Below are 57547 nucleotides of genomic sequence, written 5' to 3' on the forward strand. Positions count from 1 at the left end.
TTCAATTTATACAAATTGGATACTTGGTATTTAATGACGTGCGGAATCTTAACTCTGGTCGCTCTTTTTACACTCCCCTTACTTGTGCTACGGTCGCTTGGTAGAATACGGGATTTCGATATTGGCAATAGAAATTATAAGGAAACGCTCATAGAATATATCAAGTTGAAAAAGAAGCTTTTACTACTTCAGCAGTTTATTTCATACACCAGTTTTGTTCTTATGTTTACTTCCTTAGCTGCGATTTCGAAAATTATATCCGGTAAGGATTTTTTTTTAATGGAGAAGGCTGGATGGTTATACGCCTTAATTGTCATAGTACTTGTCTTTCTTTTCTTTTTTGTCCGATGGGGTTACAAAGGTTATCTAAAGATTACTGCTTCTGCAGAAAAAGTACTTTTGGAGTTGGAAGAGGGAGAAGAAACATGAATGTAAGCACAAATATGAAATTGTGGACTAAGCGGCCAATAGGCGCTTCTGAATATAGTTAAGAATCAACATCCAGTTCATCTTAAGTAATAGTGCCGCAGTGGGTACATTGTTCTCTTCAATCGCAGATATAATAGCTTGGTGCTGATTATCGGCTTTCGTGTAATAGGATTCATCCGACATCAATGCTTTTTCATAGAAAAATATCCGGGTTCTTAAATCATGAAGAATATTTCTTGTAAGTACATTTGGATAATTCTTAGTTAATAGGCGATGAAATTCCAAATCTGCATTAATTCTGGATAAAGGGTCGGTCGTGCTTTCAAAAATCTGTTGTTGTCTTTTCAATCCTTGTATGGCATTTTCATCGAAAACGGAATTTTCAAGTGCCATCTCCTCTAAATTGGCTACCAACTCATACAAATCTTTGGCTTCTTCCCGATTCAATTGGGCAATGACAAAACCCTTGTTGGGTACCGCTTTTATAATTTGTGCTTGCTGTAGTTGGGAAAGGGCTTCCCTAATTGGGGTAACGCTTACATGGAGTTCTCGCGCTACGGCCGCTAAATTTATAGTCTTACCTATTTTTAACTTTCCTTCCCGCATTTTTTTAAGCAGGTGTTCCTTAACCAAATCTCTTACAATTTGCTTTTCCATATGGTATCAAATATAATAAATCGTATACGATTTAACGTTCTTTTTCGGACTTTGGTATCAATAGGTATGTTCTAGTGCACAAAAAATAAAAACGACAATCCCCATCGATTTCGATTAAAAATCGTAGATCAGTTAAAGAAAATTAGTGTTAAGATGCTCTAAAAAGGCCTAAGGTAGGTTCTTTCTGAGTGTGCTCCTTTTTTTTTCGCTATATTTAATTTAATGTAAGGGTTGAAAAGACCGGTTGACTGTTAATAGGTAAGTCATTGTAATCGTTTGACTTACATATTTATGTGTATACTGGTTTTTACAATCTCTACGAGAAAGTGCTATGAAAATATCCGGAAACTGTTTTGACCCATTGCTTTGGGCAAGCATTACTTGTCTGTTATTTTGCTGTATGGCGATGGGCCAAGCACCTACCTGTACCCAATTGACATTTCCCGCAGATGGTGATACAGGTGTTGCATTATCTACAGATTTGGAATGGGACGCATCACCTTTGGCCACAGGTTATGTGCTTTTGGTTGGAACGTCTATTGGCGGCCGGGATATTTTGGATAATGTAAACGTTGGCAATGTAACCGAATATAGTTTAAGTAGCGATTTGCCCGCTTCGCAAAATATTCATGTTGCCATAATCCCATATAACGACCAAGGCCTCAATGGGAGTTGTGACGAAGTAATTTTCTCTACGCTATCTCTGGACGGATTACCAGGGTGTGCCACTTTTACTTCACCAGGACATGCAGCCCAAGACGTAGCACTTACCCCTAATTTGAGCTGGGATTCCGCAATCGACGCTACAGGATATTTTTTGACTATTGGGACTACAACCGGCAATAATATAATTTTAAATGGTGAAGATGTAGGTAACATTACCAATTACATATCTCCAAGGCTTTTAGAAAACACTACGTATTACGTTGCTATTATACCATACAATGATATAGGGGTTGCTACAGGTTGCGGTGTACAAAGCAGTTTTACAACTGGAGGGTCTTCTCAGGATATTATTGGATGTACCTCTTTATTGAATCCGACCGATGGGGCAACAAATGTGCCTGTATCTACAGGTATAAGTTGGGCTTCCGAGACAGATGTCTCAGGATATTTTCTTACGGTCGGGACTACTTCCAATGGAAATGATATACTTAGGGATTTGGACGTGGGCAATACTACATCCTACCAATTTTCAAGTGATTTACCTAGGGGTACCACCATTTTCGTAACGATAAATCCCTATACGGACAAGAGAAGGGCCGAAAATTGCATAGAAGAATCCTTTACCATAGAATTCCCACTGCCAACATCTGATGACTTAGGGGTCCCCAGTTTTTTCACCCCTAACAATGACGGGTACAACGACACTTGGACCGTGAGCTCTTCCCCTGATATTTCCATTCAAAACATTTCGGTCTTCAATCGTTTTGGAAAACTAATAAAACAACTCTCCCCAGATCAGGGTTGGGATGGCACCTTTAACGGTAGGAATCTGCCCAGCGATTCCTATTGGTATTCCGTGGAGTTAACCAATGGACCTTCCCTAAAAGGATTTTTTGCCCTAAAAAGGTAATTTTTTTTCCAAGTCATCACAATTCCTTTCACATGCAATGATCAACGGCATATACTAAATAGAGTTCAATTACGTTTTAGGTGGTATAACCCTAAATCTTTTTAAATGAACAAGTTGATGAATTTGAGCAAACGTTACGCCTTGTTTTACGCAGTAGCCCTATTTGCTCTGGGCTGTAGTAATGATTCCGATGATAATAATCAGGACTTCGAATTTACGCAAGCGGAAGTAAAAACAATTTTAGAAACCGATGGCGTGTCAAGTGTGGCCGATAGTGTAATTTCCGAACTATACATGGGCAATAGCGCCAAGTCTGCCAAAAATGAAGAATGCTATTCTGCAACGTATAATGACACGGGATTCAACGTAACCTTCAACAATTGCGTACTTAACGGTACCGAAAATGTAAACGGAACATTGAACATCGTTTATGCAAACGAAAACGAATCGGCTTCATTTACTGCTACCTACACTGACTTTTACGTGGGAGAAATAAAGATAAATGGAACTAGAAGCTTTACCCTGGGAGGAAATTCCGAAGGCAATAGTATTTCTTTTACCGTGACCAGTGATATGACCTTAACTTTGGCAGATGACTCGGTCATCGCTGAAAATGGAACTCAAACATTAGGATTCGTTTTTGGCCAAAGTTTGGCCGAAAGCGTGTTCACAGTTTCAGGGAACTGGACGCTTCTACTGGATGGGAATACCTATAAAGTGGCCGTAGGAACTACTTTGGAAGGTAACCTTGGATGTGGATACCTGAACAAGGGGATTATGACCGTGGATAAAAACGGTTTGGCCGTAGCCATAGATTTTGGTGATGGAAGCTGCGACGACAAAGCTACCGTTACTTATCCTGATGGAACCACTGAAGATATTTCCTTAAAGGATTAAGGAAAGATTTATCAAAATTTTAATGCCCTGGTCAACGTATGGACCGGGGCATTTTATTTTAAGGCAAGAGAGAATACCATTGAAAGGTGAGAACCGTTAGTTTGGAACGATTCGTGTAAATATTGTTGCCATAGACAATTACGTAAGAGTTCAAGAGGACAGTACTCCGGGATTTCTTCCCTACTTTGGGAAAATGCGGTTGGGAGGGGGTTATGGAGAAGTTGGGGCCAATGAATTTGATTCGGAAATTAGGGATTGCAAGGTGAAAACAAAGAGAAATGGTAAAGGTATTACAGTAACCTTTAACACAAAAAACTCCGACGAGCGGTTCGATTTTACGTTGTTTATTACAAAATCAAAATCAGCTACGGTTGTCGTTAAAAGTCTGCATAGAAACAGTATCACCTATTATGGCGTAATACGGGAGTTGGACGATGATTCATTAGAGTAAATCTTTTTTGCCTATCGTTCCAATGCTTAAGCTTCATTTTTTTTTCTCGCTGTTTTGAAATAACTTCAATTGGACAAACAGTATCCCTACGAAAATGTATCAAATGATTTTTGTTTTTGTCTTTTCCTTCTCTATGGGAACCACTTTGGCCCAAATTGATTTTAAGGCCCAAAGAGAGCATATGGTAAAGGTTCAGTTACGAAATAGGGATATTACGGACCCGGCAACATTGGAAGCAATGTTAAAAGTACCAAGGCATCAATTTGTTCCCCAAAATCTGAGGGAAGTAGCCTATACAGATGGTCCATTGCCAATAGGGGAGGGGCAGACCATCTCACAACCTTATATCGTTGCTTATATGACCCAGGTCCTAGAACTACAACCAGATCATAAAGTATTGGAGATAGGTACAGGATCAGGGTATCAAGCCGCAGTACTCGCAGAAATCGTTGATTCCGTGTATACCATGGAAATTGTTCAAAAGCTTGGTCATTACGCCAGGAAAAGATTAAAAAAACAGCGGTATAACAACGTCCAGGTACGAATAGGGGATGGGTATCACGGTTGGCCCGAAAAGGCTCCCTTTGATGGTATTATGGTAACCGCAGGCGCAGAACAGATTCCGCCCAAATTGACGGAACAACTTAAAGAAGGAGGGAAAATGATTATTCCAGTAGGTCCCCACCGGGGGATACGGCATTTGGTTTTGCTTACAAAAAAGAAGGGGAAAATAAAACGCAAAAATTTAATGGCAGTTCGTTTTGTTCCTTTTACTCGAAAAAAAGAGGAATAAAATAAAAAGGCGCAATTAAATTGCGCCTAAGCTATGATCTTAACCTCTTCGATCAGTGGGTATGATGTCGGTACGCTACCCAACGGACACGTTTGCTGTCCCTAAAAGTGGAAAAAAATGAATTTTTTCTGGATTCTGTTGGATTTTTTATGATAAATGAAGCTCTCATGATTTCTCGATTTTTGATGATGAATGAATTGTTTTTAGCGCGTAAAATTTCTGTACTCTGCCCATTTTACTCTTTTGCTGTCCCTAAAGGAAGAAAAGTAATGGAATGTTTTAGATTCTGTTGCTGTTTTGTTGATGGATGCTTTCATAATTTCTAGTTTTTAATGGTTGTTGTTTCCTTTTTATTTTTTTCATGATATAATCGGTCGGTATTCCAACCGAACCCTACTGTGAAATATATTTTGGGTCTGACTAAATGTTGATGTAACCTTTTCATTGGATGATTGTTTTTAGATTGACTTACACCTAATAGACGATTCAAAATATTTTTTGTTACAGTACTATGTTATAAAAGGTACTATTTTATAGAAGTTTTAACATTTAGTAGGAGCAATGGTCACCGCCCCTATTTTTTTAAGAAACTAAATATCAGTCAATTAAAATAACCTTCACCTTCATTTCCAAAAAGAAAAAAAGATACATAGAAAAGAGGGAAAGCACGATAAGATTATAATTTAGCAGCAAATAGGAATGTTATTCCTTTTCCAGCGCCTCGATAAGTTGGTCGTAAGTTTCGATCTTCGTATATAATCTACCCCCTAAATTAACAATGGGGGTTTCCAGGGAATCCAGAACTATACTATTGGCAAGAGATCTGTTCAGCTGTTCTGCAATTTTGGGTTGTTCTCCTAGGTTGTGAAAAGTAAATTTGTAAGGTCCATCGTTCAGCGGATTGATTAGGCTATCACAACTAAGACAGCTTTTGGGAACGTATACGACAATCTGTTTCTTTGGGCTAATCTTAATCTTTTCGGCAGGCTTGCGGAGGGCCCTTTTGGAAAGGCTATCATTTACCTCCAAATCGTATGTATATGAAGGTTTTTTTCCACGCATAAGGATAATGGTCTTCATATGCACTTTGGATATAGCAGGCACCCTAGTAAATCTGGGAGTGGCCCTACTTTGTCTAAAATTGGTTCCTGCAATTGTTAGTTTAACATCAAAAGCCTGATCGTTTTCATTAACAGCGTAAAAAGCAAGGCGGTTCGGTATTTCTTCGATTACAATTTTAATCGGTTTTTCCTGGGCATGAGCCTGAAGAAGAACAAAAAAATAAATCAGTGCGTAAGGTAGTATTTTCATCTTTGCTTTATAATGTTTTTAAATATTCCAAAAGTGCCGCTCTTTCGGAATCCGTGAGTTCATCTCCAAAAGTATGCCCTTCATTGCCATAACCCTTTATTGTAGTATCATAGGTATTCTTGTCTATTTTGGAACTTTCGGTCTCATAGTTCCATCCAACTTTTTGCTCATCGTAATCGGAACTATCGTAGGACCTTCTCCAATATTCTGGCCTACTTTCACTGTTCAGCACATCTGCCAAAGTAGGTACGGAAGCATTGTGAAAATAAGGGGCCGTAGCCCAAATTCCATCCAATGGCGGCGCAACATACCCTCCTTCGGAAAAGATTTCTAAAGGGTTGGGACTTGTCCCGAACCATCCGGTATTAAACCAGTCCATAAAATAATCATTTATGGGGGAAGATTGGTTATAATGATTGGAAAGTTCCGGGTCGGTTCCAACGGAATTGAGGGATACCATATAATTGGGGTAGGTGGGGCTACCCCCATAGTTTCCATGACAACTTGAACATGTATTTTCAAAAATGGTCTTTCCATCTTCGGCTAGGTTAGAGTCTATAGCGAAAGGGTAGGTAGGAGACTCTAAGCTATAAATATAAGCTAGTACATCTGGCATTTTTTCGTCCACTTCTTCAGCTATCTCTTTATCAGCCAAGGTTAGCAGGCTTGATCCAATAAAGGATTTACAAAAATCTCCGCGTCCTATACCGTGATAGAACATGGCATTTTTCTTTTTGAGCAGCCACCAAGCAGGTACATCTGTCGGGATTACTTCGTCCCCTATTTCAACGAAAGGCTCGTCGGACCATTCCAAAGTATTCTTATCCCTATGGGCAATCAATACTTGAGTAATCTTATCGGCCGGATTAACGCCCCGTGTTTCAGTAATAGTTTTTGGGCCTATAGCTGCGATACTTCTTCTAAATTGTTCGTATGCGGCCCATTCATCACTTGTCTGCCCTCCATAAAGAAATGAGATGGCAGAATTCAAAAGGGTAATATTATCACTTCTGTTGACCGTAAAATCGCTATCATGGCTGCCTAGACCTACAATGAATTCTCCATTGATCCTTCCGGCATGGCATTGCATACAATTGGGGCCAACAACACGAACGCCATTTGGAGCTGTTACCGCAGTGTAATCGTATGGTATGATGGTATTGTCTCCAGTTCGGCCCAAAAGGTTTGCATCGTCCTCTCCAAAACCTGTAAGAAAGGCATCATATGGAATTCCAGAGCTCATGTAATCTCCGGATATAAGGTATTCGTACCCCGCATTGACATCCCCATTCCTTTGAATTTGATCAGGAATTGCAGTAACCTCAATTACAGGCTCAGGGCTTGGATCAGGGTTTGGAGCCGGATTGTCAGAATTGTCAGGGTCAGGATTAGGTTCAAAGGGTTCAATATTGTCATTGGAGCATGAAAATGCCATGCACACAAAAAACATGGATAATAAAATATGACTTCTCTTCAAAGCAATTGATTTTTAGACTTGTGGCACTTTGCGAAATAAATAAAACTACGAAAATTACAAACCACCATTAACCCCATACTCCTATATTGCTTATTTAATCGACGAACGGTGTTGAATTAAGAGGATTTTAGACGGATTTTTGCGCTGTATTTGGTATATTAGAGGTATGTCTGGACTACGTTCCTTGTTATGCATCATGCTGTTTACCTTATGTTTAGGACAGACATTTGGGCAATATACCCAAGAAGACTGGGATGAACGCGATAAATGGATGGATGTCCAAACTATTTTTGAATTGGCAGGAATCGAAGGAGGGGACCAAGTTGCGGATGTAGGCTGCCATGAAGGATACCTAACCTTTCATCTTTCAAAGAAGGTGGGTAAAACGGGTAGAATCTATGCAGTAGATATCCTGAGCTATAGATTGGAAAATCTAAGGGAACATCTGAAACAGGAAAAGATCAAAAATGTAACCGTAATCCAAGGAGAAGAGGACGACCCCAAGTTACCTGAAAATAGATTGGATGCCGTCATAATCATGGATACGTATCATGAAATGGAAAACTATACTGAAGTTCTTTTTCATATAAAAAAGGCACTAAAGCCTAGTGGCCGTATCCTCGTTCTTGAGAAATTGAAAACACATAAAAAGGGCAAAAGTCGTGAAGAACAGACCAATGCGCATACATTATCCCCGAAATACGTAAAAAAGGAATTGGAAGAAGCGGGATTTTCAATACGTAAGGAAATCGGCGATTTTGGGGATTGGAAGGAAGATAAGGATAAGCCCATGTGGATATTGGTAGGCGTTTCCGGGGCATTGTAATGAAGTAATTGACCTAAGCCTCGGTTTTTAGTTTAGGGCTTGCCTACATTGAGAAAGCTAACAAAAGTCATGTTTTCCATATCCATACATTTTTAGTTTTATAACATAAACCCATAAACCATCTAAAATGAAGGTATACGACCATAAACACATCAAAAATATTGTACTTGTAGGGGCTCACCAAAGTGGAAAGACCACTTTGGCCGAGACCATGTTATATGAAGCCGGATTAATTAACCGGCGGGGTACCGTTGAAAACAAGAACACGGTATCCGACCATCATCAAATAGAACATGAAAGGGGCGCTTCTGTCTTTGCTACGCCATTGCATACCGAATGGCGTAACTATAAAATAAATATCATAGATACTCCCGGGTTAGACGATTTTATTGGTGAGATCATTTCCTCCATTCGAGTGGCGGATACCATTGTTACCGTGCTAAACGGCCAAAACGGGGTGGAAATAGGCACGGAAATTATCTGGAACTATATTTCGGATTATCACAAGCCTACCGTCTTTGTCATAAACCAAATAGACCATGCGGGTATTGATTTTGAAGATAGCTTTAGGAGTATCACCGAGCTGGTGGGAAAAAATGCCGTAAAGATCCAATACCCAATTCGAATAGACGGTGCACAGTGCATAATCGATGTGCTTAAAATGAAGCTGTACAAGTTTCCAAAAGGAGGTGGTAAACCTGAAAAACATCCTATCCCGGAAAACGAAAAAGCGCTTGCCAACCATTTGCATAATGAATTGGTAGAGAAAGCTGCCGAGAATGACGAAGCGTTGATGGAATTGTTTTTTGATAAGGGTACGCTGAATGAAGATGAAATGCGGCAGGGCATCAAAGCCGGTATGTTGAACCATGATCTGTTTCCCGTATTCTGTGTGTCGGCCCTTGAGGATATGGGAAGTGGACGCCTTATGGGCTTTATAGACAATGTGGCCCCGGCAGCGGCCGACTTAAAACCGGAACAGACCTTAGAGGGACAAGCCATAGAGCGCACCAATGAGGCTCCAACCTCGTTGTTTATCTTTAAGACCATTTATCAACCCAATTTAGGTCAGATTACTTTTTTTAAGGTAAAATCGGGTGATGTAAGGGTCAACGAAAAATTAGTAAATGCCAGAAATGGCGAAACGGAGGTGCTCCATCAACTCTTTATTATGGATGGCAAAAAACGGGAGCCCGTTTCCCGATTGGCCGTTGGGGATATCGGTGCTACATTGCGTTTAAAGTATACTGAGACCAACGACACGTTGCACGAAGTAGGAACCCCCATAACCATTAGGCCAATTGCCTATCCCGAGTCTCGCACACGTAAAGCGGTTTCGGCCGAAAAAAGGAATGAGGAAGAGAAGCTTACGGATGCCTTACGAAAAATCAATAGCCAGGATCCAACTGCCATAATTTCATATTCCCGTGAGTTAAAACAGCAAATTTTGGGTTGCCAAGGGGAGCTACATTTAGCTACCATAGATTGGACCCTAAGAAACATCTATGAAGTGGAGGCCAATTTTGAGAAGCCGAGAATAGCCTATAGGGAAACTATTCAACGGGCGGCCACTGCCAATTATCGCCATAAAAAGCAATCCGGGGGGGCCGGGCAATTTGCCCAGGTACATTTAAAAATAGAACCTTGGGTCGAAGGTATGCCGGAACCCCAAGGCTTCAACATTCGAGGTAAGGAAGAAGAAGAGCTTCCGTGGGGAGGCAAACTAATCTTTTACAATTGTATCGTTGGTGGGGTAATAGACCTAAGATATCTACCTTCCATAAAAAAAGGGATACAGGAAACCATGGAGTCCGGACCTTTAACCGGAAGCTATGTAACGGATATCCGTGTAATGGTGTATGACGGTAAGATGCATTCGGTGGATTCCAACGATATCTCCTTTAAAATTGCAGGTGCCCACGCCTTTAAGGAGGCATTTATGAACGCCAAGCCCAAATTACTGGAGCCTATTCGAGAGTTGACCATCAAGGTTCCTGAGGATATGGTAGGTAATGTCATGACCGACTTACAATCCCGTAGGGCCGTTATTTTGGGTATAGATAGTGAAGATCGTTATCAGATTCTAAAATGTAATGCACCAGAGGCCGAGCTTTATGGATATTCTACGAGTTTGCGTTCCCTGACACAAGGTAAGGCAACGTTTACTTCAGTATTTTCATCGTTTCAATCTGTACCTACCAATGTGCAAAAACAATTGGTGAGTTCATAATACGATGAAAAAAGGTTTCTAGGCCAAGATACTCTCATGCCCGGAGTCTTTTACAAATAGGCAGGAGCTTTCGGTTTTTTGGGTCATTTCCTTTACAAACTCAAAAGGAAGGTCCGCATGCATCCCGAATATATTAAGATCGGCATTGGATGCTTTTCCGACCACGTCTCTAAAATTTCCGATATGGATTTCGGTCAATGTTTCGGGCAATCGGGCCAGGTTGATGAGGGAATTCAAAAATTCCTTGGCATTTTCATATTCCTCTTCATCATTGATAACGGTAATCAAGCGGATTTGGGCTTCCCAATTCCTTTTTAACTTATATGCTATGAGCGTGGAAAGATCCAAATTCCCAATATCCCAGCCCAAGCTCCAATTCCCCTTACGGTCACTAACCCATACATTAATGATATTCCGTTGACCCAGCAGAGCTGTTGGATGGGCCTGATACAGCAGGACACCAACCTCTAGGCGAATACATTCTTTAATTACCGGTCGCAGTTCAGTCTCATAATTATCATGTTGCTGTAAGTTCAAAAAAACAATATTCGGCCTAAAAAAGGCGCCACGCAATGCCTGGTTTCCATAATTTACACCCTGTGCAAAATCCTTGGTATGGATAACGGTCCAAGAAGAAAACACCCCTTTCTTATAAAAAGCTTCGGACAATTGTGATATTTCATCCGTAAAACTATTACTTTCCGTAAAGGGTGCAATACCCAAGAGCTTTATAGATCCCTTAGGCCTGGCAATATTCCGTAAGAACTGAAAATTACCCTTAGCCCCTTTAATATCGCGTATGGGAACCATCAAATTTGGCTTCCAAGCGCGCTGTTGCATACTTTTCATTCCCCAGGTGTGTTTGGCCGCCCATTCTGCAAAGGAAACGAACAATCCCGAACGCATATCCTCAAACGGAGTTTCCAGATTCTGGCGGGACAGAAACCAATAGACGACAAAGACAATACTAATGGATATAAGGCTTATGGTGGGATTAATAATGAACATGGCCAATACTGAGGATAATAATCCTAACCATGGAACCCATTTATGGATTTTAAAAATTGGACGATAACTTATCAGTCCTAGATTCTGTTCTATAATGACCACAATATTGATCATGGCATAGGTAATTAGGAAAAATAGGGTGACAAGAGGGGCTACCGAATTCAAATCTCGCAATAACATTGTAGCAAAAATCATAATACCGGTAACGATCATGGCATTTCTCGGTTGCCCGTTGGCACTTTGGCCCGCTAAAAATTTGGCATACGGTAAAACCCGGTGCTCGCCCATGGCGAACAAAATTCGGGAAGAACCTACCATGGATGCCAAGGCGGAAGAAAAAGTAGCCCCCAATATACCGGCAATAACCAAAGGCCCCACATAGGCCTTTTCAATGATAATATTGTAATTGGAAATGAGCTCTTCCTCCGATGCCGATCTTGCCAACCAATAGGCGAGTCCCATATAGATGACAAAACTGACCCCTATGGCCCATAGAGTACCCAAGGGAATACTTCTTTTTGGGTTTTTAAGTTCGCCGGACATATTGGCCCCGGCCATAATTCCGGTAGATGCCGGAAAGAAAACGGCAAACACGATCCAAAAATCACTACCCGAAAATCCGTTTTCCGGAGAACCTTTGAAAGTCCCCCAGCGGACAGCCTCATCTGTCGGAAGATACATGGACCCATAATAGGCGGCTATGACTATGGATATCAATGACAAGATAATTACCAACATGATAAAAAACTGGGTCTTAATGGCGAGATCCGCACTAATGTATGCTATGGCAAGTAAGACTACGAAAACAATAATATCAACTAAAAACGCGCTATGCCCTGAGAAAATACCCAACCAGCCTTCTCGGAACCCAAAAATATACATGGTTACTGCCAACCCTTGGGAAATATACCTTGGGATACCCAAACTGCCGCCAACTTCCAAACCTAGGGCCTGCGAGATAATGGCATAGGCTCCACCTGCACCTATACGTATATTGGTAGTAATGGCGGACATGGACAAGGCTGTAGTTAATGTAATGGTAAAAGACACCAGGATTATGAGCCATGCCCCTAACAGCCCCGCGTTCCCAACGACCCATCCCATTCTAAGGTACATGATTACCCCTAAAATAGTGAGCAGGGTAGGGGTAAAGACTCCTCCAAAAGTCCCGAATTTTTTAAGCTGTTGGTTTTGGTTTTTCATGCGGCCTATTAAAAATAGTTCTTATTTCGGAGAATGCAAGCTGTTTTTTAAAGGACTTTATCTCTTTAAGTCTACATGGTTTATGAAGAAAACTGTATGCAAATTGAAATAAATTTTCCAGAAAGTAATATCTTCAAAGAGAAATCCTTTTGAATCCGATGAAATGAAAAACTTTCTTATCATTTGCTGGGTCTTGTTAAGCACCCATTACGGCACATCACAAAACTCAATATCCCTTTTTAACGGAAGGGATTTAGAAGGTTGGCATATTGATATTCCGGCCATGGACAGCATTTCGGACGCTAGAAATCCATTTATAGTGCGAAATGGATTATTGGTAAGTCTTGGCACCCCTGGAGGCCATTTAATAACCGATGATGAATATGAAAACTTTTGTTTAGAGGTTGAGTACAGGTTCGCCGGAAAACCTGGAAATTGTGGGGTATTGGTTTTTGCCTCAAAACCTAGGGCTTTGTATAAAATGTTCCCAAAATCAATAGAGGTACAGATGATGCATGAGAACGCCGGAGATTTCTGGTGTATTGTAGAGGATATAAAAGTAGAGAATATGCTGGCTCGTCGTGGACCTAAAAAAGAGTGGGGTATTACAGAAGGGAAAAAACGCCGTATTTTAAACCTTACCGATGGTTCCGAAAACCCGGTTGGGGAGTGGAATTCAATGCGAATTGAATGTTTGGAAAACAAGATAAAGGTTTGGGTAAATGGGGATTTGGTCAACTACGGCTACGATGCCACGGCCAAAAGAGGGCAAATTGCACTTCAGGCCGAAGGTTCCGAAGTAGAATTTAGAAAGGTGGCATTGACTACGATCAACAAATTGAGTGAATAATGGATGAACATAAGATTATGAAGGACACATCAAAAAAAACAGGTTCGGCTTCCGACCGTAGAACTTTTTTGAAAACATCGGGACTGGCAATGGTTGGAAGTTCACTGGCTTATCCCTCAAATGTATTGGGAGCCATGGGGTCATTTCAGGAAAAAACTCTAAAAGTGGGGCTTATCGGTTGTGGCGGTCGCGGTACGGGTGCCGCGGCACAGGCCTTGCAGGCCGATGAAAATGTAATCCTCCATGCTATGGGCGATATTTTTGAAGATCGCTTGGAGACTTCCCATACCGAGCTGCTAAAGGTGGTTGGGGACAAGATGAAAGTGGAAAAAGAGAACAAGTTTATCGGTTTTGATGCCTATCAAAAAGTAATCGATTCCGGTGTGGATGTAGTGCTACTTACAACACCTCCTGCATTTAGGCCCGGGCATTTAACGGCGGCCATTGCCGCAGGCAAGCACGCTTTTTGTGAAAAACCGGTGGCAGTAGACGCCCCGGGCGTACGGGAAGTTATTGCTGCGGCCGAAAAGGCCAAAGCGAAGAACCTATCCGTTGTTTCAGGGTTCACCTATCGATTCGGCTTTGGCAATAGAGCTGCCTTTGATCAAATTCTAAATGGGGCCATAGGTGATATTAGAACCGTTACCACTTTCCGGTTTGGTGGTGAACTTTGGTACAAGGAACGCCAACCGGGTTGGACCGAAATGACCTATAATATGCGGAACTGGTATTATTACAATTGGTTATCAGGTGATTTTATTGTTGAGCAAGCTGTGCACAGCCTGGATTTGATGTCATGGGCCATGGGAGATGTAATGCCGTTAAAGGCCATCGGAACGGGGGGTAGGCAAGTGCGGACGGATAAACGTTATGGTAATATCTACGATCATTTTGCCGTGGAGTTCGAATATACCAATGGTGCCAAGGGATACCACTTTACCAGACAGCAATCGGATACGGCAACAAGGAATACCATAGATATATTTGGTACCAAAGGGACCGCAATGATCCAACCAGGTAGAAAATACCAAATTAACGGGCCAGAGGCTTGGCAGTTTGAAGGTGAGGAGAACAATATGTACCAAACGCAACATAATGAACTTTTCGAGGCCATACGAAAGGATAAACCCATTAATGACGGTAAGCGTATGGCCAACAGTAGCCTTTTGGCCATTTGGGCACGTACGGCAGGGTATACAGGAAAGGAAATCTCTTGGGAACAAGCCTATAACTCCAATGATTCTTTGGGCCCAAAATTGGAACAATACAATTGGGACTTGGTCTGGCCGAGTCCATCCATTGCCGTCCCAGGAAAAACAAAAATCCAATAATATCAATGAAGACGATACCCATGAAACCTTATTTTTTATTGAGTTTATTGGTGACAATAACCGGTATACTTATAGGCCACGCGCAAGAAAATCAGATACGCTTTGGAACAGAAAAAAAATTCGATGACCTAATTACAGGTACTAAATCGGAGGGAAATACTTTGCAGTGGGTCAATGTAAATACAGATGACGATACCTGGAGAACGGAAGATGACCTACTTATTTGTAAGGGTAAGCCTATTGGTGTTATGCGATCTGAAAAGCAGTACGAGAATTTTATCCTACAAGTGGAATGGCGACATATGGAACCGGGCGGGAATTCCGGAGTTTTTGTTTGGAGCGATGCCCTTCCTGATCCAAAATCCCGATTACCTGGCGGGGTAGAGGTACAGATGCTGGAACTGGACTGGGTAAACCTAAATACCCGTGACGGTAAAAAACCACCTATTGCCTATGTCCATGGGGAACTCTTTGGGGTTGGAGGGGTAAAGACCATACCGGACAATCCCAGAGGGGAGCGTAGCAAATCGGTAGAGAATAGGGCCAAAGGTAAAGGAGAATGGAACGCCTATACCGTGGTTTGTGTAGACGGAACCATTAAACTATCGGTCAACGGAAAATTTGTAAATGGCATTAGTAAATCTACTATCAAAAAAGGATATCTATGTTTAGAGTCTGAAGGTGCCGAAATTCATTTTAAAAACTTAAGAATCGTTGAATTGCCAACTGGGGTGACCTCTAAGAACCAGATGGCAAAAATAGTAGAGTAGGCCAACGCCCATATAAGACGTACTTTTTCCCTTAACTTCTTAAAATCCATTTCTATAAAGTATCGGATGGCTCTTAGGTATTTATACTTCATTAATATTCTTTATTTTTTGTGAGTAAAATCTTATAATATTTATTATTTTTATCTTACTTGTACAATATCCCCAATACGTCTCCAAAATTGGACGATTTTATTTGGACATTTTACTGAACACTTAAAAACGGAATATCATGGACAGAACACTTTTTGATGCTTTGGTTTCCTATTTCCAGGCGGAAAAAATAAAGGTTTCACACAGCGAATTGGAACTGCAACTTTTTAGTCACCCTCATACACCTTCATTATATGCAGTGTCCGAAACTTTGAACTTTCTTAAAATAAGCAACGTAGCCGCCCAAATTGATCAAAATCAAATCAATGAACTTCCCGAACACTTCCTAGCTTTCTTGGATGACCCGGAAAAAGGGCCCTATTTCTCCCATGTAAGACAAAACGGTAGTAAGGTCTACCTCAATGGGGATAAGGCAGGCATGACCAAGGAAGAATTTGGGAAGAAATGGAATGGTATCATACTCTTGGCAGAGCAGGAAAAGAACGCTACAATTTCCAAAAGTAAATGGATAACTTGGTCGGCAATCCCATTGGTTTTGTTATTTACCGTTATCCTTTGGCCCAACTTTTATGCACTGGCCTTTTTTTTAATGGGCATGATAGGACTTTACATTTCCAATGAAATCTTTGAAACATCCCATGATAGAAGTACAAATTTTGGAAAGAAAATATGTGGTCAAAAGGAAGAGAGTGGTTGTAACAAAATACTCAAATCCCAGAATTACAATTTAGGCGCATTTTCAATAAACGATTTGTTATTTGCCTTCCTCTTATCCACAATGGGTCTTTTGCTTTTGAATGTTGGCTTTGGCGATGCCCATCTTATCGTTTACCTAGTTGCCTTGATCTTTCTGTTATCAACCATAGTAATTCAAGCTTTTGTCCTAAAGGCATGGTGTAGATTGTGTTTGTTGTCCAGTAGTATTATCATCGTTCAAGCATCACTGATTTTTGGTCGATTGTATCCCTTTAACGTAAATTTGTCCGATGGGACAGCTATCCTTGTAAAGGATGCAACGGTATTGGGGCTTCTTTTCATATTAACACTTTTGGTTACCCATAACTTTAGGAAGCTTAAATCCCAAAATTACGCGTTAGGTCTCAAACATATAGAGTTGCTCCAGTTTAAAAGATCTCCGGAGACCATAAATCGAGCGTTGGTAGATACTAAGGAATTAACCATTTCGACAGGCGCCGGGCAATTGATTTTTGGGAATTCCGAGGTTGCACCGGTAATCGTTTTGGTACTTTCTACCTCATGTGGATATTGTAAGAAGGCATTCGAAAAATTTCTTGATCTCTATCATAGAAATGGACGAGAGAATAGTTTCAAATTAGTCTTGAATCATTATGACGATACAGCATCCAAACGAAATGATGTAGCTGCTACGATGATCAACTGCTACCGAACGCGTGGGGCCGATATATTCCTAAAAATGATGGATGACTGGTTTAAACATAGAAATGCCGACCAATTCTTAATGGAGCATGTCTCCGAATTTACGGGTGAAGATTATCGGATATTGGCGGAGCATAGGGAATGGTGCAAAAAGAACGAATTGTTCCATACGCCAATTTTAATTGTCAGCAACAAAGTTATACCACACTATTACGACGCCACCTTTTTAGATGATATTTTGGAGGCCATTGATTCTGTTCAAGACCAATCATGAAGTTTGTTCAATCATTTTGGTCCAAACCCTTTTTTGATGATACTTTCAAAAACAATTGGAATTTTAGGCATCATGGAGGTTTTCCGAATCCCTTTCTATTTTACTGTGCATGGACTTACAGTTGCCTTTCCATTAAAAAATATTATCCCAACCTTCATTTGGTCACCGATGACAAGGGCTTGGAAATTTTTAAAGACACCCTAAAATTACCGTATACCTCCTTTTCGGATAGCCTAAATGATTTAGAGGATTATCATAAAGGAGCATGGGCATTGGGCAAGTTATATACCTATAGATTGCAAAAGGAACCCTTTTGTCATCTGGACGGGGACGTTTTTCTATTTGAAAAAGTGTTAGATCCGGTTCTAAAGAGTCCACTGTTTTGCCAAAGTTATGATCACGACCAATATCAATATTCGGAAATTCATCCTTATGTACATCAATATTTTGAAAACGTCCCTACTGCATTTGAAGCCGAACTTTCGGATACCATTAAATATGTGAATGTAGGTATCATTGGTGGTAGTGCCATTGATTTTTTTCAGGAGTACACATCAAAGGCATTTGAACTTATTGATGAAAATCAGGATAAATTGGATGATATCAATACGGGATTGTTCAATCTCTATTATGAACAATTTCTTTTGAGTAATATGCTAAGCGTCCAAAAGTTGACTTTCGCATCGCTTTATCCAAAACCGAATGATGGCAATGCTTATAATTTTGCCGCTTTTCATCATATTCCCCATAAATCCCAATACATTCATTTGATTAGTCATCTAAAAAAAACTTCCGAGTACCTGGAACAAATCGTAGCCCGTTTGAGGTTGGAATTCCCTGATTACTATGTGCGATTAAGAGATTACTGTCAAAAAAAGGCATTATGAAAACACGAAAGAATTTTTTGGACTGGGCTTTTGCACAGAATCATATTTTAGAAAATGAGGTAGACCAACCTAGATTTTATTCCATTCATGAGCAAAATTACATGTACGGGATTTTGGCAAGGATTACCAAAGGTAGTTTGGACGCTAAGGCTTTTGTGGAAGATTTCAAGGGTTTGGAAAATCAACGCTATCGTATTATGGACGAACGAACGATTAAAGAAATTGATGCCGTCTCCCAAGTAGGGATAGCAATCGATTTTTGTACCCAATCGGATGCTCAAAAAAGAGAAAGTTCTTTTTTGGTCAATCCAGATCTTACTAATTATTTAGTACAAAGCGCTTTTCTATGGAATGATATTGAAAATAAAAACCCTAAGACTATTGATGCCTATTATGCGATAATACCAACCTTTATTGATGTGGCCCCTAAGGAAATATGTTTAACGCAGTTAAGCGCATTGCTTTTGGATATAAAGGATTATAGGGAAGTTTTCACATACGCCGAGCTTTTGGAATTAGTAGCCGGAGCAATGGACTATGAAGAAAAAGAGCTAGATCGGCAGCTACTGGACTTTGTGACGGCCCAGGTTTTGTATTATCGGACGCTCTTGCCCATTACCTAAAAAAAAGTCCAAAGACTGCTATTGCAGCTTTGAACTTTATTCCATTTAAAACTTGAACGCTGTCTTAAGGGCAGCAACAGGCACCTGGATTTACATTGGCACAATAGTAAGCACCACAATAATACTCTGGATAACAGAACCAAGCTCCTCCCTTGACTTTTTTCATTTGGGATTCTTCCATTTCCTGCTTTTTAAGATTTGTTAAGCTCAACTTTTTCATGACATATAAGATTTTGTTCCCCGCTGTTTCAAACTAGAGGCTTTGGAGATGAGGCCTTTACTTCATAAATATACTATTTTTATATGTATATTCCTACAATTATAGATGTTATTACTTATTTTTTAACAATTTAAAGAAATCCATTTGAAGATTCATTTTAATCGATTTTTACTAGAACTTAACACATTCAATTATTAAAAAGTAATCCGTACTATTGTACAGAATTAGACTATAGCAGTATTCTCATGGCCCAATCCAGGCAAACTACACTTATCCTTTTGGCCTTCTTTTCAATCTATGTTATTTGGGGCTCTACCTACTTGCTCAATAAGATAGCCGTAGCCGAATTGCCGCCATTTATGCTTGCTTCGGTTCGCTTTGCTTTGGCAGGGATACTCGTATTTATCATAGCGAAATCCATGGGTATTTCATTGCGCATTACCAAAAGGCAACTTAAGAATGTAACCATTGCCGGATTCCTGTTTCTAAGTTTTGGGAATGGAGTAGTGGTGTGGGCGTTAAAATATGTCGACAGCGGGTTTGCGGCTCTGGAAATATCGGCGCAGCCTTTGGTTATTTTATTGCTCATGTGGATGCTACAAGGGAAAAAAATCCAACCCATGTCCTTGGTAGGAATCGTTTTGGGTATAATCGGTATTTATTTGCTGGTAAGCCAAAAAACTATCCTGCAACAGGAGCATTCTTTTGTGGGCATTTGCATGATATTCGCAGCGATGTTGTCTTGGGCTTATGGCAGTCTATTTGTCGGCAGGGCTGACTTCCCATCCAATTTTTTTGTGAATACGGGGTATCAGATGTTAATGGGAGGATTGTTATTGGCTATAATAAGCCTAGCGTTAGGGGAGACGTGGACTTCGCCAATGGAGTGGGGGACCCAGGTACAATTGGCAATGATCTTATTGATATTATTTGGGAGCATCATCGCCTTTACTTCCTTTAATTACTTGCTAAAAGTGGTCTCCCCGGAAAAGGTGGCTACCAATACTTATGTTAATCCTATCGTAGCTATGATTTTGGGTTGGTATATTTTAGATGAACAGATTACACTTCAATCTGTAATTGCGGCAATTGTTTTGCTAACGGGCGTTTATTTTATCAATACAAGCAAACAGAAAGTAAGGAGTCCTAATTTTTTTAGGAAAGGCTAAACCAAAACCCACAAATAATTTATCGAAAATTTAGGATTTTAAGAAAATTTTAGAATCGGATATTCCAGATTGTTAGTATCTTAAGGAGAACCTTTCAAATGTATATATCATGAAACTAAAAATAGGTATTGGGGTTTTGCTTCTTATGATCTGGGCTTGTGGAAGTTCGTCAAAAACAATGGAACCAACCGCAGAAAGCGGGAAACTGGATGAAATGATAGGCCAAAAGTCTTTTGAAATCGTTTCCGAATGGGCCATGCCCCAAATGACCAATAGCATGAACAGTATTAGTAATGCCGGTCTTTTCCCACCGGGAAGTGCAGGAAGCCGTATCACACTAATAGGGAACCCCAATTATTTGAGGGTTTTTGGGGATAGTGTTTCCGCTTATCTGCCATACTATGGGGAACGGCAAATGGGAGGGGGATACAATAGTACCACAACTGCCATAAAATTTAAAGGAATCCCTAAAGATTTCGAAATAACCAAGGACACAAAAGATCAAAGTTACGCGGTACATTTTGAAATTAATGATAAGACCGAAAACTACAACGTAAACCTAAAGCTGTTTCCAAATTTGAAGGGTAGTATAAACGTTAATAGTTCCCAACGATTTCAGATTCGCTACAGTGGCGATATTGAGGATATTGCCGAAGAATAGTCCTTCGCTTGTTTTAGCCTAGATTTACAATCTAGATGAATTTCCTCCAGTAGGTGCCAAAAATTCTAAGCCTAGGAATCCGGAAATAGTTCAATTGATTAAATCGAACTGCTGTCCAATAACAGTACAAGTGATCCGCAATGTTAACTATTTGGAAAAGGGTGGAAATTTTGCCCACAGCTCCATTCGGAGTATAACGGATAGTGCAGCCTATTTCAAACAAAATCTCAAGAAGTTTTTATAGGTATAGTATATCCAATACTACGATACCCATCTGAAAATCAAATATCTAAAGGAAAACAAAGCTTCATATTCCATGTTTAGGCAAGTTACTTTTGTTAGATTCCAAATCCTTGTGTTTATCATAGAGGATAAAATATTTGAATTTTGTCCAATTCATAAGGGCCAATTCGTCTTAAACTAAAAAACATGACCTATTCCATAAAACATCTGTTCCATATTGATGCTCCGAGACAAAATGTATTCAATGCTATAGCTACCATAGAGGGGCTATCCAATTGGTGGACCGTACAGACTGAAGGCAGTTCGGGTCTGGGCAAGCATATCCAATTCGATTTTGGCGATTATAAAGGACCTAAAATGAAGGTGGTAGAACTTGTTGCTGACGAAAAAATCGTTTGGGAATGCGTGGCCAGTGATCATGGGTGGTTGGGCCATACCTTTGTTTTTTCATTGGATGAAAACGAAGGAAAGACCCGCGTCCGTTTTTCACATAATGGATGGCAAGAACAAAATGATTTCTATTCCAGTTGCTGTTTTAGTTGGGGTCGGTATATGGAAAGTTTGCGTCAATATTGCCAAACGGGAAAGGGAGAGGCCTATGGTAGTGAAGGGTATCGCTAATCCTTTGATCGTAATGTGAGGGGACTTCATTCAAAACAACTTTTATGGTAGATGTTACAACGGAAATCGTTATCCAAGTTCCTATCGAAGAAGTTTCGGTCTATGCTTCCAATCCCGAGAATGCCGCGAAATGGTATACCAATATTAAGTCAGTAGAATGGAAAACGCCCAAGCCCCTGGCACAGGGGTCTAAAATAGCCTTCAAAGCACAATTCTTGGGACGTCAATTGGCCTACATTTATGAAGTCACCGAATTTGTCCCTGGACAAAAAATGGTGATGAAAACTTCAGAAGGACCGTTTCCTATGGAGACTACATATTCATGGGAGGAAATTGGCCCAGATACTACCAAAATGACCCTACGGAACAGGGGTATTCCTTCTGGCTTTTCGAAGCTCTTTACGCCAATTATGGTCACTGCGGTGCGAAGGGCAAATAAAGCAGATTTAAAAAGGATCAAAACGCTATTGGAGGAATAATTTTCTCAACTAAATTGCTTCTTGAAAACTCTAATTAAAAGCAATCGGCCTGTACTCCAAAGACTTTCTTAGCTAAAAATACTGAGCGTAACAGAATCCGTAAAATGTATTCGTCATTCAGTAAAATGTTTCATTTTTAATGTAATTACCTGTATAATTTTGACATAACAATCCAAAGGAAATAAAACCGATGGTGATGAAAAAAGTAATTCTGATAATCGGATTGGCTTTTAAAACCATGGAATCAATAGAACCGAAAACGAGATATAGAACTGGAAAATTTGCAAAGCCCACAGTCTGGATACGCACCTACCTTGGTGACAGAATTTTTGACAAAGTAATTCTTGGTCAAACAAAATAAGAAGAATCTCGAGCCACCCCTTTGCCCATAAAATTTATTATTTTCAAGCAATGAACAACATCGTTACCATTAGTTCCATTACTCAGGCCCATCAAGTATTGGGTTTGCAACCCCCGAAGCATCCACTGGTTTCCCTGATCAACATCAAAGATTTTCCATTGGAAACTGACTTTGGGGATGTGCGGTTTATGTTGGAGCTATACATGGTATCCTTAAAGGATGGTGTTTCAGGCTCCATGGGATATGGAAGAAATTCCTATGATTTCACCAACGGTACAATGATTTTTAGCAAACCTGATCAGGTTTTATTCACGGAATCCAAGGAAGTTGAGGCGGATGCCAAAGGTTGGATGCTTTTGTTTCATCCGGACCTCATTCGAAAGTCCGAGCTTGGAGAACAAATGGATACCTATTCCTATTTTTCATATGATGTACATGAAGCATTACATTTGTCCGAAGATGAAAAATCGACCTTAACGGATTTGGTACGCCAAATTGAAATGGAGTATAATCAAAATATCGATAAGCACAGTCAGAAGTTGATGGTCTCCAATATTGGTTTGTTACTCGATTATTGTACGCGATACTACGATCGTCAGTTCTATGTACGTACAAATTTGAATCAAGATCTTATCTACAATTTCAACCATCTTTTGAAGAACTATTTTAATAGTGAAAAACCTGCGGAACTAGGCCTTCCCACAGTTCAATACTGTGGAACGCAACTCCATATGTCCCCAAACTATTTAAGCGATCTGTTAAAAAAGGAAACGGGCAAAACGGCCATGGACCATATCCATTCCTATATGATCAATAGAGCCAAAAACAAATTGTTGGGAACAACAGAATCCATAAGTGAAATTGCGTTTGACCTAGGGTTCGATTATCCCCAGCACTTTAGCAAGCTCTTCAAAAAGAAAACGGGAATGAGCCCTGCAAAATATAGAACCCTCAATTAATTAATGTTACCATAACGTATTGATGTAAAAATCAAAATATAACATATTTAAAAATACAAAATAACGCACTACTGAAAACACTCTTAAAATACCTGAAAAAGATGTTACTATTCCTAGGAATCCTAATTTCAACCCTAATTCTCGGTTATATTGCTTTTGTTAACTTGTATCCATCCTTTGGAGGAGATGTATCCCCAGCGTTACGGAAAGAATATGAAAAATCGAAAAACTTCAAAAATGGGCAGTTTGTCAACCAAAAGGACGTCCCGGAGGATTTAACCTTTATGGAAACCCTGAAGTTAGCACGGAAATTTTTCTTTACTAATGTTCCCAATGGCAGTCCTATGCAGGATATAACTGTTAAAAAGATAGATTCCACGGATATTGCCGAGTATAGGGATAACACACGTTTGATTTGGTTTGGGCATTCGGCATTTCTATTGCAAATTGACAATAAGACCGTCTTGATAGACCCCATGTTCGGAAAAGTAGCGGCACCCCATGATTGGTTGGGAACAAATCGATTTAATTCTGAAATGCCCATTGAAATTGAAAGATTACCCAAAATAGATGCGGTCCTCATTTCCCATGACCATTATGACCATTTGGATTATAATTCCATAAAAAAACTAAAGGACAAGGTAGAGATGTTTTACACACCTCTTGGGGTTGGGGTACATCTTGAAGCTTGGGGCATAGAAAAGGAGCGTATTTCCGAACTCGATTGGTGGCAAGATGTAAAATTTAAGGAATTAAAATTTATATGTACCCCGGCGCAGCATTTTTCCGGTAGAAAATTCAATAATCGCCAAAGTACGTTATGGAGTTCATGGGTAATCCAATCACATACCGAATCAATTTTTTTCAGCGGTGATAGCGGTTATGGTCCGCATTTTAAGGAAATTGGAAAGGCTTTTGGGCCGTTTGATTTTGCTATGGTAGAATGTGGCCAATACAATAAAATGTGGCCGGATATCCATATGTTTCCCGAAGAGACGGCTCAAGTAGGGATAGATTTGAATGCCAAATTGGTTATGCCCATTCACTGGGGTGCCTTTAAATTGGCCTTACATGATTGGACGGATCCTGTTGAAAGGGTGGTCAAAAAGGCCAAGGAATTGGATGTAGATTTGGTTACCCCTCAAATTGGCGAACCAATTTTCTTGGGGCATTCGGATAGTACCAACCAGTGGTGGGAAAACCAATAGTAAACCTAGAAAGATAATACGTCTTGGTGGCCATCCTTTGAAGGAGTTATAGTCTAGATTTCTCGGTATCCGCCCCGCTCCTTGTATTTGCATTTTTAACTTTTCTGTTTCCAAAAGGGTAGGTGTAACTAATTCTGTAAATTCGTGAAAAACCCGATTCAGGACTATACTTTACCTTGAATTCATCTCCAAAAGCCTCTCTGGTCAACGAACCCACTTGTGAACCAATATCAACGCTCTCAAAAATATCGGTTATGGAGAATTGCAAACTACTTCCGTTTTTAAAATCTTTCTTTATACCCGCATTGAGACTTCCAAATCCACTAATTCTTGTACTACCGTTAAAATGTTCGGAAGTGTACCAACCGGATATTTCCAAAGAGAGATTTAACGGTAATAACATGGTCTGGGTTCCATTAAAATTGTAATGCAGGTAGCTGTGTTCAATCTTTTCGTCGGTATGCAATAATTTAAATTGTCTCATCCCGGTGGCACCATTCAAATTAAGGCTCCACCAATGGTTTATTCGTATAGGTATATTGGTTTGAAAATCTATACTTCGTTGATAATCTACATTTACCGGTGCTATTACCGCAACATTACTTAAGGAATTTCTAGTTATCTGAAAACGTGCAATGGGGTTCTCCTCATTAGTCGCCAGCAAGGAAAGGCTAAAGGACTTATTGTTATAGGTTAGGCTAATGTTATCAGTTATTGCCGGGAGAAGTTGTGGGTTTCCACTAAACACCGATGTAGGTCCGTTATAAATTAGAAAAGAGGCCAAATCCGAATAATTAGGTCGCGTTATACGTTTGGTATATGCAAAATTCAATGCTGTAGTATCAGAAAATGAATGCGTAAGAAATACGGATGGAAACAGTTTACCAAAACTGCGATTTAGACTGGCATCATCAAAATCTTGATTCCAATACTCATAGCGTAGGCCTAACTGCATTTTCAGTTTTTCACTCATCGTGTAATCGGTAAGGGCATATAAAGCCCCTATTTTTTCTTCATTTTCAATAGTACTGATAAAGCGCTCATCGGAAACAAAAACCCCATCCTCTAGAATTTCGATCCGCGCATTGTTTACCGTTTTTGAAAGGGAACCTTTAAGACCGGCCTCAACAGAAAGATGTTCACCAAGCTCATAGTGTTGGTCCAATTTCAGTACCCCTACATTGATATCGGTTTCATTGAATCCGCGATTTCCTAGATTATAGATTTCATTATCGGGCTGAAAAGAATCGCCGTTCTCATCAAAATAGCTACTATTCACCACATTGGGATTCCGATTGTTATAATTGATATAATCCGCCGTGAGTGTAAACCTTTGGGTTTCGTTTCCGGTTTCAAAATAAGCAGATGTGCTAAGGTTCTTCCAGTTGCCATCCCCATTAAGATGTATTCTTGCCTCTAAAAAGGGTGTACTGCTAAAGTCATATAGGCCTCGGTTACGGGTTGCCACCAACGGACTTGAGGTGTTGTACAGTACATTTACGCCAAAATTGGAGTTTTCCGATAGTTGATAATCATAGCCCAGATTGATGTTATGGTTGCGGTCCAAACGCTGGGTAGCACTGGAAAAATTCACATACGTATCACCTCCCAAAACCGGTAATTGGGTAACGCCTATCGCCTGAAACCCGCTATATGAATCGTCATAGGAGAATGTATATGAGCCCAACAAGGTAGTCCGCTCCGACCCATAATTTAAAGAGAGACTAGTCGTTTGTTTAGGGCCTTCCCCATAGCCGGCACTAACGCCAAGATTCCCCCGTATACCGAAGGTTTCATTTTGGGCCAATACAATATTGATAATACCTGCGTTGCCATCCACATCATAGCGAGCGGAGGGATTGGTAAGCAATTCTATTTTTTCAATGGTATCGGCAGTCATCCCACTCAACATGGCCATTAAATCGGCAGTTGGAACGCGTTGTGGTTTCCCATTGATCATAATCATGACCCCGCTTCTACCGTTCAAGGAAAAACTATTGTTCCGCTGATCCAAAACCACTCCTGGTGAACGTTCCAATAACTGTAAGGCCGTGCTGCCTTTGGTGAGAATACTTTGTTGTACGTTGATGATGCTCCCTTCTTGAGTCCGTTGGATCAACTTCTTTCTTCCGGTCACAGCGACCCCTTCGAGGGTGGTAACCGCCTCATCCAATGTAATGGGAGAAAAGTGCCTCTTGAAGACAGTGCCAGAAATCTCGAAAGGTTCGGAATTCCAAGTGGTAAAGGACAAAAGGCTAATTTGGAGTATGTAATTACCACTCTGCGAAAAATCAATTTCAAAGACGCCATCCTCATCGGTAATGGCACCTGTACGCAATTCATTGTTTAAAGTGTCGATCAGTATTACATTGGCGTAAACCAATGGATTTCCCGATTCATCCAATACCGAACCCGAAATCTGTCCAATGGCCATTTGGGCATATCCCAAAAAAAGTAACAAAAGCGTTCCGCTTACTTTCATATCTTGTATTTTGGCCACAAGTAGCCAAAATCAAAAGCGCTATGAAAAAGAGAATGACCACAGGTAGCCATATATTTACCACGTGCTTTATTAGCATGGATTTTATGTTCATTTTAAATAGATAGGCCATAAAATGTCTCTTGTCAATTAAATACTACCTGATATCAAGTTAAAGAGGGTCTTTTTTGAAAACAAGAGCAGTGATCGTATCTTGACAGCGTATAGTTGTAAAAATTTTAAGAAAAGTCATGTCAACCAACACTCTAATGTCGGTTTTAGCCTTTTTGGAACGTTATAAAATACACCATATCCTATTCTGGGCAGGGTACCATTTTACTTGGTGGACCATTTTTTCAGGCAATGTTACCGAGGTATTTGAATCGGTAACCAAGCCCCACGGTATAGTCAAATACTTGGGTTATGTTGTTTATCAAGCACTTGGAGTCTATTTCTGCCTGTATGTACTTATCCCAAGATTTCTTCAAAAGGGAAGGTATGTCCTTTTCCTAACATTTACCCTTTCTACTATACTGGCTATGACAGCACTTATTACGGCCAATTATTTCGTTGTAGGGGCGGTAGCCAATATATCGGTCTATGACCTATATGATTTTTCACCAAGAAGTCCTTTGACCATTTTTAAGCATAATGCCCTGCCTTCCTGTGTTGCAGCTATGACCTTGGGTATGAGCATAAAACTGACCAAGAATTGGGTGGACTCACAAAAACGGCAACAAACATTGGAGAAAGAGAAATTGGAAACTGAACTTAAGTTTTTAAAATCCCAATTCAACCCCCATTTCCTGTTCAATACCATCAATTCTATTTTTGTGCTGATCAATAAAAATCCGGAAATGGCCTCGGAATCCTTAATTAAGTTTTCAAGTTTGTTGCGGTACCAACTCTACGAATGCAATAGTCCTAAAATCCCCCTAAAGAATGAATTGGCCTATATTGAGAGTTTTATGGAACTGGAAAGCTTGCGCCAAAATCAAAATTTTGAGTTGAAGACAGACGTACCAAAAGTAGTTGAGGGGCTGACCATTGCCCCTTTTATTCTCATTCCCTTCATTGAAAATGCCTTTAAGCATCTATCCGAAGATCGAAAACTTAAGAAATGGATTAGCTTGGATATCCAATTGCAGGGAGATGAACTGGTATTTGAATTAATAAACAGTGCCAATTTTGAGTTACGGCATACACTTCCAGAAGGAGTTGTTTATGGTGGTTTAGGCCTTAGAAATGTAAAACGACGATTAGTTATTATTTATCCTGATGAGCATACCTTAGTGGTAACCAAAGGAAAAGATACACATACTGTAAAACTACAGTTGAAATTGCAAAAGGAAATCCAGGAAGCGTTAAAAAAAGTAGGCGGATGATCAACTGTATCGTCATCGATGATGAACCTCTGGCCCGGGAATGCATCACCAATTATATTGGTCAGGTAGACTTCATGAATTGTATAGGCACAGGTATTTCTGCCTTGGATATTCCCCGTTTATTGGGAGAGAATACCGTTGATCTATTGTTCTTGGATGTGCAAATGCCCTTGATGAACGGTTTGGAATACTTAAAGTCCAATCCCAAACCTCCAATGACCATCTTAACCACTGCCTTTCCAAATTATGCCATTGAAGGATTTGACCTGAATGTTCTGGATTATCTGTTAAAACCTGTTTCCTTTAATCGTTTCTTTACAGCAGCAACCAAGGCTAAGCAGCAGATCGGGCTCTTACAAAAACAATATGTTTCGGTAGGGAGAGAGGAGGAAAGGAGCTGTTTTTTTATCAAGTGTGATGGAAAATACGAGCGGATATATCATGATGAAATCCTGTTTGTACAGGCTATGCAGAATTATGTAATCATCCAGACCTCACAACGTAAATATGTGAGCCTATTATTTCTAAAGAACGTACAGGAGAAATTGAATCCAACTGCTTTTTTACGGGTACATAAATCCTTTATCGTGGCGGTGGATAAAATTGATGGAGTGGCTCAACATGAGATTCAAATTCGTTCCCACACTATACCGTTGAGCCGTAATTATAAAAAAGAAGTACTTCCCAAAATATTAGGGAACAATCTTTGGGATGGTAAATGAGCTTCGAAAGCTAGTCTTTAATGGATTTGCTTAAAATCATCTTCCAATGCTACCGTATGGCCGGATAAGTCGGTAAGTTTTGTATAGGAGACTTCTCCAGCTCCCAAAAACCGATATCGAATACCTACAATGGTACCTAACGATTCATGGTACTCGCCCATAAACAATTGTTCATTTTCCAAAAACACCCTAAGTTGTTTATTCCTTACTTCGATTTTAAAATTTTGGATATCGGACAAATCAACGCCGAGGCCAGATAAGTCATGTTCCTTACCGCTAACATATACATCACTCATCATCACTCCAACTTCGGAAACACAACCCGGAATGGAAAATTCAACGATCATCGCGCTCTTTGTCCCTAAAATTACAATAGCAGCATTCTGACAAACAGCCCACTTCTCCCGATAGGTATTTCTAATGGAGGTGGTAAGAACAAAGTTATCTCCGGAAATTGAAGCAAAATCATCTACCATATGATAGGTGCTGAAAAATGGCTGTTCACTTGATGCTATTTCGGCAAGTACAGGTTGGGAAAAGGATAGTGTACCTTTTCTTATGCTATCCTCGGTAACGTATTTAGGAATTGGGGAGTAATCTAAAGTACCCAACCAACCTTCTGTTTTAATAAAAAGGTCATGTTGTTTAAGGGGCGTACCATCTACCAAAAGCTTGGCCCGGAAATACCCCGGAAAATAATATTGGCCCGTAGCCTGTTTTTGTCCCGGTTTCAGTTTAATGGTTTTTGTAGGGTCCCAGTACTGTTGTATATGGATACTATCTGACCGGATTCCGTCTAAATCAAGATCAAAAACTACGGAGTTGGGCAGACCACTGGTTATGGGTCTACTGCTAAATCCGATTTTTGAAATATCTATGGCATCCGTACCATTTTTTGATCCGGTTAGGGAATATAAGGAAATGAAAACAAGGGTCATCGCAGAAGCCCCTAACATGATAATCCCCAAGTTTGGGCTTAATTTTTGGGATAACCTGGAAGGCTTCTTTACGGTAGTGGAATTCTTAAAATCCCTCCAATTTTGGTACCCAGCAAATTGGGCCAGTGTATTTAAAGTGGTAATACTGGGTGCACTTTGATAATTCACTCGGCCCCATACCCTTTTCAATGTGGTTGGACTTAACAGGACCTGTGTGCGTTTTTGAATTTGTTCACTCAGTTCAACAAACATATCATTGTGCCACTCGCTAGAAGTGCCCCAACCCAGATTGTCTTCAATCCGTCGTAAACATTGTTGTACCAATTTGTATTCCGGAAACATCAGTATAGCCTATGCTACAAAGATCACAAAAAAATAAGATCTGAATAGGAATGAACCAACTTGAACCAATTTGTTTTCCTCATATTAATCGGGTTGTGGAATTTTGAGTGATAAAATTTAAATCAAATGATAAAAAGACTATGTAGTATCAGTATCATTTTAAGTAGTGTTACTTTTGGATTGGCGCAGAAAGCGATTCCTTTGGATACGGTTCATTGGGATATCAATGCGAAATCCTACGTACTTGAGAATTTTAAAGGACAGGAAGCCATTTATCTTAAGGAAGGGGAAATAGCCTTAAAGGATGTTCTTTTTTTGAACGGCACCATTGAATACGATATTTTTTTAAAAAAAGCACCCGCATTTCCAGGAGTATATTTTAGAATTAACAATTCCGATGCGGAACACTTTTATTTACGCCCTCACCAATCGGGCAATCCTGATGCCAATCAAGCCATCCCTTCAACGAAAGGAATTACGCCATGGCAACTTTATTTTGGTCCCAGATATTCCTTTCCCTATAAGTATACCTATGATGATTGGACCCATGTAAAAATAGTGGTTGACGGAAATAGGGCGCAAGTGTACTTGAACCATGCGAAACAGCCCAATCTGTCATGGAATCTTTTCCACCAACCCAAAGAAGGAGGAATCCGATTTACAGGTGGTGGTGGCAAGGCTCTTCATATTGCCAATATCACCATAAATAAAGAAGACCACGAAATTAAGGATTTCAAACCCATCGAAAGAAAACCGATTGAAGGGTTAGTTCCACAATGGGAGGTATCGGATAAATTCGAGGAAAAATTGATAAAAGAACATACAGGGCTTAAAGCTGTAATCGACGGTAGAACGTGGGGCAAAAAAATCAATGTAGAGGAAGGTACCGCTGCCAATATATCCAGACAAGTACAATTGTACGATGACGGGCCCGGAAATACGGTATTTGCCAAAATTACTGTTACCTCGAACAAGGACCAAACCAAACTTTTCGAATTTGGCTATAGCGATAGGGCCGTGGTTATTTTAAACGAACAGCCTATATACAAGGGTACCAACAGGTTTCGATCCAGAGACTACCGTTATTTGGGCACTGTTGGTCTGTTTGATGCCGTTTATCTCAATCTTAAGAAGGGGGAAAATACACTTTTAGTAGCCGTATCCGAAGATTTTGGAGGATGGTTGGTAACGGGAAGATTTTCCGATCCTTCTGGGATTAAAATACAATAACCATTACGTAAAGACTCAAAAATATAGACCGATGAAAAAAGTCATTTCAATATACATGTTCCTTACTCTAGTGTTGGGACTCCTTGGAGCGAACGCTCAAGATATGTTGGTGGCCACCAAGGTTAGTCAAAGGGCTAGTATTACACAGCGCATAGGAACAACCGACGTCACTGTGGTATACCACAGTCCCTTGGCAAAAGGACGTGAAATTTTTGGAGGAATCGTTCCCTATGACTTCATTGTTGACGGAATAGAATATCCGTGGCGGGCCGGCTCAAATGAAAATACTACTATAGCGTTCACCCATGACGTCATGATTCAAGGGCAGCCATTGCCCAAAGGAAAATATGGCCTACATATTTTCGTCAAAGAAAATGAATGGATTTACATATTCTCTAAAAATGCAAAAAGTTGGGGCAGTTTTAGTTATAAAAAAGAAGAGGATGCCTTACGCGTAACCGAAGTTCCAAAAAAAGCATCCTATCAAGAATGGTTGAGCTATGACTTTGTATCCCGTGAACCTGAATCGGCCATCTTGGAACTACATTGGACGGATATAAAATGTGGCATTCAAATTTCGGTTGATGTACCGGCCAACGTCTTAGTGGATTTGAAAAACAAGGAGGAAAAGACTGTGGACGATTATATTAAAATCGCGCAGCTTACTATTGCTCAAAATCCAAAGGATCTGGATAAGGCCTTGGAATATGTGAAAAAATCATTAGACATCAAAGAGGAGTTTCGCAATACAATGTTGAAATCAGAATTACTTGAAAAAAGGGTAGGGTACAAGAAAGCCAAAAATGCAAAGAAGAAGCAATTGCCTTAGGTGAGGGGTTCCCTTATTTTTACTATTATCCACTTAGCTTTATGCTTCTGGAAGGGGACAGGGAGAAAACCTATAACCTCTTATCTGAAATGCTGAAAAAGGATCCCAACAATTACGTTGCACATTTAGCTATGGGTGAATACTATATAAAGGATAAGAATCAGGAAAAAGCCACCTTTCACTTTGGCAAAGCTTATGAATATGCCGGAGAAAGGTCCAAACCGTATACCCGTTATATGTACTTATCCAATAAATTGATATTAGAGCAGTAAGATAAAGGCTTAAGCCAAAATTCTATGGGTAATTGTATTTTGATTTATTGTAGCCAAGGAATTTCAATACCGTTTAGCTTTCGATTTTTGAATCAAAAAAAGTCTGGCTTCCTTTAGTCCAGATCTAGACAATCAAGTCTTCATCCGCTGCTAAGGGTTCCGAAAGTTTTGTTGAGTCCAAGAATGCATTGGAAAATACATCCTGCATAGGTATGGTGAGTAACTTATTCCTAATTTTTTTCCACTTCTTTACCTCGTTTCCATACATATGTTCCACCAAACCGGGAAATTCCCAATCCGCATTCTTACCCCAATGAATTGTGAAGGGTATGTCGTTATCCTTTAAGACACCGATCAGTTTTTTGGAATATTCCTTTAGACCAATGATTTTTTCTTTATCGCTCCATTGAATTCCATCTATTTCAACCATACAGGTAAATGGAAATTTAGAAAAGGCCATGGTAGCTTCTGATTTTTTTATAAACCGCATTGCAAAAATACCCGGAACCGGATGTTCCCTAGTTAATTTGGCCAATAATTCCAATGCCTTGGAAGAATGGGTGTGATCCACTCCGAACGAGCAGGCAAAAGCCTTCCCCTGAAAACCTGTATCCCAGAAAATTTCGGATAGTTTTCCTACCGTGGTTTTTTCTTCCTTCGGCAGTATGGATGATTTTAACAGGTTAATAAGCTTAGGTATGGATTTTGGAAACTTTTCTGCAATCTTAATGAACAAGTATAGAAGATCCAAATACACAAATTCTTTCTGAAAAGGAATGGGGTTGCCAAAATCTGTCTTGTAATCTTCATAGTACTTCATTTTATATATGAATTCTACCGCATACTTTTCTTCATCGGTATTGTAGGGATTCATAAATACCTTGTAATGAAAAGGACGAACTCCCCTGAAATCTGTGCCAGGAATTTCAGGGTCATAGTTGCTAAAATCTAGCGTGTTCGCAAGTTGAAGTGCTTTGGCCTTATCGATTTTTTTAACATATCTATGGAGTAGGAACAAGTTTTCCGCCTCTAGGACCACTCCATGTATAAAGCCCATAGATCCGAGACCGACCAAGGCCGCGTTGAAAGTTTCATCATCGCGAATTACCCTCGCATTTAGATTCTGGACATACGTATCCCGTAAAGCCGGTCTCGATTTCCTTTCCAGATAGATGTTGTCCTCCGGGTTTGGACCTGTAATAAGATTAAGGCCCACCACATAGTCTTGAACGGAGCCTACATCAATTGTAGAACCGTGTACTCCGGTGGAGATACAACCTGCTATGGTTTGTCCGTTACTTGCTCCGGAGGTTTTAAGCGATTTCCCCCTTCTTTCCAGAAAAAGTGAAATCTCCTTGATTTGATTTCCGCATTGGAACCAGAACAGGTTACTGTGCTCATAGTTGGAATCTTGGTGCATTTCACCCTCAAAAATGGGGAATTTGAGATTCATATAGCTATTGTAATGCATCCGATCCTTACAGTGCGCTATGTTGGACATGGACCATTTTGAACCAATGGCCCTAAATTGTTCATTGCTATCAGCAGCCTGCTGTATCAACTTTTGAATTTCTACAGCAACATCCTTATATTTTTCAAATCCAGAAAGACCAGAGGAGTTCTTTTCCAATTTTGTGGTCAGAAAAAGTTTTAAAGGGAATGGGCCGTTCTTATGTAGCGTATCCCAACGTGTACGGTTATCAATTTTGGTTGTGGCCATATTACATGCTATTTTCCTTAATGCAAACGTATTTTACATTTACCTTCTTCCTTCCTCCAAAGGTGACCAGGTTTAATAGAATACCCCCAAAAGTGTTTCTATACTCCACAGTATGTAGTGCCCCTGATTCACAATCTGAAATATTAAAGTAGTCGGCTCCTGTTGTCAGCTTCTTAAAAACTACTTTTTTTTGAACAGTGCGAACATAGTACCCACTATAGTATGGGTCTCCACCCTCTGTATCCTTTGGCTCCCATTGACCGTTTTCTACTTGAAAACGTACAGAATAGCAAGAGGTCATGGTCCAGACCAAACCGAAACACAACGTTATTTTAAGTAAACGCATATCAAAACATTTAAAAGTTATATTCCAAATTGCTGTGAGCACAAGGGTAATCCGTCAAAGATTTAGAGGAAGGTAATCATCTAAGATGATGTTTAAAGATATTGTTTTTATTTTATAATCTTACAGATTTTGAAGGTAAAATCCGAGTACATAAACCTAGCTACATCATATTCCTAAAATTTCCGGCAACCCTTTCCTTAAAAATTGAATGATTACACTTTATCGAAAACAAAATAAAAGAAGGAGTAAAATCCGTTTTCCGGTATTCAAAAATTTAGCAAACCTAGAGTCGTATTTTAACGCCTTTTAAAATCAATAGACCTTGATCGTACAGTTCACTACATAGATTGTCCAACTCATTACATTTAATTTTCTTGGAACAATAATCTACAGCATCTTTGAGCTATCATCAATCAAAAAACGAACAATCATGATCAATCTATCTAAAGTTTTCCTCGGTATGCTATTGAATTTGTTAGTACTTCTTTTTTGGGTAAGTACCGGAGAGGCCCATGCACAAAAACATTACTCCTCCGTTAGCGTGAACAAGAACAATGGAAAGACTACCATTACGGTCAAAAATGGCAACAAAAAGAGTTTTTCGTTAGAATTTGAAGGGGACATCACATTATCAGATGACGACAAGGACATTAAGGCCATTTCAAGGGGTGGTTATATGGAAATTAAAAAATCTGCATTCGGTAATCGGCGACGTATTTTTATGGAGCCTGGAACCAACGGGAAGCTCATCAAGAAGTATTATGTAGGCGGTTCGGAGGAAAACTTCGAATCCGAAGGAAGAAAATGGCTGGCCGAAATACTTCCGGAAGTGCTTCGGTCATCGACCTTGGGGGCCAAACAACGGGTAAATCGGTTCTATAAAAAAGGAGGTTCCCAAGCCGTGCTTCAAGAAGTCGGAAATATGGATAGCGACCATGTTAAATCCACATATATAAGACTTTTATTGGACAAAAACCCGAATAACAATGATTTGACGGCCATATTGAACGTTGTTGGAAATGATATCAGCTCCGATCACCACAAAGCACAAATCCTTAAACACAAAACGAAGACATTTTTATCTACAGATGGTACAACAGCCGCTTATATAGAAGCAACAGGTAAAATAAGTTCCGACCATCACAAGGCGGAAGTACTCAAAAAATCCATAAGGGACGGTGAAATTTCCGAGACTCGGATGAAATCCCTTTTCGCGATTACCGAAAATATCAGTTCTGACCATCATAAGGCACAAGTGTTGTTGACCGTATTGAAAAACAGGCCTCTCAATACCGAAAACATTAACGTATTGATCGCCACATCGCAAAGCATCAATTCCGACCATCACAAGGAACAGGTTTTGAAAGCCGCCCTTGCCTCTCCCCAACTTTCGAGAAGTGGTTATAATGTGCTTCTTAAATCCATATCCACTATGAGTTCAGATCATCATAGCGCAAATGTTTTTTCTGCGGTATTGGACAAAAAATTGGATGGAAAATCCTTAACGGATGTACTTCAATTGGTGAATCGTAGTATGAGTTCCGACCATCACAAGGCCCAGGTATTGAAGAAGGCTGTCCAAAAACAAGACCTTGACGGAGGTAGTTTAGAAGCCCTGCTTTCAGCGCTAAAAGGGATGAGTTCCGATACGCATCAGGCAGAGGTGTTCAAGCAACTGGCAAAGAAAAGTTTTAACTCCAATCAATTGATCAATATCCTCGCTGCCACCAGGAGCATGAGTTCCGATCATCACCAATCAATATCCTTGATGGCATATGCCCAAGCTGTACGGGAAATGGGCGATACGGTTAAGGAAGCCTATAGGAATGCATGTGGCAGCATATCATCGGAGTTACACTACGGAAGAGCTATCCGTGCCATTCAATAATTTGAGCCTCTACTTCAACTGCCCAAATACTCCTGTTACTATACTGTAATATTGAGTATTTTGGTAGGATGAAGTGGATTTCCAAGGATTTTTTATACCAACCGACCGTGAGGATACACCTAATTCTGATTTTTACAGGTTTTCTACTTGGGATACTTGTCTATGGCTTTGTGAATTTTAGCGGTTTCCAAAGCACCAGCGAATTTGTTCTAAGTGGGCTTTTGGGAATATTACTTTCATATGCCGCCCATTTTAGCAATCCCCTGATCAGTAGGCTAATTCCATGGAAAAGGCAACCAGGATTACGGTTGTTGTCCGGTATTTTAATACATGCGGTAATTGGTCAAGTCCTGGTTTTTGGGATACTTTGGATCTATGACCAATGGCTAGGGGCATCTTCCCTTTTTATATCGGACACTAAAGATATCTTACTAAAAATCGGAATTCTTCTATTTTGTACGGCACTGATTTATAACATCATCTATTTTGCCTTTCATTCTTATTATGAATATTCGAAAGGACAGGTAATGGAAGCACAATTGAAACGGAAACAGATCCAACTACAACTTACCGCCTTAAAATCACAGTTGAGTCCACATTTTCTCTTCAACAGCATTAATACACTTTCTTCCTTATTTCAAAAAGACACCCAAAAAGCCGAATTATTTATACGGTCCCTTGCAGGTTCCTACGAATATGTGCTTCATAAATACGAATCGCCTTTAGTAAGCGTGGCCGAGGAGCTATCCTTTGTGCAAGCCTATTATTTTTTAATGAAAACCCGTTTTGGAGAACAGTTTCGTTTGGATATACAGTTTCCAGATTACGTGCTCCAGAGTAAAATACCCCCTTTAACCCTTCAAATGTTGGTTGAAAATGCAGTAAAGCACAACGTAATGGGCCCTGCACAACCCTTGGAAGTTAAAATGTCGATTATGGATGAAAGGATAAAGGTTTCCAATATTAAAACCGGTAAACATAAGAAAATAGACTCTTTAAAGATTGGATTGCGGAATATTGCCTCACGCTATGAATTATTGGCCAACAAATCCATAGAAATAATCGATGACCGAAGTTTCACCGTAACATTACCCTTGATACCGTGAAAAAACTATTTGTACACCATCCACTATTTAGGCTTCTGAGCCCCTTGTTCAGCGGCACCTTGGTGTACTTACTTATTTTACTTATCAATAATAACATTGGGCAATTGCAGGAAACTTTTCTTGGGCAGGAATTGTATGTATGTATTGGTTTGGCATATCTCATACAGGAATATGCAAGGCTCTCCCTGCTTTGGTTTGAACGTTGGTCACAACCCAGAAATTTTGTGTTGAAATTGGTGCTACATCTCATTGGCTCGGTCGTTATCGGTATAGGCTTGGTTTCGGCTGCCATCTATCTTTATTTCACGTACGTCCTCGGATATACGCCCAATCATAGGGAGCTGTTTATTTTCAATAGTATATTTTCTTTGATTACCTTGATTTATTTGGTGCTATACCTAAGTTATCAGTTTTTGTACAAGGTGAACACTGAGCTCATTACCGGAGAGATTTTGGCGAAGGAAGAAATCGAAGCTGATTTTCGACGGTTCAAAAAAGGAATCAATCCCGAACTTCTATTTGAAAGTCTTGAATCATTACTCGTTTTAATGAAGAAAGATACGAACCGGGCAGAACTTTTATGCGATCATTTTTCCAGTGTATACAGGTATATGTTGGCTCGGAAAAAACGGGAGCTGGTACCTTTTTTGGAGGAACTAAATGTACTGAACGAATTACTACAACTGCTGGCATATTTACCCTATAGGAAAATAACTTTGGGCAGGGTAGGGGTAACCGATACCTGGATAATTCCCGGAAGTCTACTGACGGTGGTCGAAAGGATAATACGAAGCACCATTGTTTCGCCAGAGGCGCATTTGACATTTGATATTTTGGAGGACTCGGATCGCATTTTGATTCAATATGTGCCAGAAGAGGTTTTAAGAGGCGGTTTCCATACGGAACGACTTAGCGATATTGCGGGAAGTTATCAATTTTACACAGATAAGCCGGTACAGGTAGTAGTCAAAGAGCCCCTTAAAATAGTTGAAATTCCAAAACTAAAACTGGATGAAAATAGTCATTATTGAGGACGAACATCTGGCGGCCGAAAAACTGGAGCGCTATCTCCTGAAATATAACAAGGATATCGAAGTATTGATTAAGCTATCTTCCCTTGAGACGGCCATTCCTTGGATAGGGGAGCACCAGGAGACCGTGGATCTTTTCTTTATGGACGTACAACTTACGGATGGTTTGAGTTTCGAGATTTTTTCTGCTGTCTCCGTAAAAAAACCGGTGATTTTCACTACCGCCTTTGATGAATTTGCCATTGATGCCTTTAAGGTAAACAGCATAGATTACCTTTTAAAGCCCATTACTTTTACCGATCTTTCCAAAGCGTTAAAGAAACTAAAATCCCTACGGGAACAATTCTCCCAATACACCGAAATAAGTCCCCTAGTACAACTTGGCAAAAAGTCATATAAGGATCGTTTTCTGGTCCGGATAGGCAACCATATCCATTCCATACCCACCGAATCCATTGGGTATTTTTATGCCGAAGGTCGGGACGTATATTTAAGACGGACCAATGGCAAGAAGTATCTTATTGAGTATACCCTGGAGTCACTTGAGGAATTATTGGATCCAAAAAAGTTTTTAAGGACGAATCGCAGTTTTGTTGTACATATCAATGCTATTGAGGATGTGGTCGTGTATGCCAACAGACGATTGAAACTAACGCTTAGCCCCAAAACTGAGAACGAATTAATAGTGAGTAGGGAAAAAGTAGCTCAATTTAAATTGTGGTTTGAGGGAATATAGCACTATCCAAAGCCGTTACCCTGCTACTTTAAAAGCAGTATTTCTTCTAAATCTAAACTTTTCAAATCTGCTTGCAAAAATGAAATTGCTGACTCATTGGTAAATGAAATTGAATGGAAAAATATAGCTAATTTTAGGCTTTATGTTGATTAGCTGCCAAGGCATCGCACTACAAACTCTGGTGATTAGATAAATACAAAATTAAATTGAAAACCTTAGCCGAGTCCATAATGCTCCATTCCCATATGGACAAGAATGTAAAGAATGAGATACTGGCTCAATTCAATCCACTTAAGTTAAAGAATAAGGAGCTTTTGGTAAAATCGGGTGAAATTGCCATGAGTATGATTTATATAGACTCTGGGTATCTCAGGATGTTCAATACGGATAGGGATGGCAATGAGGCAACGGTCTGGATCGGATCTAACGGGAAATTTATCACGGCCATTTCAAGTTTTGTCTTCCAGAAACCAAGCTTTTGGAATATTGAGGCAATTACCGATTCCCAAGTTCATATTATCCATAGGGATAAACATTTTCATCTATGTAAGAAGTATAGGGAGTGGCTCGATTTTGAAAATTTTTTATTGTCAAAGACCTTGGCGGCATTGGAGTATCGCATGTTCGTTCAGATGAACTTAAGTGCACAAAAAAGGTATGATGAGTTTTTTAAGGGAAACCCTTCCGTATTTAACCAAATTCCTTCGAAGTACATCGCTTCTTTTTTGGGCATGTCCCCAGAAACACTTAGCAGGGTTAGAAATAAGTAAGCAAAGTTTTCTTGACGAAAATCAAGAAAAATTAAATTTGTTCGTTGTCTTTTTGCAACTTATAAATGCATTATGACCACACAACAAATTGCAGACCGCCTGGTAAACCTTTTACGGGCAAAGAAGTTTATAGAAGCCCAGACTGAGCTGTATCACAAAGACATTTGGAGTAGGGAACCCCAGAACCATCCTTTTCCCTTACTAAAAGGTAAGGCCCGACTTATTGAAAAAGAAAGACAATTTTTAAAGGCGATACGCACCTGGCACGAATTTAAAGTGTCGGAACCTTTGGTTTCTAGGGACTATTTTAGCATATGTATGTATACGCATGTTGACCTAAGTACCGACCGTACTATAGAGATTGATGAAATCATAGTATATGGCGTAGATAACGATAAAATAATAAGTGAACGCTTTTTTTATAAGACCAATGAGTAAAGGTTATTATTTACTTGTAAATATTATATCCATGCAAAAAATAATATCGAGTATCGTATTCATCTTCCTTGTCCTAGTGAGCTGTAGCTCCGAAAAGCGAGAACCACATTATAACATTAAAGGACATCAAAGCCAGGTAATCGTCGATATGATAGAAGCAGTTAATCAAAAAAATGCTGAAAAATACGTAGCTGAATTTGCGGAAAACGTACGTGTATTGGTTGGGTCTACGTTAAAAGTTAAAGGTAGAAATGAATTAAAAGAAAACAGAGCGAAGCATTTTAAAGCGTATCCTAATCTACGTTCCGAAATTCAGTATCTAATTGAAATAGACAATAAAGTAATTATGCACGATAAAGTTTGGCTCAACTCTTCCGAAGAAAGGGGTAGGGATATCGTGGAAATTTTTGTTTTTGAAGATGGCAAGGTGATGGAGGTAGATGTAATTCAGTCAAAAGACTTTTTCAATAAATAGGCTCCAAAAAAGCATCGAAAATTCTTCTTGAACAACAGGGCGTTGCCAATTTGAAAAACCGATTCAAAATCGGATGTGGACTTCCAAATGCATTTTCGCAAAAAACATTTAGATCTAAAATGGAGTGTATTCAACTCCCAATCCCATTTTAGATTAATGGCCACATTGATTAACTTTATATGAAAATGTAAAGAAGTCAAGGTATTGTCTTCCACCACCTAGATAGAATGAAAACCAGAAATTTCGTAGTGTTGACCATATCCATTGCAGTCGTTCTTGGACTGCTAATTTATTGGAGGGAATACGCTACTCGAGATCAGGTTGCCCTGTATCATGTAGTCCTATGGCAAATTGGAATTTGGATGCCATGGGTTTTGGGTTTCAAAATCTTGGAACAAATCATTGGAAAAATTTCAAAAACCAAATTTGGGATACTACTATTAATAGGGACATGTATAACTTGGGTAGGACTTCATTTCGGTTGGTTCTTTTTTATAAGCTCCAATTTTAGCCCTTATCTAGGATTACCCGGATCCCGATTCGGGGTATATCGATATTTCTTTATTTTTTGGACACTTATCGATATTGGCCTAATATGGTTCATAATCGATAAATTAAAATCGGTTAAGGATGAAGAATTACCTCCACCCTTATTATTTGAACTGACCCGGGGAAATAACAAATACTTTTGTGAACCTTCACAGATCCATTGGTTGGCGGCCGAAAACTACTATACCAAATTATCTACCACGGAAGGTGTTTTTGTGATGCGAAAACCGCTTAAATCTTTTCATGACCTACTCCCCCAGGATATGTTCAGGAGGATTCACAGATCTACTATTATCAATGTGAACTATGTATCCGAACTGGAAAGAGGTAATGGTCAAAATCTCGAAGTGATCATGAAGGATGGAACACGGCGTAAGGTCAGCAGAAATTTTGTTAAGGAAATTACGCTTTTTTTTAAGGATAGGACATATTAACTCCGTTCGCTATCAAAACCTTGCCCGTTCACTGCACATCCTATTTTTCATCTCACAAATTGGGTAAGTTTAAGCTATAGATTTAGGCTTCATATCGCAATAGTTGCCCTTTTATTTAGTAATCGATTCCGAAAAATTACAACCCAAAATATAGCTTTATGCCATCCTATACTTTGACCATCAATGCCGTTAAAAGAACTGTTTCGGCCGATCCGGATACGCCATTACTTTGGATTCTTAGGGATACCTTGGGTCTTACTGGTACCAAATATGGATGTGGGAAAGGAATTTGTGGCACCTGTACGGTACATTACAACGGCAATGCCGTCAGGTCCTGCGCCTTACCGATTACCTCCGTTCTGGAAGGAAACATTGTTACCATTGAAGGACTATCAGAAAAGGGAAATCACTCGGTACAACAAGCCTGGATGAAACTGGATGTCCCGCAATGTGGATATTGCCAATCCGGCCAGATAATGGCAGCGGCCGATTTGCTTTCCAAAAATGAAAATCCTACTGATAAAGATATAAACGTCGCTATGCAAGGTGTTCTATGCCGGTGTGGTACATATTCTCGAATACGTAAGGCCATTCACCTAGCAGCGAACAAACAAAACAAATAATGCGCCAATTACTACTCATCTTATTGGTTTGTATCCCTATGAAATCCCATGGACAGGACCTTCTATTTCACCAGGCCAAACTGAACGATAGCCTTCTAGGGTCAAGAGGTGTCGCCATAGCCGATTTGGATGGCAACGGATGGAATGATATTGTAGTGGCCAACCAAGTAGATTCCGTTCGACTTTTGGGAAATACTATTTATTTTAATCAGGGAGATAGATTTATAAAATCGGCGATTGCCAAGGATAATGTGAATGCATGGAGTGAGTCTGTTCATACAGTGGACGTGGATAACGATCATGACCTAGATCTTTTTTTTACCACTCAGTTCGAAACATCCAATCTTCTGTATTTAAACGATGGTACCGGAAAGTTCACCATGGGAAAGGCTGGAGACCTGGTAACAGATCAAACGAATTCTCCAGGTGCCTGTTGGTGCGATTATGATTTTGATGGGGATTTGGATGTTTTTTTAGTCAACCGAGACGGGGAAGATGATCAGCTATATATCAATGATGGTAAAGGGATGTTCGACCGATCAGTAGACGGACCCTGGAAAGGCAACAAGGGTGATGGCAGGTCCTGTGCATGGGGCGACCTAAATGGAGATGGGAAACCAGATCTGTATGTGGCCAATTTTGTACTTAAGGAAGAGGGTAGGGTAAAGGCAAAACATAGAAACTACCTCTATTTGAGTTCTGGGGATGGAACCTTTGTAGAAAAAAAAACAGGCATTCAGGTAGAAGAAAATAATGCTTCTTATGGGGTGTCCTTTGTTGACTATGATTATGACAAAGACCTTGATATCTATGTGACCAATGTATCTATTGCTGATGAAAATGTGCTATACCAAAACTCGGGAACGGGCTTTTTCAAGAGGTTGACGAACAGCGAAGTCACCTATGAAATACACCGTCCTTCCAAAGGGCAGACCTGGGGCGATTTTAACAACGATGGTCGGCTAGATCTCTATGTTGCCAATGGTACTGAAGGGTATCCCGAAATTCAGAACTTCTTCTTTCTAGGGGCACCGGACCATTCATTCAAAAGAGTATACAACACCCTTCCAGCTATAGATGGCCATATATCCGCAGGAACGGCTTCCGGGGATTTTAATAATGATGGATATTTGGATTTGTACGTGTGCAACTGGGGTGGTGAGGCAGAGGTCAATGATTGTTATATCAATCAAAACCGAACCAACCGCTGGGTCAAATTTAAATTAAGGGGAACCACATCCAATAGCTATGGTATAGGCAGTTGGATTACCCTAACACTGGATAATGATACTATCCAGACCAGATATTTTAGTAGGGAAACTGGGTATGGGAGCGAAAATTCCACTGAAATCCATTTTGGTTTGGGTTCCTCAATACAAATTGATTCCGTCAAAATTGAATGGCCTTCCGGCATAAAGCAATCAGGAATGGACCTGATGCCAAATACGGTATATGAGGTTATTGAAGGAAAAGAAATTAAACCAATCGGGATATGAAAAGTACCTTGGACAGAAGAACATTTGTTAAACTCACTGCCTCGGCAAGTGGTGCCTTAATTGCCGGAGTATATCTACAATCCTGTGAATCTGAAATGATTCCGGCAGCGATTCATGAATTCTCCCCACTGATAAAAATTGATACGGATGGGTGGGTTACCCTAATCGCCAAAAATCCCGAAATAGGCCAAGGCATTAAGACGGCACTACCCATGATTATAGCGGAAGAACTTGGGGCGGACTGGGACAAGGTAAAGGTAGTGCAGGGTGATTTTGATGAAGCCTATGAGGAACAGTGGGCTGGAGGTAGCTATGCAATTGTGCTAAACTGGGATTTAATGCGAACGGCTGCTGCCAAAGTAAGGCACGTACTTTTACAAGCGGCCTCAAAGAAAATGAATAAAAAGGTAAGCGAGCTTTCAACCATCAAGGGCAAAGTGTTACATTCCAAATCGGGAGAAGCAATGCCTTTTGAAACATTGTTACATGAAGCCTCTAAACTACCCTTACCTGAAGAAGTAGAGTTCAAACCCACGGATTCCTTTGAAATCGTAGGCAAGAATACATCTCAAGTAGATTTACAGCAATTGGTGACCGGAAAGACCAAATTCAGTATTGATGTAAAACTACCGGAAATGGTCTATGCCACGGTGTTAAAAAATCCAGTGTTTGAAGGGGGTGTTGGTAGTTTTGATGATACCGAAGCTAGGATGGTAAATGGTGTAATTGATATTGTTGAATTAGACAATACAGCTTATGGCGGAAGGCTTCTGGGGGCCAATAGTCCCAATTTTGTAAATGGTATTGCAGTGTTGGCCAACTCTACTTGGAGTGCATTCCAAGGTGCCAGGAAACTGGAGGTGGTTTGGGATACTTCTGGAACACGAAAAGAGAATACTGATGGGATATTCGAACGTTTTCATTCACAATTGACCAACACCACTATAGAAAGAAAGGATGGCGACATACATCGGGCAAGAAAGGCTGAAGCCTCAAACTTTGAAGCGGTATACCAAGTTCCGTTTCTGGCCCACATCCCTATGGAACCCATGAACTGTACTGTGGATTTTAGGGCCGATCTTTGTGAAGTTTGGGCACCTACACAAAATCCTAAGGCACTTCAAGAAGGACTGATCAAATTGTTTGGATTAAAACCGGAACAGATCAAAATTCATCTTCCCCGCATAGGAGGTGCATTTGGAAGGCGGTATTATGTGGATTATGCCATGGATACTGCTATTCTATCGAAGAAAATTGGCAAGCCCGTCAAGTTGACCTGGACTAGGGAAGAAGATATACAACACGATTGGTATAGACCTGCTAGCGTCCAAAAAATGGTGGCCTCTTTGGACGAATCGGGTATGGTTACCGGCTGGCAGCATATTCTGGCCAATGCATCCCGTAAGACTTGCTTGGGGCGGGAGGGAAGGCCAGCCGGAACGGAAATAGATGAATACGAGTTCCCCGCAGGATTCGTCCCTGACCTGCAATTTGAATATGGACATGTAATGAGCGATGTTCCCTTGGGGCAATGGCGTGCGGTTGGACTTTCGGCCACTGTTTTTGCCATTCATAGTTTTTTGAGTGAATTAGCTATTTTACATAATATGGATCCAATAGATTACTTTCTGAAATTCCTTGGTCCGGCAAGAATGGTTCCCGTAGTGGGCGATTATGAATTTGATGCGGGCCGCTTAATCGAAGTAGTACAAAAAGTAAGACATAATAGTAATTGGGACATTCCTTTACCAAAAGGGCAGGGAAGAGGTTTTGCAGCCACCAAACTTTCAGGATCTTTTGTTGCCGAAGTAGTTACCGTATCCGTAGATGAAAATGAAAACGTGACCATTCTAAGGGTGGACGCCGTTGTAGACTGCGGTATAGTGGTTAATCCCTCCGGTGCGAAGGCACAGGTAGAAGGAGGTATTCTTGAGGGGTTAAGTGCCGCACTTTATGGTGAAGTCACTGTTAAAAATGGCGCTGCCGAACAATCCAATTTTCATGATTATAGATGGATTCGAATGGACGAAGTTCCCGAAATACATGTGGAGTTCGTAGCGAATAATTTGCCTCCAAGAGGTCTTGGGGAGCCTCCCTTGCCACCAGCAGCACCAGCCTTGGCAAATGCTATTTTTGCAGCAAGTGGCAAGCGGATACGCAAATTGCCCATACTATAAAGGCCCAATTGTGGTAGCAAAGTACCTAAACACATTGAGTACCTTCTTAGATTGTTGTAATCCATTATAACTTACTGGTATTCTGCATATTGAATAAATCTATTGGCCTAAACCCTAAATGCACAGCGGACTATATCACAAGAATTAATATTATATTTTCCTATGTTTTGTAATATTTTTCGTACTTTTAATTCAAGGATATTCGTTTAGTCCAAAGCAAACCTCTACTGAACTATTATTCCTATATACCGGTCTATTCCATAGGGAAGATAACCCATACCAAACCCTTTACCAATAAACATGTCCTACATAGGCATGGTCACCAATCAACAAGAATGAGGTGATTTAAACAAGGAAATGTAAAACAGAAATGGCCTATGCTCCGCTATAGGCCGTACTAAGATATTCTTTCGCGAAGGATGGGCACAAGCCTTGGGTGTCCCACAAAGGTCCAAGGAAAATAAATCTACTAATAATTATATCATGAAAAAAAGAAGAATAAAAGGATTTGACGTAAATCCAAAGGAAGTTTTGTCGGCAGAGGAATCAAAGTCCGTGCTGGGAGGAAGTACAGCGACACTTAATTGCTCAAATGGCAGTTCAATGACCGTACATCATAGTACATGTAGCAATCCAACGGAGATGAATCATATCTGCTATCATCTTGGAGGTCCCGGAACGGTTTGGACGAGTTGCTCTTAAAACTGGAGTAGTTAGATAGATAGTTCTCATTGTCCTATAGAAAGGTAAATCACCGCTCTATAGGACAATGTTCTTCTATGGCCCTATAGGTTAGCTTTAGCACAAAACGCATCTCCGGTTTATACGAGGCAATTTTCGTTAGTATACGCTAATCGGGGAGGTGAAAATGCAACCTCATGAACCTCCTATCCCACAATAACTTGTACTGTCTATTTACACAATATCCTACTAGTTAAAAGCTTCACCCTGATAAAAGTTGTTTTTAACCGTAATTTTTATACGTCTTTCAGAATTGGACCCAACATAAAATCCGAAAGCTTCAATTTTTCGTACTATACCTATCACTTGTAAATTAAATTTAGTTTTTTTGCCGAATGATTGGGTTCAAAACGAAATATCTTTTTATTTCATCAGTATTCTTGGCATTGTTTGTTTGTATCCCTTTGGCTTTACAGGGACAGGAGAAGCTTCATTATGCTGGTCCTTTACAGGTAGGCAAATACAAGGGAGAAGCAGGATATGATTACAAAGTAGTGGGTAAGGATACTTTACTCGATGGCCCATTTTTAATGGAACGGTCCAATCTACAGGCGCTTTTGGAAAACGAGGACTCTTCCTTTTTGTTTTCGGGAACCTTTAAAGACCATTATCCCAACGGGTCTTGGCGATTCCAGTTCGGGGAATTTCAGTCCAATAGCCAAACACAGGTTATTGATTACCAATATAGAGTATTGGTTAGCGGAACGCAGGAGGAAGTCAATGGGACTTTAAAAGAAGGAAAACCGGACGGCGCTTGGACCTACACGGTAAACCGCATCAAGGATTCGGAACTAGAACAAGTCTTGTTCAAAAGCAATATTGTATTTGAAAATGGTATTCCTCAGCGTAGTTTCCGTATTGAAAATGAAAGCGGCACCCTTGTAGGTAGGTTTCTTCGGAATGGATTGGCGCATGATGAATGGTCTCTATACATTACTGATGAAGTTGAGGCAGTAGAAAGTTGGTTTTTTAATGATGGGGGCTTGGAGAAAGTCCAGGGCAAGGAAAATGATGAAACCAAAGTAGTGCAAATATCCGTCAATAGGGAAGAGCAAAGGAAAACTATCAATTTGGATGCACGCTACATAAATATACTGCAGCTACAGCTCCCGGTAAGTGATACCCTCAATGTTTTTGAAACGGGCATGCCCAAGTTGCTGGCCGAAAATGCCCAATACTATAAAAAAATAGACGACATTTTATCCGAATTGGGAGAGTCGGCTTTTTTGCCCGAGTTTAAGGTAAAAGTGGCCCATTTCCCCTTGAATGCTATGGAAAAGGCACAACTGGATAGCATTAGAGTCCATTTTGAAAAATCGAGGACCATTAGTGAATCCTTGTTGAACAGTACACAACTAAACATTCTAAAACTATCTGATGAGGAAGCTCTTTTCCTGTATTCCGTAGTAAGAGCAATTTCAGAGAATTTTATAAATCCCATTGAAAAAGTGGTCGATTATCAAGAACAGGGTATTCTTGAATTTGTTAGGCGAGATCAACTGATACGCAAACTATGGCCTAAAGGAAAACCATCCGTAAAAATTGAAGTGGGCAAGGAAGCCGATAGTGTCGGCTCGACTAGGACTTTTGTATTGCCCAATGCGGAACGATTTAATTTTGATGGAAACACCATGTCTTCCGTCGAGCAACTTGCCCAATATGCAACCTTTGGCCTAGACTCTATACAGCATTTGTTGAACAACAAACTGACCAAAGAGCAACGACAACAGGAACTCATTGCCTTGGAGGAAGAATTGATTGCCCAAAGCAATGGACTGAACAACTTAATAGATTCCGTTGGCAGCACTACAACCCAGGTAAACAAAGATGCGTTAATGCAAATCAAAGCCATAGCCGACAAAAGTTTAAGTAGGTATTCGGCGATGGAAGAAGTAACGTCCAAGTTTGATTACGCCAGGGAACTGGTAGATTGCTATACCCAATTGATGGCATTGACCAAGGCGGTGTCGGTATTACCTGCGCAATGGGAAGAAATACAAGAACGGTACCAAGATGGTGTCTGGAACCCCTTTACGGCTACCGTGATGAATGAAGAAGTAAAAAAACGGATTACTGCATCATATCGTAAAGTGCTCGTACCCTATTTTTTAGAATGGGCGCAATCCGATCTTAGTTGTGATAACGCTGATGAATTGGTGCTGCTCATGCAAGGTACCTACCGACGCATGATGGAACTTCGAGAGGAGGAAACCTCAAAATTGGAACGAAAGCTTCGAAAAGAGCAGGACCCAAAAATGGTCATGCAATTGTTCAACATCCAAAACCAGGTCAAAGAAAAATAGCGGATGAGGCACTATGGCAAAAATACCGCATGGGTATTGATCTTGTTTCTGATTTGTAGTTCATTGTCCTTATCCGCGCAGGAGGAAGGGCAAGAGGTACTCCCTTTGGAATCCAAATTTAAGGAGCCCCTTACAAAGGTTTGGTTCAACACTTATGGAAATATCCGTATTTCAAAACGTCTGTTTTGGGTGGCCCAAACCCATTTCAGGCTTCAGGAAACGGAAAGTACCCCGTTTGTAGGGCAGATGGCACAAATTTATAATAGGCATGCCATCGGCTATATCTATTCCAAGAAATTCAATGTTAGTTTGGGGGGCGTATTGCGCCTGAATTTCAATACGAATGAAGCCTCTATGGATCGTAATTTAGTACCGGAATGGCGTATTTGGCACCAATACCTATTTGCCATGCCGTTGTCCAGTGTTATGACCTATCATCGCATTCGAATTGAACACCGTTGGAGCCAAGGTTTTGCAGAAAACAGTGAATATATATTTAGGAATCGTTGGCGCTATATGTTCCGGTTAAAAGTACCCCTGAACAGTCATAAACTGGAACCAAAAACATTTTATGTTTCCCCAGAGGCCGAATTGATTATGCAGAGTGGAAAAGAAGTGGTTGCAAGTCCTATGGAAGATTTACGGTTGACCACTACATTGGGGTATATTGTAACCCCTAGACTTACCTTTGCCGCAGGGTTAATGTATTCCCAGGGACAAGAGTTAAGTAATGGAGGGATTTACAAGCAAAGTTGGACCTTAAGGTTCCATATGTATTTCTCCCCCGATTTTAGAAAGGTAAAAAATAAGCTGCCCGAAATCCACTTCAACGATTAAATACGTATATCAATGCGTTGACCGAACTTTCTACAGCATGAAAAAACAAAATCGTACCATTATATCCTATCTTTTATTGGTGTTTGCCGTTGGTATCATCGTATTCTATCAATTGAAGACCAGCAATCTTCAAAATGAGCTTCAGGCCAACAGGGCATTCCAGGAGCAGATTGATGAGCGGATGAACGTTTACCAAAATCTTTTGCAAATTGATTCCGCACTGGTAAAAGGTGATTACAAAGCCGCCCTAAAAGATTACCGAAAACAGTTGACCATTTCCGGGGAAGACGATAGTACCGGAATTCAGCTTCGTATTTCGCTTGCAGAAAGGTTGATGAAAATGCAGAAGGCGATCCATTCGGATGCTTCCTTAATTACCCAACTCCAAGCTCTAGACTCTAATCAAACGGAGCATTTGGCCACCGCAAAAGAGATTCGACAGTACGATTCCTTAAGCTTTGCACTTGAAAAGACCAAGGTACGATTGGCCCGTATGGAAGGTCAACTTCAGAAGAAGTCCTTTGGTGAATATTTGACCTTTACCAGTAGCAAAGGAAGTCAAATACATTATGTGGGAGAGGTTAAAAACAAGAAAGCCAATGGTCACGGATTGGCACTTTTGAGTACGGGTAGCCGTTATGAAGGGGAGTGGAAGGACAACCAACGTCACGGCAAAGGCACCTTTTATTGGCCCGACGGAGAATACTACATTGGAAATTACGTAAACGACAAACGACACGGACAAGGAACGTATTATTGGCCCAATGGGGAAAAATATACAGGGGCATGGAAGGCGGACCAACGAAGTGGAGAAGGTATATTCTACGGAAAGGATGGTAAAATCATCGCCGATGGTGTTTGGCAGGAAGATGAATTGGTAGAAGCGGACAAAAAGCAAAAGAAGGAAAGTCGTTAAATAGAAGGGAAAGTTACCTTTTAAGCTTTCGGAGATGTATGTGAGGGGCTATTGTCTTATTTTCTTATAAATGCTTTTTCAAATATGTCTTCGCAGCATAAGGCATTGCGAAATATCAAGGAATCTTTTGTATCGGAAACTCTAAAGAAGACTTTCTCCTCCCCATAATTCAAGGTGTCCCCCGAGAAATGAAAAGGAAATGATTCATTCTCCGCGCCATTGACCAAAATCCGTACACTATCCTTGTTGAATATGTAGGCTACAGACATATTCAAGGTATTTGGATTAACATCATACGCATCCCCCTTTTCATTGCCTCTGGTATAGGACCAATTCCATTCGCCTATCAAAGACTCCACTTTTACCTTATCCTTATTTTTTGTGCAACCCAATAGGGCCGCGCAACTAAAAAGTATCCAAAAACAGTATGGCTCAAATCTTTTTATTCGATTTTTCATAATGTATTAAAACTGATGATGAATATCTGTTATCCTAAAGAAAGTTAGTCACTTTCCATTTTCCTTTCCGTTAGGACAATGCAAAAAAAGGAAGTCAATTTAAACAAGTTATAGTATTGAAATTAAAGTCAGCGCAATGCCGGACAATGCAAATATCATATGTATGACAACAGCTGATTTTGGTCCAATGGCATCTTTTTTATGATTGCTATAAAGGTATAGCCCTCCAAGTGCTGCAACGAACAAAATAGCGAACGCCATCCAAAGTTGGGTCATGTTCATGCTAAAGGCATTATACGCTAATACAATCAATACCGCAATGGCTACATAGCCATGAATATTGGCCGCGGATAACGGTGGTTTTTTATTGGCAAATATGCTTATGGCTAAATAAAGGCCCCCCAAAAAGGCCAGGACTAGTAATAAAATTAGGATAATTTTCATCTTTTATAGAATGATTTGATTATGAATAAAAAAGGGAAAAATCGTCGGATCTTTCCCATAACATTCTTATTGTGCAGAATGGAAGCCTATAAGGTTGCCTTCCGTATCCGTGGCCATGGCTATGGTTCCAAATTCCCCTATATTCATTTTAGACATTACGATCTGTCCCCCATTAGAAATTACCCTGTCCAATACAGCATCCAATCGGCCGTTAACATCAAAATAGATGGTAGCACCTTCCACTCCAGGTTTTTGTTGGGGATTGGAGCCAATGGAGCCGCTTACACCACCATTTTGAGGGTTGGAGAAGAATGCATTCTCAAATCCATCTGGACTTGGCATACGCATCATCTCAATTTCAAGTACTTCACTATAAAACTTAATGGCCCTGTTAAAGTCCGTTGAGGGTAAATTGAACCAATTGATTACATTTTTCATTCTTTTGTTTTTAATTGTTAATAAACTTTGTCCAATATTTAGACTGTTCATCTGTTAAAAACGGACGAAAAATAATGCAAGTAATTGATTTTTAATCAGTTGAATTTATTTGGTTACTTGTGCCCTTGCCCAATCGGGAGAGTTCTCTATCAGGTAGTTATGAAGATCTCTTCCTTCAGCATCGAGAGGATCTATGGTCTTTGCCAATTGCAGTCTTAGGTCCAGCAATTGGTCATAGTTTTTGTTTCGTGCTTCCTTTATCATTTTAATCTTATTGGCTTCAATATGGGTATCCTGTTCCGGGTTAAACCGATTGTTGAGACCGGTACATTGATGACAAATCCCTTTTTTGTTGATCAAAGCGCATCGTTTTTCAAAAATACGGTTCATATCCTTCCGAGCATCTGCAATCGTGTGTTTTACCTTACCTTCCGTTAGGCCGGTAATGAGCATTATTTCGCTCACCTTAAAGCCATAGACCTCCTTTAACAATAAGCAAATCTGACTTGTAAGTAACAATGTTTTGCTAACGCAATTAAAACAATAGTTGATGTGTTCCCGTATTACGAATTTTCCATGTTCAGAAGTACGGGCCACCTCGAACTTTTTTTGGAGTAATTGTTTATCCTGTACATGGGCATCTTTAACGAGTTCCATCCAATCCTCGCCCCATCTTTGTCGTGCCCTTAGATTGTCCTTGGCCAGATTAGCGGCAATGGTAAACGTCCAGGTCTTGAAAGATGCATTTTCTTTAAATGCATCTAAATTCTTGAATGCCTTAAAATACGTTTCCTGCGCTATATCCTCGGTCTCCTGCCTGTGAGTCACTAATCGATAAATAAAGGACTTCAATTCACCTTGAAAGGATATGAACTCTTTTTGGTACTTTTTGGTCTTGTTCATTTCACTACATGCTAGGTTCTATATAAAGGCTCTTATTCAAATGTAACATGCCCCATATGATTTTCGCTCCATTCACAAATGTTTTCCAATATGGGCAACAGGGCCCGTCCCTTTTCGGACAGAGAATATTCCACCCTAGGAGGAATCTCCTTATATCTCTTCCTAATTATCAATCCGTCTGTTTCCAATTCTTTGAGCTGTTCTACCAACACCCTTTTGGAAATATAATGAAGAATCGCATTTATCCTACCGAACCGTAAGGGTAGTCCATCGCTTTTTATACCCAATAAATAGATTATTAACGGTTTCCATTTACTGCCAATACTATTCATGGCATGGGTCAAGGCACAGTGCGTAGGATTTTCGATTATTGTTCTCGCCATACGTTGGTTACTTTTACATCACCAGAAATTTATGGAATGGTGAATGAATAGTTTGCTAAAGATACCAATATTAGTTCCTTTGTGTAACCATTCATGAAATCCAATTTGTTATGAAGGACTCCAGGCACTTTATAGGTGCAAAGACCACCAAAGAGGAAATGTATAAAGCGATATCCGAACCTCAAGGACTCGAGGGATGGTGGGCAACATCCGCAAAAGGAGATCCGGAGATCGGAAAAACGATAGCCTTGTATTTTAAGGACCTGACAACCCTAAAATTTAATTACACCACACTTATTCCATACGAAAAATTGGAATTGACCTGTTGCGAAGGTCCTCCTCAATGGCAGGATACTATTCTGACTTTTGAGCTGGAAGAAAAGGAGGGACAGGTATTTCTAACCCATACACATAGTAATATCCCTTCTGGCGATATTGAATCCCTTACGTACTTTAACACAAAGTGGACCGTTTATTTGTTAAGCCTAAAGAATTTCCTGGAAACCGGAAAAGGAACTCCTTATCCAACGGAATTGAAGTTGTATCATGAGGATTAATCAATTCATTTGATTTTCTCAGCGTACATTTTATCATTTTGGATTTTTGTCAGCCCAATGATTTTGCCATCCTTATCTAAACTGAATATGATCCGCGCATCAATTTCCTTGGCGAAAAACTTGTTTTCCTTATAAGGAACGATTTCCTTCTTGTCCCGGCCCACCTGTCCGTATAGTTTATTTCCCTCTATAACAACAACAAAGATAAATTTGGATGGAAACCGATATTCTCCTGTATACCGCTCAAGTGCATCCGATGGAATCTGTATCGCTTTTAGGGTTGGGATAGTTCCTGAAGATGTGCGATCGTATTTAACAGGTAACCCAAGACCTTTTAATTCAAAGGAAGCCCTATTCTTGTCCGAATTTCTTTTGAACTGTAGAACAGTCAAACTATTTCCCAATCGAAATTGGTCTTTTCCCAATGGATGGATTTTTGATTTAGATCCACCGCGATTAAAATACATGAGGTCGCCATCTTGCAAGGAAATCATTTTTTGACCCTCATACTCGGATTCGTAGACACCTTTATAGGATTCCAATTGTTTATTGGAAAGTTCTATTTCCTTCCACTGATAGGGTTTTCCCAGAACTATAGCCGCCATTTTAGAGGCTAAAACATCGAGACTTCGAGTACAGTCACAATTGGAGAGGACAGCAACGAATATTTTCCCATCAGGAAGATACAGGGCATTAGAAGTAAAACCGTTAACCAGCCCCCCGTGTTTTATAGACGGACTTCCCTGTACATTGCCCAGTCTCCAACCAAGACCATAATCAATTATTTTTCCATTGTTCAGGACTTGGGCCGCATGCGCTTTCTCCCTACTTTTCGTGCTCAGGACAAAATCGCCCATAACCGCTTCGTTCCAAATGAACAGGTCTTCTACGGTAGATACTAAGGAACCTGCGGCATAAGGCAATGTCATGCTCAAGTAATCCGAGTTTTCATAAGTATTTCCTTTTTTTTGATAACCTGGAATCCTTTTCGGAATTAGTTTCGAAGAATAGTCATAAAATGAATTTTTCATGCCGAGGGGTTGAAAAAAAGCGGCGTCAATGTATTCTCCATACATCTTGCCCGAAACTATTTCGATTACACGTCCCAATAGGATATAGCCAGAATTGCTATAGGCGTGTTTTTCACCAGGACTAAAATCCATAGGTTCGTCCTTAAAGAAATTGATCAGCTCCTCGGGATTATAATCCTTTTTCCTTACTTCGGCAGTAAATTGTGGGAGGTTAGTATAATTCCTAATCCCCGATGTATGGGCAAGCAAATGTTCCAGAGTAATGGCATGTCCATGTACCGGGTAATCCTTGATAAATTTGGTAATGTCATCCTTCAATGACAACTTCCCTTCCTCGGCTAATTTTAATATAGCAGCAGCTGTAAATTGTTTGGTAATGGAACCCAAACGAAAAACGTGTTCAGTATCCATTTCAACGTCAAGTTCAAGGTTGGCCTTACCAAAAGCCTTTTTATAGATAACCTCTCCATCTTTGGCCACTAGGACAACTTTACCAGGACCTGATGAATCCTGTTGTTCCTTCAATAGGGCATCAAAAGCTGTCTCATATGCTTGGCCTAATACTGCAAAGGATAGAAAACCGAGTAATAACAGACATAGATTTCTTTTTAGTTTAATTTTCATACGATTCGATTTTGATTGATGCGTTGTAATCCTCTCGGAGTTTAAGCTTCTAGTATTCTAGTTCAATTATCTGCCAATAGCAATGTTTACTGTTTTGTCTGTATTCTTTTAAGCACCCAGTATGAAACTAGCAGGCTAATTCCCATGAACAGAAAAATGGAGAACGGGAATATCAAATTTCCAATTCCTCCTACATCCAGTGAATCTAACAATCCACCTACCAGCATGCCCAATGCAATTCCAATGCTTACAATACCTAGGGTGAGAACAAAAGGTAGGTAGTGGGTATTTCCCTTAAAATAATCCCTTGGCAATCCTTTTTCTAAAATGACCATACGTTCTTTATGTCGGGTAGTAAAATAATAATAACATATTCCAAACACGACCAGTGCTATGGAAATAAACAATGCGGCAGATGTAATTTTCATGGCCTTTCTTTTTTCGTTATCTATCGTTTTCTTGGTTAGACTTAAAATAGTCAATAGTGGTCACTTTTTGTGACCATTATTCAAAAAATACAGTCTAACTTTAAGAATGGCCGGAGCTCAAAAAAATAAACAAGAGGACAGGTTTCTAAAAAAGGCGGCTCAGGGTAATCGAGAAGGTCTTGAGTATTTGGTGAATACCTACAAGAACTTAGCTTATACGGTTGCCATTACCATTCTACGGAATAGGGAGGATGCCGAAGAAGTGGTGCAGGATGCATTTATAAAAGCTTTCGCCTCCCTCAAGGGGTTTAAAAAATCCTCAAAGTTTTCTACATGGCTCTATCGAATTGTTTACAATTGTGCGTTGACAAAAATTGCGAGCAGAAAGATTATGAACGCTTCTTTGGAAGAAGTCTCAAGCCATGAAAAGAATTCAAATGCTGAAAACAAGGGTTGGGACGCTTTGCGATCACAT

General features: G+C 40.1%; 58 protein-coding genes (2 of these 58 running past the window's edge). 42 read left to right on the top strand and 16 right to left on the bottom strand.

Features of this window, described 5'->3' with window-relative positions; genetic code table 11:
• Positions 1–429 carry the 3' portion of a hypothetical protein gene (locus D7Z94_RS09190; RefSeq protein ID WP_120711265.1) on the top strand. It extends 186 nt beyond the left edge of the window, so only the last 429 of its 615 coding nucleotides appear in the window; the start codon falls outside the window, past its left edge; the stop codon is at positions 427–429.
• 27 nt (positions 430–456) lie between these two features.
• Here the strand turns inward: D7Z94_RS09190 and D7Z94_RS09195 are convergent, their stop codons facing one another.
• Complete coding sequence (locus D7Z94_RS09195; RefSeq protein ID WP_120711266.1) at positions 457–1086, bottom strand: GntR family transcriptional regulator; 630 nt, start codon at positions 1084–1086, stop codon at positions 457–459.
• A 331-nt stretch (positions 1087–1417) separates the two neighbouring features.
• Here D7Z94_RS09195 and D7Z94_RS09200 point away from each other — a divergent pair, with 331 nt between their 5' ends.
• From D7Z94_RS09200 to D7Z94_RS09215, 4 genes are all read left to right on the top strand, one after another.
• Positions 1418–2662 carry a T9SS type B sorting domain-containing protein gene (locus D7Z94_RS09200; protein ID WP_120711267.1) on the top strand — a complete coding sequence of 415 codons (1245 nt, stop codon included), beginning with the start codon at positions 1418–1420 and terminating at the stop codon, positions 2660–2662.
• A 105-nt stretch (positions 2663–2767) separates the two neighbouring features.
• Positions 2768–3559 carry a hypothetical protein gene (locus D7Z94_RS09205; RefSeq protein WP_120711268.1) on the top strand — a complete coding sequence of 264 codons (792 nt, stop codon included), beginning with the start codon at positions 2768–2770 and terminating at the stop codon, positions 3557–3559.
• A gap of 130 nt (positions 3560–3689) precedes the next feature.
• The gene (locus D7Z94_RS09210) at positions 3690–4010 is read left to right on the top strand and encodes a DUF4251 domain-containing protein (protein ID WP_245967194.1); all 321 of its coding nucleotides are present in this window, start codon (positions 3690–3692) and stop codon (positions 4008–4010) included.
• A 103-nt stretch (positions 4011–4113) separates the two neighbouring features.
• Positions 4114–4803, top strand: a complete 690-nt coding sequence (locus tag D7Z94_RS09215) for a protein-L-isoaspartate(D-aspartate) O-methyltransferase (RefSeq protein WP_245967170.1) — start codon at positions 4114–4116, stop codon at positions 4801–4803.
• Between the two features lie 702 nt (positions 4804–5505).
• Here the strand turns inward: D7Z94_RS09215 and D7Z94_RS09220 are convergent.
• Positions 5506–6114 (bottom strand): hypothetical protein, encoded by a 609-nt coding sequence (locus tag D7Z94_RS09220; RefSeq protein WP_120711271.1) that lies wholly within the window; start codon positions 6112–6114, stop codon positions 5506–5508.
• Between the two features lie 7 nt (positions 6115–6121).
• Complete coding sequence (locus D7Z94_RS09225) at positions 6122–7549, bottom strand: c-type cytochrome (protein ID WP_158594611.1); 1428 nt, start codon at positions 7547–7549, stop codon at positions 6122–6124.
• 208 nt (positions 7550–7757) lie between these two features.
• On the opposite strand from D7Z94_RS09225, the gene D7Z94_RS09230 reads away from it, so the two are divergent.
• Positions 7758–8417 (top strand): class I SAM-dependent methyltransferase, encoded by a 660-nt coding sequence (locus D7Z94_RS09230; RefSeq protein WP_120711273.1) that lies wholly within the window; start codon positions 7758–7760, stop codon positions 8415–8417.
• Between the two features lie 127 nt (positions 8418–8544).
• The gene (locus tag D7Z94_RS09235; protein ID WP_120711274.1) at positions 8545–10647 is read left to right on the top strand and encodes an elongation factor G; all 2103 of its coding nucleotides are present in this window, start codon (positions 8545–8547) and stop codon (positions 10645–10647) included.
• 18 nt (positions 10648–10665) lie between these two features.
• On the opposite strand, the gene D7Z94_RS09240 is transcribed toward D7Z94_RS09235, so the two are convergent.
• Positions 10666–12858, bottom strand: a complete 2193-nt coding sequence (locus tag D7Z94_RS09240) for an amino acid permease (protein WP_120711275.1) — start codon at positions 12856–12858, stop codon at positions 10666–10668.
• Positions 12859–13021: 163 nt separating this feature from the next.
• Between D7Z94_RS09240 and D7Z94_RS09245 the strand changes: the two genes are divergently transcribed.
• From D7Z94_RS09245 to D7Z94_RS09270, 6 genes are all read left to right on the top strand, one after another.
• Entirely contained in the window at positions 13022–13708 is a 687-nt protein-coding gene (locus D7Z94_RS09245; RefSeq protein ID WP_120711276.1) for a 3-keto-disaccharide hydrolase, read from the top strand.
• Positions 13708–15039, top strand: coding sequence for a Gfo/Idh/MocA family protein (locus tag D7Z94_RS09250; RefSeq protein ID WP_245967171.1), 1332 nt, complete (start codon positions 13708–13710; stop codon positions 15037–15039). The genes D7Z94_RS09245 and D7Z94_RS09250 overlap by 1 nt, the downstream gene beginning before the upstream one ends.
• 5 nt (positions 15040–15044) lie before the next feature.
• On the top strand, positions 15045–15809 hold the full coding sequence (locus D7Z94_RS09255) for a 3-keto-disaccharide hydrolase (RefSeq protein ID WP_245967172.1): 765 nt from the start codon (positions 15045–15047) through the stop codon (positions 15807–15809).
• A gap of 229 nt (positions 15810–16038) precedes the next feature.
• On the top strand, positions 16039–17592 hold the full coding sequence (locus D7Z94_RS09260; RefSeq protein WP_120711277.1) for a vitamin K epoxide reductase family protein: 1554 nt from the start codon (positions 16039–16041) through the stop codon (positions 17590–17592).
• Positions 17589–18479 (top strand): DUF6734 family protein, encoded by an 891-nt coding sequence (locus D7Z94_RS09265; RefSeq protein ID WP_120711278.1) that lies wholly within the window; start codon positions 17589–17591, stop codon positions 18477–18479. The genes D7Z94_RS09260 and D7Z94_RS09265 overlap by 4 nt, the downstream gene beginning before the upstream one ends.
• Complete coding sequence (locus D7Z94_RS09270; protein ID WP_120711279.1) at positions 18476–19102, top strand: hypothetical protein; 627 nt, start codon at positions 18476–18478, stop codon at positions 19100–19102. The genes D7Z94_RS09265 and D7Z94_RS09270 overlap by 4 nt, the downstream gene beginning before the upstream one ends.
• 64 nt (positions 19103–19166) lie before the next feature.
• On the opposite strand, the gene D7Z94_RS09275 is transcribed toward D7Z94_RS09270, so the two are convergent.
• Positions 19167–19322 (bottom strand): TIGR04149 family rSAM-modified RiPP, encoded by a 156-nt coding sequence (locus tag D7Z94_RS09275; RefSeq protein WP_120711280.1) that lies wholly within the window; start codon positions 19320–19322, stop codon positions 19167–19169.
• 245 nt (positions 19323–19567) lie between these two features.
• Here D7Z94_RS09275 and D7Z94_RS09280 point away from each other — a divergent pair, with 245 nt between their 5' ends.
• The 7 genes from D7Z94_RS09280 to D7Z94_RS09305 all read left to right on the top strand — a co-directional run bounded on the left by D7Z94_RS09280 (position 19568) and on the right by D7Z94_RS09305 (position 25023).
• Entirely contained in the window at positions 19568–20491 is a 924-nt protein-coding gene (locus tag D7Z94_RS09280) for an EamA family transporter (protein ID WP_120711281.1), read from the top strand.
• Positions 20492–20600: 109 nt separating this feature from the next.
• Positions 20601–21152 carry a DUF4251 domain-containing protein gene (locus D7Z94_RS09285; RefSeq protein ID WP_120711282.1) on the top strand — a complete coding sequence of 184 codons (552 nt, stop codon included), beginning with the start codon at positions 20601–20603 and terminating at the stop codon, positions 21150–21152.
• Positions 21153–21581: 429 nt separating this feature from the next.
• Positions 21582–22016 carry an SRPBCC family protein gene (locus D7Z94_RS09290; RefSeq protein ID WP_120711283.1) on the top strand — a complete coding sequence of 145 codons (435 nt, stop codon included), beginning with the start codon at positions 21582–21584 and terminating at the stop codon, positions 22014–22016.
• Positions 22017–22060: 44 nt separating this feature from the next.
• A complete protein-coding gene (locus tag D7Z94_RS09295; RefSeq protein WP_120711284.1) occupies positions 22061–22495 on the top strand; it encodes an SRPBCC family protein in 435 nt (144 codons plus the stop codon).
• Positions 22496–22691: 196 nt separating this feature from the next.
• Positions 22692–22856: a hypothetical protein gene (locus D7Z94_RS25625; protein WP_158594612.1), complete on the top strand. Its 165-nt coding sequence runs from the start codon at positions 22692–22694 to the stop codon at positions 22854–22856.
• Between the two features lie 50 nt (positions 22857–22906).
• The gene (locus D7Z94_RS09300; protein ID WP_120711285.1) at positions 22907–23815 is read left to right on the top strand and encodes a helix-turn-helix domain-containing protein; all 909 of its coding nucleotides are present in this window, start codon (positions 22907–22909) and stop codon (positions 23813–23815) included.
• Between the two features lie 101 nt (positions 23816–23916).
• Positions 23917–25023, top strand: coding sequence for an MBL fold metallo-hydrolase (locus D7Z94_RS09305; protein ID WP_120711286.1), 1107 nt, complete (start codon positions 23917–23919; stop codon positions 25021–25023).
• Positions 25024–25069: 46 nt separating this feature from the next.
• On the opposite strand, the gene D7Z94_RS09310 is transcribed toward D7Z94_RS09305, so the two are convergent.
• A complete protein-coding gene (locus D7Z94_RS09310; RefSeq protein ID WP_120711287.1) occupies positions 25070–27505 on the bottom strand; it encodes a TonB-dependent receptor domain-containing protein in 2436 nt (811 codons plus the stop codon).
• 248 nt (positions 27506–27753) lie between these two features.
• Between D7Z94_RS09310 and D7Z94_RS09315 the strand changes: the two genes are divergently transcribed.
• Together D7Z94_RS09315 and D7Z94_RS09320 are read left to right on the top strand one after the other, a co-directional pair.
• Positions 27754–28887, top strand: a complete 1134-nt coding sequence (locus D7Z94_RS09315) for a sensor histidine kinase (protein ID WP_120711288.1) — start codon at positions 27754–27756, stop codon at positions 28885–28887.
• Positions 28884–29609: a LytR/AlgR family response regulator transcription factor gene (locus D7Z94_RS09320; protein WP_120711289.1), complete on the top strand. Its 726-nt coding sequence runs from the start codon at positions 28884–28886 to the stop codon at positions 29607–29609. The genes D7Z94_RS09315 and D7Z94_RS09320 overlap by 4 nt, the downstream gene beginning before the upstream one ends.
• A gap of 17 nt (positions 29610–29626) precedes the next feature.
• Here D7Z94_RS09320 and D7Z94_RS09325 read toward each other — a convergent pair whose 3' ends face one another.
• Positions 29627–30889 carry a hypothetical protein gene (locus tag D7Z94_RS09325; protein WP_120711290.1) on the bottom strand — a complete coding sequence of 421 codons (1263 nt, stop codon included), beginning with the start codon at positions 30887–30889 and terminating at the stop codon, positions 29627–29629.
• A gap of 126 nt (positions 30890–31015) precedes the next feature.
• On the opposite strand from D7Z94_RS09325, the gene D7Z94_RS09330 reads away from it, so the two are divergent.
• The 3 genes from D7Z94_RS09330 to D7Z94_RS09340 are packed head-to-tail and all read left to right on the top strand — an operon-like array spanning position 31016 to position 33220.
• Positions 31016–32119 (top strand): hypothetical protein, encoded by a 1104-nt coding sequence (locus D7Z94_RS09330; RefSeq protein ID WP_120711291.1) that lies wholly within the window; start codon positions 31016–31018, stop codon positions 32117–32119.
• A gap of 31 nt (positions 32120–32150) precedes the next feature.
• Entirely contained in the window at positions 32151–32948 is a 798-nt protein-coding gene (locus D7Z94_RS09335; protein WP_120711292.1) for a DUF2911 domain-containing protein, read from the top strand.
• Positions 32949–32989: 41 nt separating this feature from the next.
• Positions 32990–33220, top strand: a complete 231-nt coding sequence (locus D7Z94_RS09340; protein WP_120711293.1) for a hypothetical protein — start codon at positions 32990–32992, stop codon at positions 33218–33220.
• A gap of 124 nt (positions 33221–33344) precedes the next feature.
• Here D7Z94_RS09340 and D7Z94_RS09345 read toward each other — a convergent pair whose 3' ends face one another.
• Complete coding sequence (locus D7Z94_RS09345) at positions 33345–34940, bottom strand: FAD-binding protein (protein WP_120711294.1); 1596 nt, start codon at positions 34938–34940, stop codon at positions 33345–33347.
• Between the two features lies 1 nt (position 34941).
• Positions 34942–35286: a hypothetical protein gene (locus D7Z94_RS09350; RefSeq protein WP_120711295.1), complete on the bottom strand. Its 345-nt coding sequence runs from the start codon at positions 35284–35286 to the stop codon at positions 34942–34944.
• A gap of 430 nt (positions 35287–35716) precedes the next feature.
• On the opposite strand from D7Z94_RS09350, the gene D7Z94_RS09355 reads away from it, so the two are divergent.
• The 15 genes from D7Z94_RS09355 (at position 35717) to D7Z94_RS09425 (ending at position 51806) form a co-directional block, all read left to right on the top strand.
• Entirely contained in the window at positions 35717–37174 is a 1458-nt protein-coding gene (locus D7Z94_RS09355; protein WP_120711296.1) for a hypothetical protein, read from the top strand.
• A gap of 68 nt (positions 37175–37242) precedes the next feature.
• The gene (locus tag D7Z94_RS09360) at positions 37243–38280 is read left to right on the top strand and encodes a sensor histidine kinase (protein WP_120711297.1); all 1038 of its coding nucleotides are present in this window, start codon (positions 37243–37245) and stop codon (positions 38278–38280) included.
• Positions 38277–39311 (top strand): histidine kinase, encoded by a 1035-nt coding sequence (locus tag D7Z94_RS09365; RefSeq protein WP_158594614.1) that lies wholly within the window; start codon positions 38277–38279, stop codon positions 39309–39311. The genes D7Z94_RS09360 and D7Z94_RS09365 overlap by 4 nt, the downstream gene beginning before the upstream one ends.
• Entirely contained in the window at positions 39292–40047 is a 756-nt protein-coding gene (locus D7Z94_RS09370) for a LytR/AlgR family response regulator transcription factor (RefSeq protein ID WP_120711299.1), read from the top strand. The genes D7Z94_RS09365 and D7Z94_RS09370 overlap by 20 nt, the downstream gene beginning before the upstream one ends.
• A 206-nt stretch (positions 40048–40253) precedes the next feature.
• On the top strand, positions 40254–40817 hold the full coding sequence (locus tag D7Z94_RS09375) for a Crp/Fnr family transcriptional regulator (RefSeq protein WP_147415859.1): 564 nt from the start codon (positions 40254–40256) through the stop codon (positions 40815–40817).
• Positions 40818–40889: 72 nt separating this feature from the next.
• Positions 40890–41255 (top strand): SnoaL-like domain-containing protein, encoded by a 366-nt coding sequence (locus D7Z94_RS09380; RefSeq protein WP_120711301.1) that lies wholly within the window; start codon positions 40890–40892, stop codon positions 41253–41255.
• Between the two features lie 31 nt (positions 41256–41286).
• Complete coding sequence (locus tag D7Z94_RS09385; protein WP_158594615.1) at positions 41287–41730, top strand: nuclear transport factor 2 family protein; 444 nt, start codon at positions 41287–41289, stop codon at positions 41728–41730.
• Between the two features lie 227 nt (positions 41731–41957).
• Complete coding sequence (locus D7Z94_RS09395) at positions 41958–42713, top strand: LytTR family DNA-binding domain-containing protein (RefSeq protein WP_120711304.1); 756 nt, start codon at positions 41958–41960, stop codon at positions 42711–42713.
• Positions 42714–42871: 158 nt separating this feature from the next.
• Complete coding sequence (locus tag D7Z94_RS09400; protein WP_120711305.1) at positions 42872–43336, top strand: (2Fe-2S)-binding protein; 465 nt, start codon at positions 42872–42874, stop codon at positions 43334–43336.
• Entirely contained in the window at positions 43336–44832 is a 1497-nt protein-coding gene (locus tag D7Z94_RS09405) for a CRTAC1 family protein (protein WP_120711306.1), read from the top strand. Before D7Z94_RS09400 ends, D7Z94_RS09405 begins: the two co-directional genes overlap by 1 nt.
• Positions 44829–47009, top strand: a complete 2181-nt coding sequence (locus D7Z94_RS09410; RefSeq protein ID WP_120711307.1) for a xanthine dehydrogenase family protein molybdopterin-binding subunit — start codon at positions 44829–44831, stop codon at positions 47007–47009. The genes D7Z94_RS09405 and D7Z94_RS09410 overlap by 4 nt, the downstream gene beginning before the upstream one ends.
• A 483-nt stretch (positions 47010–47492) precedes the next feature.
• Complete coding sequence (locus tag D7Z94_RS25530) at positions 47493–47711, top strand: hypothetical protein (RefSeq protein ID WP_147415860.1); 219 nt, start codon at positions 47493–47495, stop codon at positions 47709–47711.
• Positions 47712–48085: 374 nt separating this feature from the next.
• On the top strand, positions 48086–50053 hold the full coding sequence (locus D7Z94_RS09415) for a hypothetical protein (protein ID WP_120711308.1): 1968 nt from the start codon (positions 48086–48088) through the stop codon (positions 50051–50053).
• Between the two features lie 3 nt (positions 50054–50056).
• Complete coding sequence (locus tag D7Z94_RS09420; protein ID WP_120711309.1) at positions 50057–50890, top strand: DUF2490 domain-containing protein; 834 nt, start codon at positions 50057–50059, stop codon at positions 50888–50890.
• Positions 50891–50927: 37 nt separating this feature from the next.
• Positions 50928–51806 carry an MORN repeat-containing protein gene (locus tag D7Z94_RS09425; protein ID WP_120711310.1) on the top strand — a complete coding sequence of 293 codons (879 nt, stop codon included), beginning with the start codon at positions 50928–50930 and terminating at the stop codon, positions 51804–51806.
• A gap of 56 nt (positions 51807–51862) precedes the next feature.
• On the opposite strand, the gene D7Z94_RS09430 is transcribed toward D7Z94_RS09425, so the two are convergent.
• The 5 genes from D7Z94_RS09430 to D7Z94_RS09450 form a co-directional block, all read right to left on the bottom strand.
• Positions 51863–52264 carry a hypothetical protein gene (locus tag D7Z94_RS09430; protein WP_120711311.1) on the bottom strand — a complete coding sequence of 134 codons (402 nt, stop codon included), beginning with the start codon at positions 52262–52264 and terminating at the stop codon, positions 51863–51865.
• Between the two features lie 108 nt (positions 52265–52372).
• Positions 52373–52708, bottom strand: coding sequence for a hypothetical protein (locus D7Z94_RS09435; RefSeq protein WP_120711312.1), 336 nt, complete (start codon positions 52706–52708; stop codon positions 52373–52375).
• 66 nt (positions 52709–52774) lie between these two features.
• Positions 52775–53146, bottom strand: coding sequence for a VOC family protein (locus D7Z94_RS09440; RefSeq protein ID WP_147415862.1), 372 nt, complete (start codon positions 53144–53146; stop codon positions 52775–52777).
• Between the two features lie 105 nt (positions 53147–53251).
• On the bottom strand, positions 53252–54049 hold the full coding sequence (locus D7Z94_RS09445; protein WP_120711314.1) for an RNA polymerase sigma factor: 798 nt from the start codon (positions 54047–54049) through the stop codon (positions 53252–53254).
• Between the two features lie 32 nt (positions 54050–54081).
• Positions 54082–54432 carry a winged helix-turn-helix transcriptional regulator gene (locus tag D7Z94_RS09450; protein ID WP_120711315.1) on the bottom strand — a complete coding sequence of 117 codons (351 nt, stop codon included), beginning with the start codon at positions 54430–54432 and terminating at the stop codon, positions 54082–54084.
• 110 nt (positions 54433–54542) lie between these two features.
• Between D7Z94_RS09450 and D7Z94_RS09455 the strand changes: the two genes are divergently transcribed.
• Entirely contained in the window at positions 54543–54989 is a 447-nt protein-coding gene (locus D7Z94_RS09455) for an SRPBCC family protein (RefSeq protein ID WP_120711316.1), read from the top strand.
• 5 nt (positions 54990–54994) lie between these two features.
• Here the strand turns inward: D7Z94_RS09455 and D7Z94_RS09460 are convergent, their stop codons facing one another.
• Together D7Z94_RS09460 and D7Z94_RS09465 are read right to left on the bottom strand one after the other, a co-directional pair.
• On the bottom strand, positions 54995–56644 hold the full coding sequence (locus D7Z94_RS09460) for a serine hydrolase (protein WP_120711317.1): 1650 nt from the start codon (positions 56642–56644) through the stop codon (positions 54995–54997).
• 86 nt (positions 56645–56730) lie between these two features.
• Positions 56731–57072 carry a DUF6249 domain-containing protein gene (locus D7Z94_RS09465; protein ID WP_147415863.1) on the bottom strand — a complete coding sequence of 114 codons (342 nt, stop codon included), beginning with the start codon at positions 57070–57072 and terminating at the stop codon, positions 56731–56733.
• Between the two features lie 106 nt (positions 57073–57178).
• Between D7Z94_RS09465 and D7Z94_RS09470 the strand changes: the two genes are divergently transcribed.
• Positions 57179–57547, top strand: the 5' portion of a protein-coding gene (locus tag D7Z94_RS09470; protein WP_120711319.1) for an RNA polymerase sigma factor. The gene runs 219 nt beyond the window's last position; the window shows 369 of its 588 coding nt (coding positions 1–369); it begins with the start codon at positions 57179–57181; its stop codon lies beyond the right edge, outside the window.

The sequence above is a fragment of the Ulvibacterium marinum genome, assembly GCF_003626755.1.
GTDB lineage: Bacteria > Bacteroidota > Bacteroidia > Flavobacteriales > Flavobacteriaceae > Ulvibacterium > Ulvibacterium marinum.

What these genes read in the sequence shown, in the direction of transcription:
- D7Z94_RS09460 (WP_120711317.1), bottom strand. Translation starts at nt 56,644, where the DNA reads ATGAAAATTAAACTAAAAAGAAATCTATGTCTGTTATTACTCGGTTTT.
- D7Z94_RS09275 (WP_120711280.1), bottom strand. Translation starts at nt 19,322, where the DNA reads ATGAAAAAGTTGAGCTTAACAAATCTTAAAAAGCAGGAAATGGAAGAA.
- D7Z94_RS09385 (WP_158594615.1), top strand. Translation starts at nt 41,287, where the DNA reads ATGCAAAAAATAATATCGAGTATCGTATTCATCTTCCTTGTCCTAGTG.
- D7Z94_RS09195 (WP_120711266.1), bottom strand. Translation starts at nt 1,086, where the DNA reads ATGGAAAAGCAAATTGTAAGAGATTTGGTTAAGGAACACCTGCTTAAA.
- D7Z94_RS09305 (WP_120711286.1), top strand. Translation starts at nt 23,917, where the DNA reads ATGTTACTATTCCTAGGAATCCTAATTTCAACCCTAATTCTCGGTTAT.
- D7Z94_RS09430 (WP_120711311.1), bottom strand. Translation starts at nt 52,264, where the DNA reads ATGAAAAATCGAATAAAAAGATTTGAGCCATACTGTTTTTGGATACTT.
- D7Z94_RS09230 (WP_120711273.1), top strand. Translation starts at nt 7,758, where the DNA reads ATGTCTGGACTACGTTCCTTGTTATGCATCATGCTGTTTACCTTATGT.
- D7Z94_RS09425 (WP_120711310.1), top strand. Translation starts at nt 50,928, where the DNA reads ATGAAAAAACAAAATCGTACCATTATATCCTATCTTTTATTGGTGTTT.
- D7Z94_RS09235 (WP_120711274.1), top strand. Translation starts at nt 8,545, where the DNA reads ATGAAGGTATACGACCATAAACACATCAAAAATATTGTACTTGTAGGG.
- D7Z94_RS09450 (WP_120711315.1), bottom strand. Translation starts at nt 54,432, where the DNA reads ATGGCGAGAACAATAATCGAAAATCCTACGCACTGTGCCTTGACCCAT.
- D7Z94_RS09350 (WP_120711295.1), bottom strand. Translation starts at nt 35,286, where the DNA reads ATGCGTTTACTTAAAATAACGTTGTGTTTCGGTTTGGTCTGGACCATG.
- D7Z94_RS09325 (WP_120711290.1), bottom strand. Translation starts at nt 30,889, where the DNA reads ATGTTTCCGGAATACAAATTGGTACAACAATGTTTACGACGGATTGAA.
- D7Z94_RS25530 (WP_147415860.1), top strand. Translation starts at nt 47,493, where the DNA reads ATGAAAAAAAGAAGAATAAAAGGATTTGACGTAAATCCAAAGGAAGTT.
- D7Z94_RS09410 (WP_120711307.1), top strand. Translation starts at nt 44,829, where the DNA reads ATGAAAAGTACCTTGGACAGAAGAACATTTGTTAAACTCACTGCCTCG.
- D7Z94_RS09400 (WP_120711305.1), top strand. Translation starts at nt 42,872, where the DNA reads ATGCCATCCTATACTTTGACCATCAATGCCGTTAAAAGAACTGTTTCG.
- D7Z94_RS09360 (WP_120711297.1), top strand. Translation starts at nt 37,243, where the DNA reads ATGAAGTGGATTTCCAAGGATTTTTTATACCAACCGACCGTGAGGATA.
- D7Z94_RS09455 (WP_120711316.1), top strand. Translation starts at nt 54,543, where the DNA reads ATGAAGGACTCCAGGCACTTTATAGGTGCAAAGACCACCAAAGAGGAA.
- D7Z94_RS09280 (WP_120711281.1), top strand. Translation starts at nt 19,568, where the DNA reads ATGGCCCAATCCAGGCAAACTACACTTATCCTTTTGGCCTTCTTTTCA.
- D7Z94_RS09310 (WP_120711287.1), bottom strand. Translation starts at nt 27,505, where the DNA reads ATGAAAGTAAGCGGAACGCTTTTGTTACTTTTTTTGGGATATGCCCAA.
- D7Z94_RS09405 (WP_120711306.1), top strand. Translation starts at nt 43,336, where the DNA reads ATGCGCCAATTACTACTCATCTTATTGGTTTGTATCCCTATGAAATCC.
- D7Z94_RS09335 (WP_120711292.1), top strand. Translation starts at nt 32,151, where the DNA reads ATGAAAAAAGTCATTTCAATATACATGTTCCTTACTCTAGTGTTGGGA.
- D7Z94_RS09420 (WP_120711309.1), top strand. Translation starts at nt 50,057, where the DNA reads ATGAGGCACTATGGCAAAAATACCGCATGGGTATTGATCTTGTTTCTG.
- D7Z94_RS09315 (WP_120711288.1), top strand. Translation starts at nt 27,754, where the DNA reads ATGTCAACCAACACTCTAATGTCGGTTTTAGCCTTTTTGGAACGTTAT.
- D7Z94_RS09465 (WP_147415863.1), bottom strand. Translation starts at nt 57,072, where the DNA reads ATGAAAATTACATCTGCCGCATTGTTTATTTCCATAGCACTGGTCGTG.
- D7Z94_RS09445 (WP_120711314.1), bottom strand. Translation starts at nt 54,049, where the DNA reads ATGAACAAGACCAAAAAGTACCAAAAAGAGTTCATATCCTTTCAAGGT.
- D7Z94_RS09265 (WP_120711278.1), top strand. Translation starts at nt 17,589, where the DNA reads ATGAAGTTTGTTCAATCATTTTGGTCCAAACCCTTTTTTGATGATACT.
- D7Z94_RS09340 (WP_120711293.1), top strand. Translation starts at nt 32,990, where the DNA reads ATGCTTCTGGAAGGGGACAGGGAGAAAACCTATAACCTCTTATCTGAA.
- D7Z94_RS25625 (WP_158594612.1), top strand. Translation starts at nt 22,692, where the DNA reads ATGAAAAAAGTAATTCTGATAATCGGATTGGCTTTTAAAACCATGGAA.
- D7Z94_RS09200 (WP_120711267.1), top strand. Translation starts at nt 1,418, where the DNA reads ATGAAAATATCCGGAAACTGTTTTGACCCATTGCTTTGGGCAAGCATT.
- D7Z94_RS09270 (WP_120711279.1), top strand. Translation starts at nt 18,476, where the DNA reads ATGAAAACACGAAAGAATTTTTTGGACTGGGCTTTTGCACAGAATCAT.
- D7Z94_RS09355 (WP_120711296.1), top strand. Translation starts at nt 35,717, where the DNA reads ATGATCAATCTATCTAAAGTTTTCCTCGGTATGCTATTGAATTTGTTA.
- D7Z94_RS09250 (WP_245967171.1), top strand. Translation starts at nt 13,708, where the DNA reads ATGGATGAACATAAGATTATGAAGGACACATCAAAAAAAACAGGTTCG.
- D7Z94_RS09320 (WP_120711289.1), top strand. Translation starts at nt 28,884, where the DNA reads ATGATCAACTGTATCGTCATCGATGATGAACCTCTGGCCCGGGAATGC.
- D7Z94_RS09330 (WP_120711291.1), top strand. Translation starts at nt 31,016, where the DNA reads ATGATAAAAAGACTATGTAGTATCAGTATCATTTTAAGTAGTGTTACT.
- D7Z94_RS09300 (WP_120711285.1), top strand. Translation starts at nt 22,907, where the DNA reads ATGAACAACATCGTTACCATTAGTTCCATTACTCAGGCCCATCAAGTA.
- D7Z94_RS09255 (WP_245967172.1), top strand. Translation starts at nt 15,045, where the DNA reads ATGAAGACGATACCCATGAAACCTTATTTTTTATTGAGTTTATTGGTG.
- D7Z94_RS09295 (WP_120711284.1), top strand. Translation starts at nt 22,061, where the DNA reads ATGGTAGATGTTACAACGGAAATCGTTATCCAAGTTCCTATCGAAGAA.
- D7Z94_RS09395 (WP_120711304.1), top strand. Translation starts at nt 41,958, where the DNA reads ATGAAAACCAGAAATTTCGTAGTGTTGACCATATCCATTGCAGTCGTT.
- D7Z94_RS09285 (WP_120711282.1), top strand. Translation starts at nt 20,601, where the DNA reads ATGAAACTAAAAATAGGTATTGGGGTTTTGCTTCTTATGATCTGGGCT.
- D7Z94_RS09225 (WP_158594611.1), bottom strand. Translation starts at nt 7,549, where the DNA reads ATGGCATTTTCATGCTCCAATGACAATATTGAACCCTTTGAACCTAAT.
- D7Z94_RS09440 (WP_147415862.1), bottom strand. Translation starts at nt 53,146, where the DNA reads ATGAAAAATGTAATCAATTGGTTCAATTTACCCTCAACGGACTTTAAC.
- D7Z94_RS09370 (WP_120711299.1), top strand. Translation starts at nt 39,292, where the DNA reads ATGAAAATAGTCATTATTGAGGACGAACATCTGGCGGCCGAAAAACTG.
- D7Z94_RS09415 (WP_120711308.1), top strand. Translation starts at nt 48,086, where the DNA reads ATGATTGGGTTCAAAACGAAATATCTTTTTATTTCATCAGTATTCTTG.
- D7Z94_RS09205 (WP_120711268.1), top strand. Translation starts at nt 2,768, where the DNA reads ATGAACAAGTTGATGAATTTGAGCAAACGTTACGCCTTGTTTTACGCA.
- D7Z94_RS09240 (WP_120711275.1), bottom strand. Translation starts at nt 12,858, where the DNA reads ATGAAAAACCAAAACCAACAGCTTAAAAAATTCGGGACTTTTGGAGGA.
- D7Z94_RS09245 (WP_120711276.1), top strand. Translation starts at nt 13,022, where the DNA reads ATGAAAAACTTTCTTATCATTTGCTGGGTCTTGTTAAGCACCCATTAC.
- D7Z94_RS09290 (WP_120711283.1), top strand. Translation starts at nt 21,582, where the DNA reads ATGACCTATTCCATAAAACATCTGTTCCATATTGATGCTCCGAGACAA.
- D7Z94_RS09260 (WP_120711277.1), top strand. Translation starts at nt 16,039, where the DNA reads ATGGACAGAACACTTTTTGATGCTTTGGTTTCCTATTTCCAGGCGGAA.
- D7Z94_RS09220 (WP_120711271.1), bottom strand. Translation starts at nt 6,114, where the DNA reads ATGAAAATACTACCTTACGCACTGATTTATTTTTTTGTTCTTCTTCAG.
- D7Z94_RS09380 (WP_120711301.1), top strand. Translation starts at nt 40,890, where the DNA reads ATGACCACACAACAAATTGCAGACCGCCTGGTAAACCTTTTACGGGCA.
- D7Z94_RS09345 (WP_120711294.1), bottom strand. Translation starts at nt 34,940, where the DNA reads ATGGCCACAACCAAAATTGATAACCGTACACGTTGGGATACGCTACAT.
- D7Z94_RS09435 (WP_120711312.1), bottom strand. Translation starts at nt 52,708, where the DNA reads ATGAAAATTATCCTAATTTTATTACTAGTCCTGGCCTTTTTGGGGGGC.
- D7Z94_RS09215 (WP_245967170.1), top strand. Translation starts at nt 4,114, where the DNA reads ATGATTTTTGTTTTTGTCTTTTCCTTCTCTATGGGAACCACTTTGGCC.